51 protein-coding genes and 1 riboswitch (2 of these 52 running past the window's edge) are annotated in these 57671 nt (G+C 59.2%); of the genes, 25 read left to right on the top strand and 26 right to left on the bottom strand.

The genetic code is table 11. The annotated features are described in order from the left end of the window. Positions 1 to 1397, bottom strand: partial view of an aminotransferase class I/II-fold pyridoxal phosphate-dependent enzyme gene (locus AAA069_RS01580; RefSeq protein WP_117637011.1) — the 5' portion only. It extends 85 nt beyond the left edge of the window; only the first 1397 of its 1482 coding nucleotides appear in the window; its start codon is at positions 1395 to 1397; its stop codon lies beyond the left edge, outside the window. A 201-nt stretch (positions 1398 to 1598) separates the two neighbouring features. After that, positions 1599 to 2456: a LysR family transcriptional regulator gene (locus AAA069_RS01575; RefSeq protein ID WP_349116633.1), complete on the bottom strand. Its 858-nt coding sequence runs from the start codon at positions 2454 to 2456 to the stop codon at positions 1599 to 1601. Between the two features lie 118 nt (positions 2457 to 2574). On the opposite strand from AAA069_RS01575, the gene AAA069_RS01570 reads away from it, so the two are divergent. Continuing rightward, a complete protein-coding gene (locus AAA069_RS01570) occupies positions 2575 to 3486 on the top strand; it encodes a DMT family transporter (RefSeq protein ID WP_349127388.1) in 912 nt (303 codons plus the stop codon). Positions 3487 to 3624: 138 nt separating this feature from the next. Continuing rightward, positions 3625 to 5874 (top strand): KUP/HAK/KT family potassium transporter, encoded by a 2250-nt coding sequence (locus AAA069_RS01565; protein ID WP_349127387.1) that lies wholly within the window; start codon positions 3625 to 3627, stop codon positions 5872 to 5874. A gap of 211 nt (positions 5875 to 6085) precedes the next feature. On the opposite strand, the gene AAA069_RS01560 is transcribed toward AAA069_RS01565, so the two are convergent. From AAA069_RS01560 to AAA069_RS01550, 3 genes are all read right to left on the bottom strand, one after another. Next, positions 6086 to 7636 (bottom strand): hypothetical protein, encoded by a 1551-nt coding sequence (locus AAA069_RS01560; RefSeq protein ID WP_349127386.1) that lies wholly within the window; start codon positions 7634 to 7636, stop codon positions 6086 to 6088. 351 nt (positions 7637 to 7987) lie between these two features. Then, positions 7988 to 8953: a choloylglycine hydrolase gene (gene bsh, locus AAA069_RS01555; RefSeq protein WP_349127385.1), complete on the bottom strand. Its 966-nt coding sequence runs from the start codon at positions 8951 to 8953 to the stop codon at positions 7988 to 7990. Between the two features lie 131 nt (positions 8954 to 9084). Continuing rightward, entirely contained in the window at positions 9085 to 9504 is a 420-nt protein-coding gene (locus tag AAA069_RS01550) for a peptide deformylase (protein WP_196025965.1), read from the bottom strand. Positions 9505 to 9697: 193 nt separating this feature from the next. Here AAA069_RS01550 and AAA069_RS01545 point away from each other — a divergent pair, with 193 nt between their 5' ends. Beyond that, complete coding sequence (locus AAA069_RS01545; RefSeq protein WP_349127384.1) at positions 9698 to 11008, top strand: NCS2 family permease; 1311 nt, start codon at positions 9698 to 9700, stop codon at positions 11006 to 11008. Between the two features lie 136 nt (positions 11009 to 11144). Then, positions 11145 to 11810 carry an alpha/beta hydrolase-fold protein gene (locus tag AAA069_RS01540; protein WP_349127383.1) on the top strand — a complete coding sequence of 222 codons (666 nt, stop codon included), beginning with the start codon at positions 11145 to 11147 and terminating at the stop codon, positions 11808 to 11810. Between the two features lie 60 nt (positions 11811 to 11870). Here AAA069_RS01540 and AAA069_RS01535 read toward each other — a convergent pair whose 3' ends face one another. The 4 genes from AAA069_RS01535 to AAA069_RS01520 form a co-directional block, all read right to left on the bottom strand. Further along, positions 11871 to 13205 carry a uracil-xanthine permease family protein gene (locus AAA069_RS01535; protein WP_349127382.1) on the bottom strand — a complete coding sequence of 445 codons (1335 nt, stop codon included), beginning with the start codon at positions 13203 to 13205 and terminating at the stop codon, positions 11871 to 11873. 123 nt (positions 13206 to 13328) lie between these two features. Further along, entirely contained in the window at positions 13329 to 14462 is a 1134-nt protein-coding gene (locus tag AAA069_RS01530) for a 5-methyltetrahydropteroyltriglutamate--homocysteine S-methyltransferase (RefSeq protein ID WP_349127381.1), read from the bottom strand. 154 nt (positions 14463 to 14616) lie between these two features. Beyond that, the gene (locus AAA069_RS01525; protein WP_349127380.1) at positions 14617 to 15513 is read right to left on the bottom strand and encodes a LysR family transcriptional regulator; all 897 of its coding nucleotides are present in this window, start codon (positions 15511 to 15513) and stop codon (positions 14617 to 14619) included. Positions 15514 to 15523: 10 nt separating this feature from the next. Next, complete coding sequence (locus tag AAA069_RS01520; protein WP_349127379.1) at positions 15524 to 16432, bottom strand: HAD family hydrolase; 909 nt, start codon at positions 16430 to 16432, stop codon at positions 15524 to 15526. A gap of 163 nt (positions 16433 to 16595) precedes the next feature. Further along, positions 16596 to 16706, top strand: a riboswitch (TPP riboswitch). A 51-nt stretch (positions 16707 to 16757) separates the two neighbouring features. On the opposite strand from AAA069_RS01520, the gene thiM reads away from it, so the two are divergent. From thiM to AAA069_RS01505, 3 genes are read left to right on the top strand one after another with little or no spacing between them, the layout of a single operon-like run. After that, positions 16758 to 17597: a hydroxyethylthiazole kinase gene (thiM, locus tag AAA069_RS01515; protein ID WP_349127378.1), complete on the top strand. Its 840-nt coding sequence runs from the start codon at positions 16758 to 16760 to the stop codon at positions 17595 to 17597. A gap of 3 nt (positions 17598 to 17600) precedes the next feature. Then, positions 17601 to 17942, top strand: a complete 342-nt coding sequence (locus AAA069_RS01510) for a thiamine-binding protein (RefSeq protein ID WP_225093307.1) — start codon at positions 17601 to 17603, stop codon at positions 17940 to 17942. Beyond that, on the top strand, positions 17939 to 18634 hold the full coding sequence (locus tag AAA069_RS01505) for a thiamine phosphate synthase (RefSeq protein WP_195544247.1): 696 nt from the start codon (positions 17939 to 17941) through the stop codon (positions 18632 to 18634). The genes AAA069_RS01510 and AAA069_RS01505 overlap by 4 nt, the downstream gene beginning before the upstream one ends. 101 nt (positions 18635 to 18735) lie before the next feature. Here the strand turns inward: AAA069_RS01505 and AAA069_RS01500 are convergent, their stop codons facing one another. After that, on the bottom strand, positions 18736 to 19605 hold the full coding sequence (locus tag AAA069_RS01500; protein ID WP_349127377.1) for a patatin family protein: 870 nt from the start codon (positions 19603 to 19605) through the stop codon (positions 18736 to 18738). 324 nt (positions 19606 to 19929) lie between these two features. On the opposite strand from AAA069_RS01500, the gene AAA069_RS01495 reads away from it, so the two are divergent. The 6 genes from AAA069_RS01495 (at position 19930) to AAA069_RS01470 (ending at position 27267) form a co-directional block, all read left to right on the top strand. Continuing rightward, positions 19930 to 22647, top strand: a complete 2718-nt coding sequence (locus tag AAA069_RS01495; RefSeq protein ID WP_349127376.1) for an EAL domain-containing protein — start codon at positions 19930 to 19932, stop codon at positions 22645 to 22647. A 127-nt stretch (positions 22648 to 22774) separates the two neighbouring features. Beyond that, entirely contained in the window at positions 22775 to 24304 is a 1530-nt protein-coding gene (locus tag AAA069_RS01490; RefSeq protein WP_349127375.1) for a diguanylate cyclase, read from the top strand. A gap of 74 nt (positions 24305 to 24378) precedes the next feature. After that, positions 24379 to 25002 carry a flavodoxin family protein gene (locus AAA069_RS01485; RefSeq protein WP_349127374.1) on the top strand — a complete coding sequence of 208 codons (624 nt, stop codon included), beginning with the start codon at positions 24379 to 24381 and terminating at the stop codon, positions 25000 to 25002. A gap of 11 nt (positions 25003 to 25013) precedes the next feature. Further along, positions 25014 to 25355 carry an ArsC/Spx/MgsR family protein gene (locus AAA069_RS01480; RefSeq protein ID WP_022093957.1) on the top strand — a complete coding sequence of 114 codons (342 nt, stop codon included), beginning with the start codon at positions 25014 to 25016 and terminating at the stop codon, positions 25353 to 25355. Between the two features lie 86 nt (positions 25356 to 25441). Next, positions 25442 to 26572, top strand: a complete 1131-nt coding sequence (locus tag AAA069_RS01475) for a GTP-binding protein (RefSeq protein WP_349127373.1) — start codon at positions 25442 to 25444, stop codon at positions 26570 to 26572. Positions 26573 to 26667: 95 nt separating this feature from the next. Beyond that, positions 26668 to 27267, top strand: a complete 600-nt coding sequence (locus AAA069_RS01470) for a tRNA (cytidine(34)-2'-O)-methyltransferase (RefSeq protein WP_349127372.1) — start codon at positions 26668 to 26670, stop codon at positions 27265 to 27267. 29 nt (positions 27268 to 27296) lie between these two features. Here the strand turns inward: AAA069_RS01470 and AAA069_RS01465 are convergent, their stop codons facing one another. The 4 genes from AAA069_RS01465 to AAA069_RS01450 form a co-directional block, all read right to left on the bottom strand. Then, on the bottom strand, positions 27297 to 29792 hold the full coding sequence (locus AAA069_RS01465) for an excinuclease ABC subunit UvrA (RefSeq protein WP_349127371.1): 2496 nt from the start codon (positions 29790 to 29792) through the stop codon (positions 27297 to 27299). A gap of 10 nt (positions 29793 to 29802) precedes the next feature. Further along, positions 29803 to 30921: an ATP-binding protein gene (locus AAA069_RS01460; protein WP_349127370.1), complete on the bottom strand. Its 1119-nt coding sequence runs from the start codon at positions 30919 to 30921 to the stop codon at positions 29803 to 29805. A gap of 93 nt (positions 30922 to 31014) precedes the next feature. Continuing rightward, complete coding sequence (locus AAA069_RS01455; protein WP_349127369.1) at positions 31015 to 33018, bottom strand: translation factor GTPase family protein; 2004 nt, start codon at positions 33016 to 33018, stop codon at positions 31015 to 31017. 305 nt (positions 33019 to 33323) lie between these two features. Continuing rightward, on the bottom strand, positions 33324 to 33812 hold the full coding sequence (locus AAA069_RS01450) for an N-acetyltransferase (RefSeq protein ID WP_349127368.1): 489 nt from the start codon (positions 33810 to 33812) through the stop codon (positions 33324 to 33326). A 77-nt stretch (positions 33813 to 33889) separates the two neighbouring features. Here AAA069_RS01450 and AAA069_RS01445 point away from each other — a divergent pair, with 77 nt between their 5' ends. Beyond that, positions 33890 to 34186: a hypothetical protein gene (locus tag AAA069_RS01445; protein ID WP_006234539.1), complete on the top strand. Its 297-nt coding sequence runs from the start codon at positions 33890 to 33892 to the stop codon at positions 34184 to 34186. A 37-nt stretch (positions 34187 to 34223) separates the two neighbouring features. On the opposite strand, the gene AAA069_RS01440 is transcribed toward AAA069_RS01445, so the two are convergent. Next, positions 34224 to 34928, bottom strand: a complete 705-nt coding sequence (locus AAA069_RS01440) for a class I SAM-dependent methyltransferase (protein ID WP_349127367.1) — start codon at positions 34926 to 34928, stop codon at positions 34224 to 34226. A gap of 440 nt (positions 34929 to 35368) precedes the next feature. Between AAA069_RS01440 and AAA069_RS01435 the strand changes: the two genes are divergently transcribed. Continuing rightward, positions 35369 to 35770: a hypothetical protein gene (locus tag AAA069_RS01435; protein ID WP_055286664.1), complete on the top strand. Its 402-nt coding sequence runs from the start codon at positions 35369 to 35371 to the stop codon at positions 35768 to 35770. A 131-nt stretch (positions 35771 to 35901) separates the two neighbouring features. On the opposite strand, the gene AAA069_RS01430 is transcribed toward AAA069_RS01435, so the two are convergent. Next, positions 35902 to 36717: a putative RNA methyltransferase gene (locus AAA069_RS01430; protein ID WP_349127366.1), complete on the bottom strand. Its 816-nt coding sequence runs from the start codon at positions 36715 to 36717 to the stop codon at positions 35902 to 35904. Positions 36718 to 36933: 216 nt separating this feature from the next. Between AAA069_RS01430 and AAA069_RS01425 the strand changes: the two genes are divergently transcribed. Next, positions 36934 to 38316, top strand: a complete 1383-nt coding sequence (locus AAA069_RS01425) for an MATE family efflux transporter (RefSeq protein ID WP_349127365.1) — start codon at positions 36934 to 36936, stop codon at positions 38314 to 38316. A gap of 27 nt (positions 38317 to 38343) precedes the next feature. Here AAA069_RS01425 and AAA069_RS01420 read toward each other — a convergent pair whose 3' ends face one another. Next, positions 38344 to 39210: a LysR family transcriptional regulator gene (locus AAA069_RS01420; RefSeq protein WP_349127364.1), complete on the bottom strand. Its 867-nt coding sequence runs from the start codon at positions 39208 to 39210 to the stop codon at positions 38344 to 38346. Positions 39211 to 39368: 158 nt separating this feature from the next. On the opposite strand from AAA069_RS01420, the gene AAA069_RS01415 reads away from it, so the two are divergent. Both AAA069_RS01415 and AAA069_RS01410 read left to right on the top strand, forming a co-directional pair. Next, on the top strand, positions 39369 to 40271 hold the full coding sequence (locus AAA069_RS01415; RefSeq protein WP_349127363.1) for a DMT family transporter: 903 nt from the start codon (positions 39369 to 39371) through the stop codon (positions 40269 to 40271). 87 nt (positions 40272 to 40358) lie between these two features. Next, positions 40359 to 41084, top strand: coding sequence for a uracil-DNA glycosylase (locus AAA069_RS01410; RefSeq protein WP_349127362.1), 726 nt, complete (start codon positions 40359 to 40361; stop codon positions 41082 to 41084). Positions 41085 to 41138: 54 nt separating this feature from the next. On the opposite strand, the gene AAA069_RS01405 is transcribed toward AAA069_RS01410, so the two are convergent. From AAA069_RS01405 to AAA069_RS01395, 3 genes are all read right to left on the bottom strand, one after another. Then, entirely contained in the window at positions 41139 to 41819 is a 681-nt protein-coding gene (locus AAA069_RS01405; protein WP_349127361.1) for an SDR family oxidoreductase, read from the bottom strand. Positions 41820 to 41828: 9 nt separating this feature from the next. Then, positions 41829 to 42551 (bottom strand): VUT family protein, encoded by a 723-nt coding sequence (locus AAA069_RS01400; protein WP_022093974.1) that lies wholly within the window; start codon positions 42549 to 42551, stop codon positions 41829 to 41831. A gap of 156 nt (positions 42552 to 42707) precedes the next feature. Beyond that, a complete protein-coding gene (locus AAA069_RS01395) occupies positions 42708 to 44321 on the bottom strand; it encodes a peptide chain release factor 3 (protein ID WP_055286676.1) in 1614 nt (537 codons plus the stop codon). A gap of 217 nt (positions 44322 to 44538) precedes the next feature. Between AAA069_RS01395 and AAA069_RS01390 the strand changes: the two genes are divergently transcribed. The 5 genes from AAA069_RS01390 (at position 44539) to AAA069_RS01370 (ending at position 47844) form a co-directional block, all read left to right on the top strand. Beyond that, the gene (locus tag AAA069_RS01390; RefSeq protein ID WP_117717016.1) at positions 44539 to 44919 is read left to right on the top strand and encodes a GntR family transcriptional regulator; all 381 of its coding nucleotides are present in this window, start codon (positions 44539 to 44541) and stop codon (positions 44917 to 44919) included. Positions 44920 to 44942: 23 nt separating this feature from the next. Continuing rightward, complete coding sequence (locus AAA069_RS01385) at positions 44943 to 45260, top strand: ATP-binding cassette domain-containing protein (protein ID WP_349127360.1); 318 nt, start codon at positions 44943 to 44945, stop codon at positions 45258 to 45260. Further along, positions 45212 to 45823 carry an ATP-binding cassette domain-containing protein gene (locus AAA069_RS01380; RefSeq protein ID WP_349127359.1) on the top strand — a complete coding sequence of 204 codons (612 nt, stop codon included), beginning with the start codon at positions 45212 to 45214 and terminating at the stop codon, positions 45821 to 45823. The genes AAA069_RS01385 and AAA069_RS01380 overlap by 49 nt, the downstream gene beginning before the upstream one ends. After that, entirely contained in the window at positions 45820 to 46518 is a 699-nt protein-coding gene (locus AAA069_RS01375) for an ABC-2 transporter permease (RefSeq protein ID WP_349127358.1), read from the top strand. Before AAA069_RS01380 ends, AAA069_RS01375 begins: the two co-directional genes overlap by 4 nt. 450 nt (positions 46519 to 46968) lie before the next feature. Next, positions 46969 to 47844, top strand: a complete 876-nt coding sequence (locus AAA069_RS01370; RefSeq protein ID WP_349127357.1) for an EamA family transporter — start codon at positions 46969 to 46971, stop codon at positions 47842 to 47844. Positions 47845 to 47859: 15 nt separating this feature from the next. Here AAA069_RS01370 and AAA069_RS01365 read toward each other — a convergent pair whose 3' ends face one another. From AAA069_RS01365 to AAA069_RS01350, 4 genes are all read right to left on the bottom strand, one after another. Further along, the gene (locus tag AAA069_RS01365) at positions 47860 to 48651 is read right to left on the bottom strand and encodes an EFR1 family ferrodoxin (RefSeq protein ID WP_349127356.1); all 792 of its coding nucleotides are present in this window, start codon (positions 48649 to 48651) and stop codon (positions 47860 to 47862) included. A gap of 35 nt (positions 48652 to 48686) precedes the next feature. After that, on the bottom strand, positions 48687 to 49991 hold the full coding sequence (locus tag AAA069_RS01360; RefSeq protein WP_349127355.1) for a chloride channel protein: 1305 nt from the start codon (positions 49989 to 49991) through the stop codon (positions 48687 to 48689). Between the two features lie 125 nt (positions 49992 to 50116). Continuing rightward, a complete protein-coding gene (locus tag AAA069_RS01355) occupies positions 50117 to 50650 on the bottom strand; it encodes a TIGR00730 family Rossman fold protein (RefSeq protein ID WP_349127354.1) in 534 nt (177 codons plus the stop codon). A gap of 34 nt (positions 50651 to 50684) precedes the next feature. Beyond that, entirely contained in the window at positions 50685 to 51110 is a 426-nt protein-coding gene (locus tag AAA069_RS01350) for a potassium channel family protein (protein WP_118259587.1), read from the bottom strand. A 197-nt stretch (positions 51111 to 51307) separates the two neighbouring features. Here AAA069_RS01350 and AAA069_RS01345 point away from each other — a divergent pair, with 197 nt between their 5' ends. Both AAA069_RS01345 and AAA069_RS01340 read left to right on the top strand, forming a co-directional pair. Next, positions 51308 to 54112: a transporter substrate-binding domain-containing protein gene (locus AAA069_RS01345; protein ID WP_349127353.1), complete on the top strand. Its 2805-nt coding sequence runs from the start codon at positions 51308 to 51310 to the stop codon at positions 54110 to 54112. A 41-nt stretch (positions 54113 to 54153) separates the two neighbouring features. Further along, on the top strand, positions 54154 to 54633 hold the full coding sequence (locus AAA069_RS01340; protein WP_349127352.1) for a pyridoxamine 5'-phosphate oxidase family protein: 480 nt from the start codon (positions 54154 to 54156) through the stop codon (positions 54631 to 54633). Positions 54634 to 54703: 70 nt separating this feature from the next. Here the strand turns inward: AAA069_RS01340 and AAA069_RS01335 are convergent, their stop codons facing one another. Together AAA069_RS01335 and AAA069_RS01330 are read right to left on the bottom strand one after the other, a co-directional pair. Continuing rightward, the gene (locus AAA069_RS01335) at positions 54704 to 56896 is read right to left on the bottom strand and encodes a response regulator (protein ID WP_349127351.1); all 2193 of its coding nucleotides are present in this window, start codon (positions 56894 to 56896) and stop codon (positions 54704 to 54706) included. Then, positions 56893 to 57671: the 3' portion of a transporter substrate-binding domain-containing protein gene (locus AAA069_RS01330; protein ID WP_349127350.1), read on the bottom strand. The gene runs 91 nt beyond the window's last position; 779 of the gene's 870 nt are visible here — the last part of the coding sequence; the start codon falls outside the window, past its right edge — the gene reads right to left on this strand; the stop codon is at positions 56893 to 56895. The genes AAA069_RS01335 and AAA069_RS01330 overlap by 4 nt, the downstream gene beginning before the upstream one ends.

Below are 57671 nucleotides of genomic sequence, written 5' to 3'. Positions count from 1 at the left end.
CGGAAGTGGTCGGGCTCGGCCCAGTTAAAGCCGCCGCCGCGCGTGATCAGGATTTTCTTCTCGTGCAGCAGGTCGAGGGCGAACTGCTCGTCATCGGTGATGTTGAACTTCTTCACATCCATCTTGGGGAAGATGTAGAACGCCGCGCGCGGCTTAACCACCGAGATGCCGTCAATCTTGTTGAGCGCCTCATACACAAAGTTGCGCTGCTCGTAGACACGGCCGCCGGGACGGATGTAGTCGTTAACGGACTGATGACCACCGAGTGCCGTCTGAACGATCGACTGAGCCGGCACGTTGGAGCACAGGCGCATGTTGGAGAGCATGTTGATACCCATGATGAAGTCGCTCATGCAGCGCTGGTTGCCCGAAAGCACCATCCAGCCAATACGATAGCCCGCAATCATGTGCGACTTGGAAAGGCCACTAAAGGTGACGCAGGGCAGGTCGGGGGCGAGCGAGGCAATCGAGACGTGCTCGTAGCCGTCCATGCACAGGCGGTCGTAGATCTCATCGGCAAAGATCATCAGCTGATGCCTGCGTGCAACCTCGACGATGCCCTCGAGCACCTCGCGCGGATAGACGGAACCCGTGGGGTTGTTGGGGTTGATGATGACGAGGGCCTTGGTCGCGCTCGTGATCTTGGACTCCATATCCTCCAGGTCGGGATACCAATCCGCCTGCTCATCGCACAGATAGTGTACGGGATGACCGCCGGCAAGGGTTGCGCACGCCGTCCAGAGCGGATAGTCGGGGCTGGGGATCAGAATCTCGTCGCCATTGTCGAGCAGCGCGTTCATCGAAAGCTGAATGAGCTCGGACACGCCGTTGCCCGTGTAGATATGCTCCATCTGAACGTTGGGCAGGCCCTTGATCTGCGAATACTGCATAATCGCCTTGCGCGCGGAGAACAGGCCACGCGAGTTGGAATAGCCTTCGCAGTCGGGCAGCTGCTGGCGCATGTCCTTGATGACCTCATCGGGCGTGCGGAAACCGAAGGGCGCCGGGTTACCGATATTGAGCTTGAGGATGCGCTCGCCCTCGTCCTCCATACGGGCGGCCTCGTCGACGACGGGACCGCGCACGTCATACAGGACGTTATCGAGCTTGGTGGACTTAGAAAAAGTACGCATGGTGGTGCTCCTTGCAATTTGAGCTGAGGGATGGGGTTCGGGCTTGGAATCGTTGCGGGGTGATGATGCCTCGCCTTGATCGGCGTCGCCGGCAAGCAGCCAGGTAACATCGACCTCCAAAATACGGGCGAGCAGCTCAGCCACATCGCGCCGCGGGATCGTCTTGCCGCTCACATATTGGCTCATCTGACTCTTGCCGAGTTTTTTGCCGAGCATCTCCGATGCGCGGATCACGTCCGACTGGCGAACGTCGCGATCGGACATAGCCTGTCGCAGGCGATCGCTAAACGTCTCTTGGGCCACTAGAACCTCCTTGCTGGCAAAGTTCAATTTATAGAACACGAATTGAACCATGGTTCAATTTAGCAAGCAGTATAACGCGGCACCTCATTCGATAGTTCAATTTCATAAGAAAATGTACCGGACTCCGAGATTTGCCCAAAGCGGACAATAACATGCACGCGTTTAGAGGTATTCAAGGAATCGAGCAGCGGCAAGCGAAACGTCAGCCGTTCGATATATGGCGTTGATCTGCCGATGAGGATGTCCCTCGAGTGGGCGCACGGCAACATCGAACTGACAGCGGCGCAAGATGAGCGCGGGAAGAATGCTCACGCCCAGGCCGTCCTCGACCATAGCCATAATCGCATAGTCATCCCAAGTCGACAGCTTGGAGCACACCGTCAGCCCCGCCCGACGGAACAGCGGCGTAATCTCATCATCGGTGCCGCGTTCTAGCAGAATAAACTGCTCGTTGGCTAAATCGGCAAGAGAGACGACCTCCGCCGTGGCAAGCAAAGAGTCTGTCGGCACTACCGCCATCAACTCGTCGCGCACCAAAGACCGCGATGTCATGCCATTTTCTCGAGGCTCATACGGGATAAAGCCCAGATCGCAGCGGCCCTCTGCCACCCATTGTTCGATCTCTGAATAGTCGCCCATCAGCAACTCATAATCGACGTCCGGGTGATCGGCGCGAAAGCGCGCAATCACCGGCGGCAGCACGTGGGTCGCCACGCTCGAAAACGTACCGATGCAGATCTTGCCACGCATGAGCCCTCGCATCTCGTCCACGCGTCGCTGCAGGCGGCCAAACTCTTCGCATAACGCCTCGACTGCCGGCATGACCTGCCGCCCGTCGGCAGAAAGCACCACGCCCTCGCGGCTGCGATCAAGCACCTTAAAACCCCAGTCTGCCTCAAGGTCGCCCACCATGCGGCTCACGCCCGACTGCGAATAGCTCAGGCGCTCTGCAGCACGCGTAAAGCTGCCGGCACGCACCGTCTCGAGCAGCACTTGCATCTTTTGGATATTGGTCTCCACGGCACGTCCCCACCCTTGCATGAGTTTTTGTCATGTTTTCCATGCATTATATTCGCTTTTCTTCTAAAGCCAGTTCACCCATAGTGAACATGTTCGGATATAGAGGGGATGTCAGCGCATGAACAACGGACTGTTTACGTACTTAGCAGCATTGCTATTGTTTGGCTCCAACGGCATCATCGCCGCCGCCATCGCACTGCCGAGCTCCGATATCGTGCTACTGCGCACGTTTTTGGGCGCCCTCTCGCTTGTCACTATCCTTGCCATCACCCAACGCCATAAACTGCAGGCGCCATCTCGTCCCCGCGAAGCCGCAGCACTCCTTCTCTCGGGAGCCGCGCTGGGCGCCAGCTGGATTTTTCTGTTCCGCGCCTACCAGACGATCGGCGTCGGCGTATCCTCGCTGCTGTACTACTGTGGCCCCATCATTGTCATGGCGCTCTCCCCACTCATCTTTGGTGAAAAACTGACCGGCAGCAAAATCGCCGGGTTTATCGCCGTCGCCTGCGGTGCTTTTCTCATTGCAGCACAAGGTCTAGGCGGCAATATGCCCATTGCGGGTATCGTCTGCGGTATCGCCTCGGCATTTTGCTATGCGCTGATGGTCATCGCTAGCAAGGGTGCGCCGCACATCGAAGGTCTCGAGAACTCCGCGCTCCAGGTGAGCGCCGCTTTTGTGACCGCGCTGGTCCTCACGCTCATCACGCAGGGCGCTCCCTCATTCCTGTCCGCCGGTGTCGCCGCCAGCATTGATTGGCGCGCCGTCGTCATGCTCGGCGTCGTCAACACCGGACTCGGTTGTCTGCTCTACTTTAGTGCCGTCGCCAAACTGCCCGTGCAGACCGTCGCGGTCGTCGGCTACCTCGAGCCGCTTTCGGCCGTCGTGTTCTCGGCCGTCCTTTTGGGCGAAGCCATAACACCGGTCCGCCTGATGGGTGCCGCGCTTATCATCGGCGGCGCGATTTTTTGCGAACTCGCCGGCAAACGCGCAAACGCCAAGGCTGGCATCGCCCAGTCAGCACGTGCTTAAAAGCCCTGCTTTGAAATGCTACCTGCATAGATAAATAATCCCCAGCTGAGGATTATTGTCTAAAATAACCCGATGTGCCAAACTGCTCTTGTATGTATAAAGACGGCATAAAGTTTTTTGTCCTAGACAGATAACCGGATGTCTAAGGGAGTCCTCGTGGCACACAACAAACTGGAGGCAAACCTCCAAGACCAGCGCGGGCAAGGCGGGCACGGAGCCATCCCCCTCTCCGCTGGCATGCTGCTCGTAACGCTCGGCGTCGTCTATGGCGACATCGGCACGAGCCCCATGTACACCATGAAATCAATCGTCGCCAACAACGGCGGCATCGGTACCGTCAGCGAGGACATGATCCTGGGCGCGCTTTCGCTCGTCATCTGGACCATGACGCTCGTGACCACGGTCAAGTACGTGGTAATCGCCATGAAGGCCGACAACCACAACGAAGGCGGCATCTTCGCCCTGTTCAGTCTCGTGCGCAAGGTGGCGCCATGGCTGATTCTCCCCGCCATGATCGGCGGCGCGGCGCTGCTCGCTGACGGCATCCTCACCCCCGCCGTCACGGTTACCACGGCCATCGAGGGCTTGCGCACTATCGAGTGGGGCCATGCGCTTTTGGGTGACGGCCAGACCAACGTAATCATCATCACCATCATCATTATCTGCGGCCTGTTTGCCATGCAGCGCGCCGGCACCTCGTCAATCGGCAAGCTGTTCGGCCCGCTTATGACGCTGTGGTTCCTGTTCTTGGCTGGCGCCGGCCTGTTCAACATGCTCGGCAACCTGTCCATCCTGCGCGCGCTCAACCCCATCCGCGGCATCATGTTCCTGTTCTCGCCCATCAACCACTCGGGCATCATGGTGCTCGGCTTTGTCTTCCTGTCGACGACCGGCGCCGAGGCCCTCTACTCGGACATGGGCCACGTTGGCAAGGCCAACATCCATGCATCCTGGCCGTTTGTTAAGGCGGCCCTTATCCTCAACTATCTGGGTCAGGGAGCTTGGCTGCTCGCCAATAACTCCAACCCCCAGATGCTCGCGATGGATATCGTCAACCCGTTTTATATGATGCTTCCCGAGCCCCTGCGCCCCTTTGCCATCGTGCTTTCGGCCGTAGCGGCCATCATCGCCTCGCAGGCGCTCATCACCGGCTCGTTCTCGCTGGTATCCGAGGCCACGCGTCTCAACCTTATGCCGCATCTGCGCATCCACTACCCCAGCGACACCAAGGGCCAGCTCTATATTCCGCTCGTCAACAACATCATGTGGGTCGGCTGCATCTTCATCGTGCTGCTGTTCCAAAACTCCGAGCGCATGGAGAGCGCCTACGGCCTCGCCATTACCGTGACCATGCTCATGACCACGACGCTTTTGACGAGCTATATCGCCGGCATCCTCAAGCACAGGCTGGGTGCCTGCGTCTTCGCCCTGCTCTTCGGTGCCATTGAGCTGTGCTTCTTTGCCTCGTGCCTCACCATGTTCTTTGACGGCGGCTATGTGATGATCTTCCTGGCCGCACTGCTGTTTGGCCTTATGTACGTGTGGCGTCGTGGCACCGCCATCGAGCGCACGCAAACGATCCTGCTGCCCGTCTCCAAATACATCGATCAGCTCAACCGCCTGCGCAACGACGAGACCTACCCCGTGCTCGCCGACAATCTGGTGTTCCTCACCAACAGCCCCGATCCGCTCACGCTCGACCGCGACGTGCTCTATTCCATCCTGGACAAGCACCCCAAGCGCGCCAAGGCATACTGGTTCATTAACGTGCACGTTACCGACGAACCCTATACGCACGAGTATTCCGTCGAGACCTTTGGCACAGACTTCCTCTTCCGCGTTCGCCTGGACCTGGGCTTTAAGGTCAACCAGCGCGTCAACGCCTATCTGCGTCAGATCGTCGGCGACTTGATGGCATCGGGCGAGCTGCCGCCGCAACATCACACCTACTCCATCTACGAGACACGCGGCAACGTGGGTGACTTCCGCTTTTGCATGCTGCGCAAGATGCTTGCCCCCGAAACGGACATCAACCGCAATGACCACCGCGTGATGGCTATCAAGTACGCCGTCCGCCGCGCCTGCGGAAGCCCGGCACGCTGGTATGGTCTTGAGAACTCGGCCATCATCATCGAGTACGTGCCGCTGTTTGCCCGCATGCGCCCGGCCGTTAAGCTCGTGCGCACCCAGGTGCCGCTCGAGGTTCAGATCGAAGAGGCCGAGGAAATGGAAGTCGACATCTTCTCGGACGACTTGGTCAACGGCAACGAGGCCGGTAGGGACATGAACGTCGATCCCACCGAGCTGCTCGAGAGCGTCGCCGATACGCCCGAACAGCAACAGCTCGACGGCCTCGAGAACGAACAACTCAACGACGCCAACTTCTAGCGACGCCATAAATCAACGACAGCGGCCCTGCGCCTCACGATCTGCCAGGGCCGCTTTTGTCTACGTTTTTGGCCAGGTAAAACACCTTTGAGGCTTTACCTGGGCGTAATCGTAGACTGCTATTCGGCATTTCCGGGGCTAGACAACCGCCTGGCCCCAATCGGTCATATAACCCTAGCCCACATTGAAATGCCATCGAAAAAGAAGCAGGCTATAGAGACTGGTCTCTCACCCACTCGATGAGTTCGGGGATCGCATAAGCGTATTGCCAGGTAAAGTTATGAGTGTTTCCACCCTGGACCGTCTTGTCGGTGCTATCGAGAGTTCCCTTCTCTACATGAAGGAAAACGACATGCGCCCCATCGGTCACCGCTTGTTTACAGGCCGAGGAGCAGACATCCGAGAGCTCGACCATAAGCTCATCGAGCGTCTTCTGGCTGCTAGCCGCCTTGGCTCCTTCCTGGTTACCCGAAGGGTTTTTCTCTCCCGTTGCGTCGTAATCAATCCACAGGCCACTCGTATGTCCTTCGCCGTCATAGTTATAGGCGCAATTCAGCTGCTTCTCAACATAAGGAATTCCGATACTCGCGACACCCTTCTCGGGATCCGTCATACCGCCATAGGAATTGGAATCGTCTTCAGAAACGAATATCACCATGGGCGTCTTGGCAATCGGAGTCATGTTGCCTTGCCCGGCAACGAGCATAAGCGCTGCAAAGGAATTGTCATCGGGATGCTTGGAGGCATATTCGATGAGGGCCATGCACCCGGCAGATTCGCCCGTCCCGTAAATGCGATCCGGATCGATTGAGTAACCCTGGTCGATCAGGTCCTCGATTACATGCAGGCAAGTCTCGATATCGCAACAAGTTCCAGCGATCGTCAGCACAAATTGTGACCCATCAGCCCAGGCAAGGGCTCCCAGACCTTGACGAAGATTCACCCTCACATCGCAGGTGGTTACCCCCGCATCCGGCAGGAAGAGCGTGATGGGGTATTTCTTTGCCTTGTCGTAGTCGTCAGGCTGTGCCAAGGCAAACGAAGCATGGAATCCAGTTTTGGGGTCATCGTAGGTCCCTGCAACAAACTTGTCTGCCTCGGAGTTGAGAACAGTCGAAGCCACGAGATATCGGGAGGATGTCTCGTCGCCTGTAAGCTTTTTACCTGCAGAATCCTTGAGATCCTTTATTTGGGCGATTTTGACGCAACCGCTATCAAGGGATACGGGACCGTTTGAGCCTACGCACCCACGCGTCATCTGAAACATCAACGTCTGTGCGCCCGCATCTGCTGGATCGAGCTCGACGATGACGTACGTTCCCTTGCTTTTGCCCCCTTCATCACTCAGCTCGGCTTTGTCGTTTACATAGGCAGTGACAATCGAGCGTCCCAAAACCGAGAAAGATCCCAGCCCCTTTTCCTGAGCCTGTTGACCGATGCCGCCATGTCCGGGATCAACCGAAGACGCATCGACATCCACGTCGTATTCAATCGCCACGCCGACAATCTTCTCTCCGATTGCATATGTTTTCGCAAGTGCAGAAACAGAGATAACGTGCCCGTAGTATTCGCTAACGTCGCTATCCGTGCCACCCAATTTGCCGTCGCTATCAACCTTCAGTGCATCATCCTTGCCGGCAGCCACGCTTCCCGCGCCGCTTTCGCTTCCAGACGCGCAGCCAACAAGCATAGAGGCGGTGCCCGCCAGCATTGTAGCCCCACCGGCCGTTAAAAAGCTTCGCCGACTCATTTCGAAAGCCATTTTTATTGCCCCGTTCCCCAGCCCGCTTCTGACTGGATTTTCAGCATTTCTAATCAGAAATTAACGAAACGGAGTCCGTGCCTTCGAAGCGCCAAAACAGGGAATCCGTTGATGCCAGATGCCCGGCGCGCCGCTCGGAAGTAAAACTAAAGGAATTTTATATAATCTAAATGAGCCAATCGATTCGCTTTTGAACGGCTATTATTCCAAAGATGAATTGAAACTACCGTTTGTTTAATATATTTTGACAAAGTCATCGGCATCATGTTTGCCTTCAACTTCTGATCTACCAAGCGGCCCTGCGCCTCACGAGAGACGCAGGGCCGCTTTGCATTGCAGTAAAGCTAACGGCTACGAACGGCGCGGCTCGGGAACCACGAGCCTATCGGGGCTCGCGCCCTCGGCATCCATCAGGCTCACGTAGCGAATCGACGGATCCCCATACATCGCGTAGTAATAATTGCCCGTGCGTGCGCTAAAGCATCCGGTGTAGATAGTCTTCTCGAACTTGCCATCGCCCATCCTGGACGCTCCCTCGATCATCACCACGCCCTCGAGCGAGCGGAACATGCGAACGACGTTTTCGGTCTCGCTCTCCTTTTGCGGGTAATTGGCATTGAGGTACGCCGCCTTTACAAAACGGCTCGGCGAATAGCAGTCACCCGGAATGCCGCGCATGCCGGCACCGGCTCCATAGGGCTTGAGCTCGGCGCCACGCCATGTCGCCGTCTGCGGAAAATCGCTTGTGGCGGTGACATAGGTGCGCAGGTTTTCCATGTGCCACGGAAAGGTCGGCTGGTTGGCAAGGGTGTCGACCGGATCGTCGTATACATGCAGGCCGTCAGCCATCATCTCGACCACGATGCTGCGCTGGCTGTCGCCGATAATCCAATGGAGCAGCGACACGCCCAGCCCCTCTCCGGCAGATTTGGCGACAATCACCGTGTCGCGCAGCGCGGCCTCGACCTCATCGACCGTCGAGAACGTCGCTGCCACCCACAGGGGGAACTCATAGGCCGCGATATTGGTCTTGCCGTCGACAGGGTCCTCGGCATACTCGGCATAACCCGGGAAATTGAGACCCGCCACGGCGAGGCCCGCATCGTTGCCGCAATCGAAGAACATAGGGTAGTTCCTGTAATCGATGCACATACCAATCACCGCGTGCGCCGCCGTCGCGTCGTCGATAAACGAATACGGAATGTGAAACCCGCGCGGCATCACGCGAACCTGTTGGCCGTAGTCAAAGCTCCAGTCGAGATTGCGGCCCAGATACATGTGGCCAGAATTATCGGTAAATCGAATACTCGTACACATAGCGCCTCCTAGCTTTACGTTCCTGCTAAGGTTATTGTCACCAAACGAAAAGGCGCTAAACACAAAAGCCCGGACATGACAACAATGTCACGCCCGGACCAAAAGAGACGAAGTGTGGTGCTTTGTTCCCCTTAGACCAACTTTCCTAGACAGTGGTCAATCATGTGCTGGATCATCTGTGCCTCAAAGCCCGCGTAGTCGCGGCGGCACTCCTTCATCTTGCCGTCGACGATCTGATCAAAGGCGACCTTGCACTTGATATAGCGCGTGGACTTGGTGACCTCCTCGTGCGTCAGGCAGCTCTCCTCCATCTTGCTGGCGCCCAAGCCAAACACCAGACGGGGGTTATAGAGCACGTGGGGCTCGCCGGCGTCGTCCAGATAGACGCAGACCTTCTTGGTAACGCCAATCTGGTTGGCGGCCAAGCAGCCGGCATCATCGAGCGACTTGATAGTATCAATCAGATCCTGAGCGACCGACTCGTCCTCGACAGTCGCAACCTCGCAACGCTGAGACAGGATAGCCTCGTCGCGGCAGAGCTCTTTAATCATACGTTCCTCCATAGGGGTCGTTGTAACCGCTTAAGTATACGGTACCTACACAATTTCATGCGAAAGATACCGCCCGTCCGTTACAAACCGCCGAACATCAACATGCGAGGAACACCAACTTCACAAAGGCGATATAGTGGGTGAGTTCGTGTCAATCGGCCTAAACTCGGGGCCGAACAAGGAAAGGGTATGCATGGACGAACTGTTTCACGTCAGCGAGCGCAAGTCCACAATCGGGACCGAACTTCGCGCTGGACTGACAACATTCCTGGCGATGGCCTACATCATCGCCGTCAACCCCGCGGTGCTCTCGGGCGCTGGCATCGATGCGGGAGCGCTCGCCTGCGCCACCTGCCTGGGCGCCGGCATCATGACCATCTGCATGGGCATCTTCGCCAACCGCCCGCTCGCCTGCGCGTCGGGCTTAGGCGTCAACGCGATGATCGCTGGAATCGCCACCACCGTCTGCGGCGGTGACTGGCACGTGGCCATGAGCGTCATCTTCCTTGAGGGCGTCGTCATCTTGCTGCTCGTGCTTTGTGGCCTGCGCGAGGCCATCATGGACGCCATCCCGGTTGTCCTGCGTCACGCCATCTCGGTGGGTCTGGGCCTGTTCATCGCCATGATTGGCCTGTGCGATGCCGGCATTATCACCGCTGGCGCCGGTACACTCGTCGGTCTGGGCGACATCACCTCCCCCACCTTCATCGTCGGCATCATCTCCATCCTGGTGACAGTCGCCCTCGCTTGCCGCAACGTCCCCGGCTCGCTGCTCATCGGCATCGTCGTTGCCGTCATCGCCGGTATCCCCCTAGGTGTGACCCAGGCTCCGACCGGTATCATCGCCCCGCTCGACTTCTCGAGCATCGGTGGCCCCATCGCCGACGCCGGCGGCGTGCCCGCCATCGTCAAGGTCCTTACCGACCCCGCGCTCCTCGTCATCTCGTTCTCGCTGCTCATGAGTGACTTCTTCGACACCATGGGCACCGCGATGGCCGTGGCCAAGCAGGGCGAGTTCCTCACCGACGACGGCAACGTCGAGAATATCAAGGAGATCCTGATCGTCGACTCCGCCGCCGCTGCTGTGGGCGGTTTCATGGGCGTCTCCTCCATCACCACCTTCGTCGAGTCCACCTCTGGCGCTGCCGACGGTGGCCGCACGGGCCTCACCTCCGTCACCACCGGCGTGCTGTTCATTCTCGCCGCGTTCTTCTCCCCCATCGTCACCATCGTTTCCAGCGCCGCCACCTGCGGTGCCCTGGTCTACGTCGGCTACCTCATGATGAGCGAAGCCTCCGAGATCGACTGGTCCGACGTGTCGCAGGGTTTCCCGGCGTTCATGATTGTCGCCGGCGTGCCCTTCACCTACTCCATCTCTGCCGGCATTGGCCTGGGCTTTATCGCCTACGTGATCGTCGCGCTCTTTAAGGGCGAGGCCTCCAAGATCAAGCCGCTCATGTGGATCGCAGCCCTTGCCTTCCTCGTCTACTTCTTCGTGGCGTAACGGCATAGTCTGTTAAAGCAAAACAACAAGGCGCGGAGTCGCATCGAGCGGCTCCGCGCCTTTCTTTTAGCGTCTGCCCCGTGCCAGCGTGCGACAATTGAGGCTGTCAATATCACAACACCGAGAGAAGCCTGCCTTGGAAGCGCATCAGAAGCAGATAACCGTTTATTCAGAGTGTGCGGAAGGTACGCCCGTCATCTACCTCCCCGTGGTTATGGGCGACGGTAGTGAAGTCTACGAGCGCTGCCGAGAGCTCGACTGCCCGCCATTCGCCCTTGTCGCCATTGGAGGGCTCGATTGGAATCGCGAGCTGAGCCCCTGGGAATGCGACGGAACTATACGAGATGCCGAGCCCTTTGGCGGACAGGCGTCTGAGTTTCTCGATGAACTGCTGAATCAGATAATCCCAGAGGCCGAATCATCACTTCCCTGCCCGCCCACCTGGCGCGGCATTGCCGGCTACTCGTTGGCGGGTCTTTTTGCACTGTGGGCACTTTGGCAAACAGATGTCTTTGAGCGCGCGGCGAGTGCGTCGGGGTCGCTGTGGTTCCCCGGCTTTATCGACTACGCGCGCGAGCGCACGATGACAGCTACGCCCGACGCCGCCTATCTGTCGCTCGGTAAAATGGAAACAAAGACGCCCAACCGCATGATGCGGCACGTACTCGACGATACGCGTGCGATGGAAGAGCTGTTTATCGAGCGTGACATTCCAACAACGCTGGAGCTCAACCCCGGCAACCACTTTGCCCAAACTGACCTGCGCATGGCGCGCGGCATCCACTGGATACTGACGCATTAAAAATGGCGTCCACGCGTACATACGCATGGACGCCATTTTTAATTTGGCTGAACGCAGCTACTATTCAGCAGTCTCCTCAAGCTCGGAAGTATCGAACTCAAAGTCATTGCCGGGCAGGATGGCGTTGAGCACAATGCCCACCAGCGAGCCCACGGCAAGGCCCGAAAGCGAAATCGTCACGCCGCCCAGCTCCAACACGATGGCACCGGCGGCACTGTAGGCAATGCCGAGCGAAAGCACGAGCACCAGAGCCGCCACCAGCACGTTGCGGTTGTTCTGGAAATCAACCTGGTTCTCGATAAGGTTGCGAACGCCCACGGCGCTGATCATGCCGTAGAGCACGAGCGACACACCGCCGATAACGCACGCCGGCATGGCGGCAATCACCGCAGCAAACTTGGGGCAGAACGAAAGCACAATGGCGCAGCAGGCGGCAATGCGAATCACACACGGGTCGAACACACGCGTCAGGGCAAGCACGCCGGTGTTCTCGCCATAGGTGGTGTTGGCCGGAGCGCCAAAGAGCGAAGCCAAAATCGTGGCGAGGCCATCACCGAGCAGCGTGCGGTGCAGGCCGGGATCGGCAATGTAGTTGCGCTCGCAAGTCGAACCAATAGCAGAGATATCGCCAATGTGCTCAATCATGGTCGCAAAGGCCAACGGCATGATGGTGATGATGGCCGTCGTGGCAAGACCGCTATCGAACTGCGGTCCAAAGAGCGCGAACACGGTGTTGTCCCACACGACAGGTAGACCGACCCACGGCGCGGCGGCAACCCCCGAAAAATCAACCTCGCCCAGCACCGCCGCGACGGCATAGCTCACCACAACGCCCAGCAGAATCGGCACGATCTTGACCATGCCGCGGCCCCAGATGTTGCAGATGACGATCACGGCCACAGCGATAACGGCGACAAGCCAGTTGGTCTGGCAGTTGGCAATGGCAGAGCTCGCCAGGATCAGGCCGATGGAAATGACGATGGGGCCGGTCACCACCGGCGGGAAGAAACGCATAACGCGCTTGGCGCCAAAGGCACGGAACAGGGCCGCCAGCACCGGATAGAGCAGGCCGGCACAAGCTACGCCCAGGCAGGCGTAGGGCAAAAGCTCGGTCTCGCCGTTGGGCGCGATGGCGGCATAACCGGCAATAAAGGCAAACGATGAGCCCAAAAATGCCGGCACCTTACCGCGCGACAGGAAGTGGAACAGCAGCGTGCCGATGCCGGCGAACAGAAGCGTCGCCGAAACGGAAAGGCCGGTGAGCACGGGCACGAGCACCGTGGCTCCGAACATCGCAAACATGTGTTGCAAACCCAACACGAACATGCGCGGGCGGCCGAGCGACGATGCATCGTAGATGGCATCGGTGACGGCGGGCGTCGAGGATTGGGACATGGAAGTCCTTTCATGATGGAAGGGCGATCAGGCATATCGGATAACCTGCCCGAACGATACGATCCGAACCATTGTACGTGATACGCCATGTCTCGCACGCGCCGTCACCTGCAAACGGTAGCGTTACTTCCAAACGCGCTCGGAAATGCGCTTGACCAGCGCGATCTTTGCCCACTGTTCGTCCTCGGTCAGTTTGTTGCCAATCTCACAGCTGGCAAAGCCGCACTGGGGCGACAGGTACAGGTTCTCGAGCGGCACATACTTTGCGGCCTCGTGGATACGTTCGACGATGGCATCCTCGTCCTCGAGCTCAGCGGCCTTGGTGGTCACCAGGCCCAGCACGACCTTCTTGCCGGGAGCAACATACTTGAGCGGCTCAAAGCCACCGGCGCGCGGCGTATCGAACTCAAGGTAGAACGCGTCGACATCCTCGTGCGCAAAAAGGTACGGTGCAATGGGATCGTAACCACCCTCGAAGGCATACGTGGAGTGGTAGTTGCCGCGGCACACGTGCGTGTTGATAACCAGATCGTCGGGCTTGCCCGCGATGGCAGCATTGTTGAGCGCCACGCCCAGCTCGCTCACCTTTTGCAGGTCAACCGGACTCATGCCGGTCTTGGACACAAAGTCGGTATCGCAATAGATGCCCCAGGTGCAGTCATCAAATTGGATGTTGCGGCAGCCCGCGGCATACAGGTCGGCAATCACGGTGCGGTATGCTGCGGCAATGGCATCGGCGAGCTCTTCGTCGGTCTTATAGACGGCACGCAGGCTCTCCTGCTGGCCATCACAGCGGTCGAGTGTGACTTCGGAGAACGTCTGGATCGGCGCCGGAATGGTCTGGCGCGCGATCTGGCCCTCACCCTCGAGCGACTTGACAAATTTGAAGTGCTCGACGAACGGATGGTTCTCGCCGCTAATGGGACCGGTTACCACGGCGGTGTCGGCGGTAGTCTCCTCATCGTGAAACATGTAGCCCGTGCGCGAGGCGCGGCGCTCAATGCCATTGAGGCCCCACATAAAATCGAGGTGCCAGTAGCTGCGGCGGAACTCGCCATCGGTAATCACCTGCAGGCCGGCAGCCTTCTGCTTGGCCACTAAGTCGCGGATGGCCTCGTCCTCGACGGCCTTAAGGCCGGAAGCGTCGAGTTTACCCGCGACATAGGCGGCACGGGCATCCTTTACAGCCTGCGGACGAAGAAAACTGCCGACGATATCGGCGCGAAACGGCGCGTTCGGTTGAATCGAAGTGCTCATAGATATCTCCTTTGCATTGGTTGCTTTACTGGGACAGAGTATGAGCGCTCATATGGTCATCGTAAAATATACGTTTATAACAGTTTGATATAGATGCTTCCTATATCAGTCTGGACTGTCATAAAGAGACTTGAACCGTGCGGAGCACAGCAGCCTAGATATGCTGACGAATCGCGTCGATATAGGCCCGACCGTAGCGCGTGAGCGTCGTGTTCTTGCGCGTGATGATGCCAATCTCCATGTACTCGTCCACGTCGAGCGGAATCGAGATAATGCCGGGGCCGTTGAGCTCGTGGCTGATCACGCCCGAGCATACCGTGTAGCCGTTGAGGCCCATGGCCAAATTGAACAACGTCGCACGGTCGCGCACGCGGATATTTTTGCGACGCTCGAACGTCGAGGTCAGCTCCTCGGAATAGTAAAACGAGTTGTAGCTGCCCTGCTCGTAGGACAGGAACGGGTAGTCTTCCAGATCCTCGAGCGTCACGCTGGAGCGGCTCGCCAGCGGATGGTCGGCGCAGACGAAGACATGCGGCGTGGCGCAGAAGAGCCCTTCGAACACGAGCTCGTTGGCGGCAAGCATGCGCTCGATGACCTCGCGATTGTGCTCCGACAGATACAGGATGCCGAGTTCGCTTTTCATATGCGCGACATCCTCGATAATTTCGTGGGTCTGCTCCTCGCGCAGGGTAAAGTCGTAGCGCGCGGCATCGAACTCGCGGATCACATCGACAAACGCATTAACGGCAAAGGAATAATGCTGGCAGCTCACACTAAAGTGCGGCACCTGCTCGGACGTACCTTTGTACTTGCCCTCGAGCAGGTCGGCCTGGTCGAGCACCTGGCGCGCGTACCCCAAGAAGGTCTCGCCTTCCTCGGACACAATGACACCCTTGTTGGTGCGCTCAAAGATATGCACACCCATCTCGTTTTCGAGATCGCGGATCGACGCGGTAATCGAAGGCTGCGACACAAAGAGCCGGCGCGAGGCCTCGGTGATGCTACCGCATTCGGCAACCTTAACAACATATCTGAGCTGCTGAAGCTTCATAGCCTTCTCCCTAGACGTTCGTGACGCCAAAACCTGCCGCGTCCATTTGGCTCATAAACGACGGCATCTCCCCCGTCGCGGCGCAGGCGGCAATCTGATGCAGAGCCCCGGCAACCGCATCATCTGCCGCAGCGCCGATATGCCAGCGTGCGGCAGCCGTGACGGCCTCGTTGGCATTGGCGACTGCAACGGAGTTGGGAACGGCATCGATCATGGGCAAATCGTTATCGGAATCGCCGAATACGGCCACCTCGTCGGGCGTCAGGCCCAAAGCACGCGCCAGCTCCAGCGCAGCGCAGCCCTTGTCCCAGCCGGTCGGAAGAACGTCGAACAGGCGCACGCGGTTGTTGGGAAACACAAGCGAGAGTTCCGGCACCTCAGCGGCAACACGCTCGCGCAGCTCGGCGAGCTCCTCGCGCGAACGGGCACTCCAGATATTCGCCTTGTATACCGGGGCATCGTCAACGACAGGACGACAGGGAGCCTCTTCGCCCTTGAGCCACGCGTTGCCGCCTGACTTCATGGCGCGACGCACACGCTCGGGATCGCTTGTCACGCAATAGGCATCGTTATTCCAAAAGTCATCACCCAGACGGTAGACCTTCAAATACGTATCGTCGGTCTCCTGTTCAAAATAATCGGCTAAGCGCATCAGAGCATCGTTATCGATTGCGCGCGAGGCGACTACTTCGCCGTCGACAAACATCACCTGGCCGTTACAGAACGCACCGGTCGAATAACACTCGGAACGGTTTTTGAACATCCAGCCCATCGCGGACGGCTGACGACCCGAAACCGGCCCAAAGTGCAAACCCGCCGCCTGCATGGCATGAATACCCTCAATGGCGTAGTCGCTGGCGCCGTCATGCCCGGCTGGAATCAGTGTATCGTCCATATCGGTCAGCACAAGTTTGATCATAAGGTCCCCTCGGTCATTCTTAATCCCATCTATTGTACCGACCTGCCAAAAAGGGACAGGTTTATTTCGGCAGGTTTCATCTGGGAAAACGCAAAGTCCCAGTTGTTACCTGCCAAAATAAACCTGTCCCTTTTTGGCAGGTGCGCTAGTATAGGGAACAACAGATTCGATGCGGGAGTGCCGGCGGTGCAAACCACAAGGCTGAGAGGGCAATGGGCCCAATCCTTTGAACCTGTCAGTTAATGCTGGCGTAGGGAGCATGCCGCCTTTACAGGGGCGCTGTCTATGCACAGCGCCCCTTTTCTATGCCAAGGAGGCATGTGCAGTGATTGATTCGGAACAGCTTAAGCAAAATGTGGTCAAAGCCGTGGAGGAGATTCGTGCCACCAATCCGATGGCCGGCTCCATCACCAACACGGTGACGATCGACTTTGTCGCCAACGCGCAGCTCGCCGTGGGCGGATCGGCCGCCATGGTCTATCTGCCCGACGAGGGCGAGGCACTCGTTGCCGGCGGCGGCGCCATCTACCTCAATATGGGCACGCTCTTCCCCATCTACGAACAGACGATTCCCCGCGCGGCCAAGGCGGCACACGACGCCGGCAAGCCCTGGGTGCTCGATCCGGTGGGCCTGGGTATCGGTAGCCTGCGCACCCAGCTGGTAAACGAACTCAAGCAGTACAAGCCCGCCATCGTGCGTGGCAACGCCTCCGAGATCATCGCACTCGCCGGGCTGTGGGGTCTTGAGGGCGAGGCGGCCGATCTGAGCCGCGTGCGCGGTGTCGATACCACCGACACGGTAGACGCCGCCCGCGATGCCGCCGTGGCGCTCGCCCGCTACACCGGCGGCGCCGTTGTGGTCTCGGGCGAAGTCGACCTGATCACCGACGGCATGACCGTGGCCAAGTCCCACGGCGGCAGCCCGCTCATGTCCAAGATCACCGGTTGCGGCTGCTCGCAAGGCGGCGTGCTGGCTGTGTACGCCTGCGCTGCCGACCCGTTTACGGCCGCCGTCTGCGGCACCGCCGTCTACAACGTTGCCGGCTCGCGTGCCGCCGCTGTCGCCGATGCCCCGGCAAGCTTTAAGGTCGCCTTTATCGACGAGCTCTACCGCGCGACCGCCCAGGATATTGCCGATAACCAACTCGAGCTCGAGGAGGCATAAGCCATGTCCGAGCCCGCAACCAATGCCGGCATGAACACACTCGTCGCCGTGGCCATCGCCCCGTGCGGCACCGGCGATGAACTGTCCGCCGAGGTCGCCGAGGTCGTGCGCGTCATTCGCGAGAGCGGCCTTCCCAACCGCACCACCTCGATGTTCACCGAGATCGAGGGTGACTGGGACGAGGTCATGCAGGTCGTGCGCGACGCAACCTTTGTGTTGGCGAGCAAGGGCATCCGCACCGAAGTCGTGCTCAAAGCCGATATTCGACCCGGATTTACCGACACCATGACCGGCAAGCTCGAACGCATGGAAGCACAGATCAAGAAGCAGGAGGAAGCACGATGAGCATCCGCGACAACCTTGATATCTCGGCCTATCTGGTACTCGGCCCCGAAAACACGCTCGGGCGCCCCGTGGGCGATGTGGTGGCCCAGGCACTCGACGCCGGCTTTACCTGCATCCAGGTGCGCTCCAAGGTGGCAAGCGCCCGCGAGATCATCGCGCTGACCGGCGACGCCGCGCAGGCAATCGCTCAGGCCGGCAAGACCGGTCAGGTCGCCTTGCTCATCGACGACCGTCTGGACTGTGTGCTTGCCGCACGCGAGCAGGGTATTGCTGTCGACGGCGTGCACGTGGGCCAAAGCGATATTCCCGTCGAGGTCTGTCGCAAGTTGCTGGGCCCCGACGCCATCGTGGGCCTTTCGGCCCGTTGTGAGGAGATGCTCGAGTACGTCAAGACCGCCGACATGAGCCTGGTCGACTACCTGGGCATCGGCCCGCTCCACGAGACCGAGACCAAGCGCGACTGCGGACGCGCGGCCGACGGCTCTATCATCACCAAGAGCTTTGAGGACCTGGCCGCACTCCACGCGGCAAGCCCCGTGCCCATCGTGGTGGGCGGCGGCGTTAAGACAGCCGACCTGCCGCAGCTTAAGGCCACCGGCGTCAACGGCTTCTTTGTGGTGAGCGCCGTCTGCAGCGCCGATGACCCCTACGCCGCGGCCAAGGAGCTTGTCGACACCTGGCAGCAGGCATAGCCATAAGCCGAGCAGCCGATTCGCAGCCTCACATCTTCAGCAATGGAAAGCGCATCCCAGTTTGGACCTCCATTCCGGGATGCGCTTTCCACATGCGACCCTTACCCCGCCAGATACGCTTCCAACGCCGGCAAAGTCGCCTCCGCATCGCGGCGACCAATCTGGTAGATGCGCTCAAGTTCATCGGGCTCACGACACAGCGACGGCACCTTCACCGATTCGCTCGGACGCACCACAAAGATATCGCCGGCGGCCTCACGACGCGCCAAATCATCGAGCGTGGCATTGTAGACCTCATGCCGATGCTCAAGCGCTGCGACAAACTCCGGATAGTGACGGAACACGCGACGCAGCATGGGCATCACGCTGTTGGGCTGCTTCACAAAGCCCGCCGGCTGCGTGAGTACCACGATATTGCGGTCATACCCCTGCGCAAACAGCCAAGCGCTGGGAATAGAGTCAGCCACGCCACCATCCAGATACTTATGCCCGTCAATAGCAACGGGACGCGTCGCCACAGGAATCGCCGATGACGCCCGGATCCACTCGATATCGCGCTCATCGCCATACGGCAGATCGTGATAGACGGCCTTGCCCGTCTCGATATCGGTACACACGCACGTAAACCGCATGGGGCAGGCGCGATATGTCTCCAAATCGATGGGATCGCGCTCGATGGGCACCTCGTGATAGGCAAAATCGGCATTGAACATATCGCCGGTTCGCAGCCAGCTGGTCACGCTTGCGTAGCGCTTGTCGGCACAATAGGCCTTGTTGTAGCGAATGGCGCGGCCGATCTGGCGCGATTTAAAGTTGTAGCCAAACGCCGCGCCCGCCGAGACACCCACCATATGGTCGCAAGTTAAGCCGTGCTCCATCCAAACGTCGAGCACGCCCGCCGTATACATACCGCGGTAGCCGCCTCCCTCGAGTGCCAGCCCCACCGTGCGCGTCGTATTTGACTGTGCCATGCGACCATCTCCGTCCCCACAAATTCAAACGGGACAAGTATACCCGTCAACATATATCGTCCCAGTCGCATTTTTATCGAACATCGCATCGTCGCGCTACCGCCTGTCGAACAATAGCCGCCCACAGCATGTGCACCCATATATAATTGTGCACTATTGTTTACACTACTCAGCTGTTATCAACAGCGAACATTAGCCGGCAAATTAACTCAACAACGCGGCAAGGCGGGGGCCTGGATACATGCAAAGCGCTGAGCAACGACGCGTGTACACAACGAGCTCGCCCGACGCAATCCGCCCCGACCTCAGAAAGCCACTTAGAACATGGAAACTGTCAGCAATTACACCGAAACGCTCGAAAAGACCGTCCGCGACCTTCTCGAACGTCAAGACGATCTGATCAGGACCGCCTTTACCGACCAGCTTACCGGGCTTGGTAACCGCGGCGGCTTTGCCCGCTCCCTCGAAGAACTCTGGGAGCAGGACGCCCCCGTTACCATGGCGTTCATCGATATCGACAATCTCAAGCACTGCAACGACGTCTTTGGCCATGACGAGGGCGACCGCTATATCTTGCAGGTAAGTCTCTATCTTAATCTGTATATGAAGGTGGGCGAAGCGGCGTTTCGCATAGGCGGCGACGAGTTTGCCATCCTATCTACGATTGCAACCGAGGACGACCTCGCCGAACGTCTGAAACACTGCCGAACGGTTCTGCTCAAAAACAACGATTCCGAGATGCCCCACTCGTTTAGCTACGGAGTGTCACATGCCGACCCCGCCCTGGGCGAAGCTTCCAATCGCATGACGCTCGATGCCGACCATCGCATGTACGACTACAAGCTACGTCATGCCATGCACCTCGATCGACGCAATATCACGCAAGTTCACGCCGACGACTTCGAAATAAGCGATCGAATTTTTGACGCCTTTTCGATGCTCAATGAGGGCCGATATTTCTTTATCGAGAACTTGGACAAACATCGCACCCTTTGGTCACAAGGTGCCTTGCGCGATCTTGGCCTTCCCTCGGAGCACATAGACAACTGTCGCGATTACTGGAAAACGCGCGTCCATCCCGACGACCTTGAGGCCTGCATCAACGACATCGACCAAGTCTACAACGGCACCAAGCACCGTCGCGTCATGCAGTATCGTGTGCGCAACGCCGTCGGCGACTACGTCCTTTGCCGTGCTCGCGGGTTTCGTATCGACGGCGACGGAAATGTCCCCTCGCTCTATGTCGGCGAGCTCGTCAACCACTCACTTGCCGAAACCGTCGACGCCGCCACAGGCCTCGGAACGCAGCGCATGCTGGCCAACGCCATCGACGCCTGCCGCCGCGATCGTTGCGAGACAGGGCTTATAGCGGTGCGCGTTCGTGGCACGACAAAGCTCAACGAGCTCTACGGGGCCGAGGCCGTCGACAACATGCTTGCCGAATACGCAGGCCGTATGCTGTCGATCACTCGCGGCAGGAGCCGGGTCTACCGTTCACGAAGCGTTCAGTTCGTCGTGCTCAGCAACGACCTAGACCACGAGGCATTCGAGCAACTGACCCGCCACCTTAAAGAGGCCGTTTTCGCTCCTGTTCGAATCGCAGGCGACACCATTACTCCCGTCTGCCTTGTCGTCCCGGCCTTTTACGAGCACTTAACCCATCAAGCGACCGCCGTTTTAGGCGAACTCAACCGTCGCCTTCGCACGGCCGGCGGGCTTGTTCCCAACGACAGCCTCCCCATACCCGAGGCTGAGCGCAAAAGCGCCATCGCCGAACGTATCGACTCGCTCACGGGTCTCTATCGACCCAGCGAGTTTATGCGGCGCGCCAACGCTTTTCTCGAGGCAAGACGCGACGGCGCCTGGTGCATCGCCACGGTCGACATGGGCCACATGCGCCTGTTTAACGAATGGTATGGACAGGCCGAAGGCGACCGCCTGCTTGCCGATGTGGGCACGGTCCTCAAGGACATCGAGAATGCCGACATGGTCGTCGCAGGGTACTGGGGCCAAGATGACTTTTGCGTACTCATCCCCTTTAAGCACATCACCGTCCATCAAATCTACAACCGCGTTCGCGAGGCAGTAGCCAGGTATGATGGCGGCGTAGGTTTTTGGCCGTCCATGGGCGTTTACCCCATCGATTCCAATGAGGAGATCACCATCGATGCGCAGGCAAAGGCCATGTTTACCAATCGGCGCGCAAAAAACGACTTTAAGGAGCGCATTGCCATTTTTTGCCCCGAGGAGTACAAGCGCGAAATCGTGTTCAACCGCACGCTGACCGAATTCCAGTACGCGCTGTCAAATGGTCGCATCACGTACTATCTTCAGCCCCAGGTCGATATGGAAACCGGCGAGATTATTGGCGCCGAAGCACTCACCCGCTGGATTAACAAGGACGGCTCTCTCATTTCGCCCGCAACGTTTATCCCCGCACTCGAGGAAAGCGGCTTTGTAGCGACGCTCGACAAATATGTTTGGCAGGGCGTCGCCATGTGGCTCCGCGAGCGCCTCAATCGAGGACTTCGCGTGGTTCCGATTTCCCTCAATGTGTCGCGCGTAGACATTCTTGCCTGCGATGTCGCCGAGCATATGGGGTCGCTCGCCGCCCAGTACAACCTGCCGCCCGAACTCATGCACATCGAGATCACCGAGACCGCCTATACCGGAGAGTCCGAGGCCGTGGATAAGCTGACCGCGGATCTGCACACCCGTGGCTTCTCGACCTACATGGACGATTTTGGCACCGGCCAGTCCACGCTCGCGATGCTCAAGAACGTCAACGTCGACGTCATCAAGCTCGACCGCACCTTTGTGCCCACCGACCGCGATCAAGGCCGCAGCACGCAAATCATTTCATCGATGCTCGAAATGGCGCAGTCGCTCCATCTGCCCGTCGTGGTCGAAGGCGTCGAGACAAATGAGCAGGCGAACATGCTACGACAAATGGGCGCCCGCTACGCTCAGGGCTTCCTCTACTACCGCCCCATGCAGGCGAAGGATTTTGAGGCATTGCTCGATGGCGGCAATAACAACTGATACGCTCGCGCGCAAAACGCCACCGTCGAAGGGGATATTTGTCTCCATTAGCTAACTTATATCCCCAATTCAAACCGAATTGGGGATATGATACAAACCGTTGTTCCGCCCAAGGAGGTTATCCATCATGAACGAGTCGTATCGCCTGGGCGAGCAATCGATTATTGCCTATCTTCAGCGACTTGCGAACGGCGTCTCGACCGCCGAACTCGATGTTGCCGCGCTGCCTGCTGGGCTACGCGCCGTTGGCGAGCAACTGCAAAAGACGCATGCCATCCTGCAACAAGAGCGCCAGCTGCTTGAGCGCAACGCCTATATCGATCCGCTCACCAACTTGGGCAACCGCAACGGATTCGACCGTCACGTCGAGCAACTCTGGCGCAAAGGCGACCCCTTCACCTGCGCCTATATTGACATCGACCATCTCAAGCATTGCAATGATAGGTTTGGCCACGCCGAAGGCAATCGCTATATTCTGAGCATCTGCCGCACGCTCTCCGAAACCATGGAGCACGATGAGATGCTGTTCCGTATCGGTGGAGACGAGTTTGTGCTCATCTCGCCCTCCGCAAACGAGATTGAACTCGAGCAGCGCTTGGAGCAGGTGCGTACCAGGCTGATCGAGGCGAGCTCAGGTGGCAAGGCACCCATGATCGGCAGCTTTAGCTTTGGCTGCTCGCGCGTCGATCCACTTGCTGGCGACACGCGTCGCCAGATGACGATGGATGCCGATCGCAAGATGTATCGCTATAAGCTTATGCATCGTGTGCAGCAACCGAAAGACGATGACGCGCCGCAACGCCCAATCGTCGACCAGCTTCCCTGCAACGACCGGGTGTTCCAAGCGATCTCCATGAGCTCCGAGACGCGCTATCCGTTTATCCTCAATCTCGATACGGGAGAATCGCAATGGTCGGTTAACGCCGTACGCGATTTTGACCTGCCCTCCCAGCACCCTTTTAACTCACTCGACATGTGGCTCGCCCGCGTTCATCCCGAGGACCGCGACAACGTACGTGCCGAGCTCGACATGGTGATAAACGGCACGTGGCACTTCCACTACATGCAGTATCGCGTAATGGATGCCACCGGAAAATACGTGCTTTGCGACTGCACGGGCTACCGCTTAGACGGCACCGATACCGAGCCCGGCATGTATGTGGGCATTATCATCAACCGAAGCTTGGCAGATACGACCGATTCCGTGACCGGCTTGGGCGATATTCACGCCCTGGTCAACGCCATTGGCGAAATGCGTCGCGTGGCGCGCAAGGCTGGTTTGATCGCCATCAAAATCGACGATATCGCTCAGGTCAATGCCCGCTTTGGCTTTGATGCGGGCGACCGCGTTTTGGCAGAAAGCGCCGCCTGCCTCATGGAATGCTCGCGCGGCAAGGGTCGCCTGTTCCGCTCGACGGGGCCGACGTTCGCGGCGCTTTTCGACGACTTTGATCCCGAAGAGACCGACGCGATCGCAGAAGAAATCGAGCGGTTCCTGGGTTCTCCCGTGCTCTTTGGCCCATTTGAATATCAGCCGCCCATTCGCGTGGCCACGCTCCATCTGGACGGCGTCGACCGTCAGCCCGTTTCGATTTTGAACGAGCTCAAAGCGTTGCTCGGGAAAGCCGTGCAGGTGCCAGGTACCAAACTGGATTAGCACCGCGCCCACACCGCCTCCCCCATCGTGCGATAATCCTCTGCAGAAGTCACCGACAGCAGAGGGAGTTTGTGATGAAGGTTCTTTTGGTCAACGGCAGTCCCAAGGCAAACGGAAACACCGCCCGGGCGCTCGCCGAGATTGCAGAGCAGCTTAAAGCCGAAGGCATCGATAGTGAGGTATTTCAGCTGGGCGCCAAGCCCATTCGCGACTGCATCGGCTGCGGCCAGTGTGGCAAGCTTAACGGTCGCTGCACCTTTGACGACGACGTGGTCAACGAGCTGATCGCTGCCGCCGAACAGGCCGACGGTTTTGTCTTTGGCTCGCCCGTCTACTATGCGCATCCCAGCGGACGCATCCTCTCGGCACTCGATCGCGCATTCTATGCCGGCAACAAGGCCTTTGCACACAAGCCGGGCGCTGCCGTTGCCGTTGCCCGTCGCGGCGGCACGTCGACCACTTTCGACGTGCTCAACAAGTACTTCACCATCAACCAGATGCCCGTGGTCGCCTCCACGTACTGGAACAACGTGTTTGGCGCCATGCCGGGTGAAGCCGCCCAGGACGCCGAGGGCCTGGCCACCATGCGCAACATCGGCAAGAACATGGCCTGGCTCCTGCATTGTATCGAGGCAGGACAGGCCGCCGGCATCGAAGCCCCCGAAGCCGATCGCGAGCGCACCAACTTCATCAGGTAGAACGGCGGAACATGAATATTCAAATCTTCGGCACCAAGAAGTCCTTCGATACCAAGAAGGCCCAGCGCTATTTTAAGGAGCGCCGCATTAAGGTACAGTTTATTGACCTTAAGGAAAAGGAGATGAGCAAAGGCGAGCTCACGAGCGTGATGCAGGCGGTCGGCGGTATCGACAAGTTGCTCAACCCCAAAGCCAAGGACGAGGAGACGCTCGCACTCATCCAGCACCTCACCCCTAGCCAGCGCTTCGACAAGCTGCTCGAGAACCAGCAGGTTCTAGCCGAGCCCATCGTGCGCAACGGCAAAAAGGCCACCGTCGGTTATTGCCCCGATGTATGGGGAGCCTGGGAGTAGCTTGTGTTATTTGCCGGCGCGTGGGTATAAGAGCAGGCGTTTGGCATAAGATTCAGCTGTAAGCCATGTCTAACAAAGGAGGGCACATGCCCAACAAACCCGTGAAAATCATCATGCTTACCGGATACCTCGGTGCCGGCAAGACCACGCTGCTCAACCACATCCTCGCTAACGATGGCGGTATCCGCGCCGCCGTGATCGTCAACGATATCGGCGAGATCAATGTGGACGCCAGCCTCATCGCCGACGGCGGCCTTTCCGAGACCGACGACCTCATCCCGCTCACTAACGGCTGCATCTGCTGCACGCTTTCGGATGACCTGGCCAACCAGCTGCAGGGCATCGCCGATTCGGGCGACTTCGATTACATCATCATCGAGGCATCGGGTATTTGCGAGCCCATCCCCATCGCCTACACCATCTCGAGCTTCTGCGACGAGGCCAAGGTGGGCGGCGAGCCCAAGCTCGCACTCGACAACATCGTGGCCGTGGTCGATTGTGCCCGCATGTACGACGAGTTCAACGGCGGTCGCGACCTGCTGGCAGAGGATATCGACGAGGACGACATCGAGAGCCTGCTCATCCAGCAGATTGAATTCTGCTCCACGCTGATTCTCAACAAGACCGATACCGTGACGCCTGAGCAGATCGCCGAGCTCAAGGCTATCGTGCGCAGCCTGCAGAAGGACGCCGTAATCGTCGAGGCTCAAAACGGAGAGGTTCCTATGGGGGAGCTGCTCGACACCGACCGCTTCGATTTTATGCGCGCCTACAACTCCGCCGCCTGGATTGAGGCCATGGAGCATCCCGAGGAGCACGATGACCCCGAGGTGCTCGAGTACGACATCGAGACCTTTGTTTACTCGCGCCGTAAGCCGTTTGACCTGAAGAAGTTCACCGATTTTGTTGAGCAGGAGTGGCCCGACGAGGTCATCCGCGTCAAGGGTCCGCTGTGGCAGACCGGCGACCCGGACATGTGCTACATGTTTGAGCAGGCCGGCCACCAGATGCGCCTGATGGAGAACGGCCTGTTTGTCGACTCGGCGCCCGAGGGCGAGAAACAGAAGATCATCGACGAGAACCCCGAGATCATGCAGATTTGGGACGACGAGACGGGCGACCGTATGACGAGCCTGTGCATCATCGGCCGTCACATGGACAAGGATGCGCTCATCGCCTCCCTCGATGCCTGCCTGACCGACTGGCACCGCGCCTAGGTTTATCCAAGCGGGTATTTTTCCGCTTACGTAACCGCCAAACCACCACGAAGGTACCCTTCGTGGTGGTTTTTCGTTCTGAGCCAAGGAGATTCATGTTCAACATTGTGCTGTATGCGCCCGAGATTCCGGCCAATACGGGCAATATCGGCCGCACCTGCGTGGTTACCGGCGCCCGTCTACATCTGGTGGAGCCACTGGGCTTTTCGCTCGACGACAAGACAGTACGTCGCGCCGGCCTGGGCTACTGGCAAAACTTAGACGTGACCACCTATGCCGGCTGGGAGGATTTCCTTGCACGCAATGGTCTCTCCCCTGCCGACGAACGCCTGCATCTGCTGACCAAAAAGGCACGCCGCACCTATGCGCAGAGTACCTACCGCGATGACGACTACTTGATCTTTGGCAGCGAGAGCTCGGGCATTCCCGAGCCACTGCTTGCCGCGGCGCCCGAGCGTTGCGAGCGCATCCCGATGCTGCGCGATTGCGACTCGCTCGATAACGCCGAGGCATGGGAAGCTCACGAGGAATCGCTGGGGCATACCGAGGACAGCCACGAGGCCATCCTTCGGCAGGATATCTGCGGCAACTTCGTCAATCCCGACGACTACCGCATCAGCGCCCTCAACCTTTCCAACAGCGCCGCCATCGTCCTCTACGAGGCCCTACGCCAAACAGGCTTTCCGGGAATGTGACAAAGGAACTGTCCCTTTGTCACTTTCACTTACAAATAGCGGCCGGTGATGCTTGCGGGGCAGGCCGCGATGTCGCTCGGCGTGCCGGCGCAGACGATTTGCCCGCCGGCGTCGCCACCGCCTGGGCCCATGTCGATTACGTAATCGGCGTTACGGATAAGGTCGAGATCGTGTTCGATCACGATAACCGTGGCGCCCTTGGCAACAAGGCCGTCGAACACGCTCAACAGCACCTGAACATCGAGCGGATGCAGGCCAATCGTGGGTTCGTCGAACACGAATACGGCGTCATCCTGCACACGGCCCATCTCGCTCGCAAGCTTAAGACGCTGAGCCTCGCCGCCCGAGAGCGCCGGCGTGGGCTCACCGAGCGTGAGATAGCCCAAGCCCAGGTCGTGCAAGGTCTGCAAGCGCGTCTGAACCTTCTTGAGTCCCACCGTGGCGTCGAGGGCCTCGTCCACACTCATATCCATGAGCTGCGGCAACGTAAGCAGACTCCCGTCCTTGCCCTCGCGATGGATACGCGAAGCCGCGTCCGCATAACGCGAACCGCGACATGCCGGGCAGACGATCTCGACATCGGGCAAAAACTGCACGTCGAGCGATATCGAGCCCGTGCCATCGCACGTAGGGCAGCGCAAGGCACCAGTGTTGTAGCTAAAGGCACCCGCCTTGTAGCCGGCCGCCTTGGCCTCGGGCGTACGGGCGAAGGCGCGGCGCAGCTCATCATGGATGTCGGCATAGGTCGCTACCGTCGAGCGCACGTTGGCACCGATGGGCGTGGCGTCAATCAGGTTGGCGCGTGCGATGCTCTCGGCGTCGACCCAGCGCACATGGCTTGGCAGGCGCTCGCCAGCTGCCTGCGCCTTGAGTGCCGGAATGAGCGTCTCGAGCACCAACGTCGTCTTGCCCGAACCCGAAACGCCCGTAACCGCGACCAAGCGGCCGCGCGGAATATCGACTTCGAGCGGCTTGACGGTATGGATGGTATCGGTTGCCATGCGGATGTGGCCCTGGTCGAACATTTCGTCGTCAGCCACCTGTGGACGCAAGCGCTTGGGGTCTGCGCGCAAAAACGGTGCGATGCGGCTGCCCTGCGATTGCTCGACCTCGTCTACCGTACCAGCGGCGATTACACTGCCGCCGCCTGCTCCGGCAACGGGGCCCATCTCGACCAGATAGTCGGCTTCCGCCAGTACGCGCGTATCGTGGTCGACAACAACCACGGTGTTGCCGTCGCCTACCAGATCGCGCATCACGCCTACCAGGCCGTCGACATTGGCAGGATGCAAGCCAATCGAGGGCTCGTCCAGCACATAGAGCACGCCCGTCGATCGGTTGCGCACCACGCGGGCGAGTTGCACGCGCTGGCGTTCGCCCGTGGAGAGCGTGGCACCGGCGCGATCGAGCGAAAGATAATCGAGACCCAAATCGACCAGGCGACGGGCCGCACCCAAAAACGAGTCGCAGATATCCGTCGCCATGGGCTGCATCTCGGTCGGCAAGGATGCGGGCACCCCGCGCACCCACTCAATCGCATCACCAAGCGTCATGGCCGCTGCCTGTGCCAGATTGATACCGCGCACCTGGGGCTGGCGCGCAACCTCGGAGAGACGCGTGCCGCCGCAATCGCGGCATGCTCCCTCGCGCAAAAAGCGCGCAACGCGTTTGAGGCCCTTGTCGTCCTTAACCTTGGCGAGCGCATTCTCGACGGTATAGACGGCGTTGTAATAGGTGAAGTCGAGCGGCGTGGCGCCCTCACCGTTTTTGGGAACGTAGAGAATGTGCTTCTTAACCGCCGGACCATGAAACACGATGTCGCGCTCTTGAGGCGTGAGCTGGTTAAACGGCACGTCGGTGCGTACGCCCATCTCGCCGGCCACCTGCTTCATCAGATCCCACATGAGCGTGCCCCAGGGAAGGACCGCGCCTTCGTTGATAGTCTTTGACTCGTCGGGCACCAGGCTCGCCTCGTCCACCTCGCGCATGACACCGGTGCCGCCGCAGGTGGGACATGCGCCGCCGCTGTTAAACGCAAGGTCCTCAGCGCTCGGCGCGTAGAATTCGCGGCCGCACGCAGGGCACGTGAGCGACAGGCCTGCGGCAACGTTAAGGCTCGGCTCCACGCGCGCCCCGCAGTGCGGGCACACGTGATGGGCGCAGCGGCTAAAGAGCAGGCGCAGGCTGTTGTTGAGCTCGGTCATGGTGCCAAAGGTGGAACGCACGCCCGGCACGCTGGGGCGCTGATGCAATGCGAGCGCCGCCGGCACGTGCAGCACCTCATCCACCTGAGCATGCTCGGCTTGCGTCAGACGACGTCGAGTATAGGTGCTGAGCGCCTCCAAGTAGCGACGCGAGCCCTCGGCATAAAGGACCCCCAGCGCCAGCGAGCTCTTGCCCGAACCCGACACGCCGGCAATACCCACGAGCCTTCCCAGCGGAATATCGATATCGATGTCCTTGAGGTTATGGACACGCGCGCCACGCACCTCGATAGCCTGCGGGCTCATCTTCTGTTCCGTCACCTTTATCACCCTACTCATGCCATAAAACGCAATCGCGAATGTACACGCCCAGCATGGGCACGGTAAACCGGACGAGACCGTATCCGGCGGCCTCGATGACGCGCTCGCGAATCAGGCTTGCGCGATATTTACTCGCCCAACTCTGGGTGCGATCGCAACGCTCAATGATATCCGCCATGCGCGTCGGCTTACCCTCGTCAGCAGCCATGGCCTCGATAAAGAGGCGCTGTGGACTGCGCAGCCCGTAATATAGAGGCGCGTCAACCGCTTCGTAGAACTCGGAGACGGCATCGGCGTAGCCAGCCTCGACATCGCACGCTTCAATGACCCGCGAGTCACGCCGGACAGCAGAGCGCCACATGTAATATCCCACGAGCTGAACCATATAGGGATGTCCCATGCTCTTGTGTGCCGCAAGGTCCGCCGTCTCCGCATCAACGCAAAGACCAGCGCCTTTGACCGTCTGGATATATGAATCGCGCACTTTGGGCAAAGAAATCGCCCCCAGCGTACGCTGCTGGGCGCGGCGCAAAAACGTCACGCTCGGCTCTTCGAGCAGGTCGTCAACCATACTGGGCAAGCCGGCGAACACCAGCGCAAGACCGCGCTGGTCGCTATCGGGCAATCCCGTATTATCCTGGTCTCCGAGCACTTGCTGATAGAGAACGGCAAGAGCCGCCAGCTCCTCGATAGACGCCGATTGAGCCTCGTCAATCGCAAACAGTATGCCCTTGCCTGGACCGAGCTTCTTGAGGCGCTCGTTGACCAGCCCTCGCAACGTCTCGCCCTTTGCTCGCGCCGCCTCGACCGACATCCGTCCAAACGACGGACCGAACTCCATTGACGTCACAATGGGTTTATTCGAGCGAAGCGCATCGACCAAGCGGTCGCATAAGCCAAGCGAAGCGGAATCGGAGACAACCGCCCATCCGCGCTCATTGGCTAGACGTTGCAGCTCCCGCAGGAGAACCGTTTTGCCGCAGCCACGGTTTCCCGTAATGAGCATGAGCCTGCCCGGCGCTCCGGCGCCGTTATCGAGCCCTTCCTCAAAATCTTCGATGACCGACTCTCGACCGATGAGTATCGGAGGCCGCTTGCCTGCCGTTGGCTTAAAGGGATTTGGATTCATGTCGGCCTCCTCGGATTGGCAAACCCTGATAATAGTTATACCAACTTATACCGAGTTATACCAATAGCAAGTGACAAAGGAGCTATCCCTTTGTCACATGTGGCCGAAAAACTCGGCGTCTGCTGCTCGCCAGGGGCGAAAGGTGGCGGGATCGATCTTTACGTGCGCCGCGGCGGGTACGTCGTACCACTTGACGGTGTAGCCAGCGCCGTGAGAGCAAAAGACCGAGTCAGGCGTGTTGGGCAGATCGGCCTCGGGCTCGTAGGCGGCCGCCTCGATGACGCGCTCGGCATCATGGCAAGCCGCATAGCCGGCGAACTCTAGGTACAGATGCCCGCGACCGCTCGTGTAGGCGGCCACCTCCAGCGCGTAATCCTGCACCTCGGATGCCGGCACGCGACCCACAAGCTTCGCCCGGTCTCCCGCCATCGCCGGCGGCTCGTACTCAGCGCCCATGCGCGTGGCATCCGAGAGCGCCCGGCCCACGCACTCCCCCGGCACCTCGAGCTCAAAGTGGTACCACGGCTCCAACAGCACCGCCGCGCCAGCCTCACGCGCCTGCATGAGCCCCTGACGAATCGCGCGGTACGTGGCCTGGCGAAAATCGCCGCCCTCGGTATGTTTGGCATGCGCACGGCCGCCCGTGAGCGTAATGCGCACATCGGTGATGGGCGAGCCGGTCAGCACGCCCAGGTGATCGCGCTCCATGGCGTTGGTGAGTGCCAGACGCTGCCAGTTAAGATCGAGCTCGTCGGTCGAGGTCACGGTGCCAAACTGCACGCCCGAACCCGCCGGCAACGGCTCCAGACGCAGATGCACCTCGGCATAGTGGCGCAGTGGCTCAAAGTGGCCCACGCCCTCGACCGGCTGCGAAATAGTCTCCTTATAGAGGATGCCGCCGGGCTCAAACTCGACCGCAAGGCCAAAACGATCAGCCAACACCCGCTGCACGACTTCGAGTTGCACGGCGCCCATCAACTGCAAATGAATCTGCCCAAGATGCGTATTCCAGCTTACGCCGAGCATGGGATCCTCGTCCGCCAACTCAGTCAGTGCCTTGAACACCGTATGGACATCGTGCTCGTTCGGCAGCACCGTATAGGTGAGGACCGGCGCAATGACGGGCGCATCGCCCGCGGGCTCCGCGCCCAGGGCGTCCCCTGGGCGAACGTGCGCAAGACCCGTCACGGCGCAGATGCCGCCAGCGGCAACTTCCTGGGCAAGCTCGTATTTCTCGCCGTTATAGATGCGTACCTGATCGACCTTTTGCTCCCATGCCTCGGCACCGGAACGTCCATCAATCATCTGCTTGGCATGCAGCGTGCCGCCGGTCACTTTAACCCAAGCCAAGCGCTCACCGCGATCCCCACGGCTCACGCGGTAGACGCGCGCGGCAAACTCCGGGAGCCACGCCTGTTCGCGCATCAGCGCGCATATGCCATCCAGTAGCTCGTCCACGCCTTGGTCCTTGAGCGCCGAGCCGGCAAAGCAGGGAAAGAGCTTGCGCTCGACAACCATGCGTGACAGCGTTGCGACGGAAAGCTCACCCGCTTCAAGAAACTCCTCGAGCGCCGCCTCGTCCAACGCAGCAGCGTCTTCCTGAACGGCACCGCCCGTCAACAGTTCGTTGGCATTCAGGCAGCCCTCGGAAAGACGTTGCCCAAGCTGTGCCAGCAAAACATCGCGGCCGGGATTCTCCAAATCGATTTTGTTGATAAAGATGAACGTCGGGATGTCATAGCGCGCAAGCAGGCGCCACAGGGTTTCGGTGTGCCCCTGCACGCCATCGTTGGCACCCACAACCAAAATCGCGTAGTCGAGCGCGCGCAGCGTGCGCTCCGCCTCGGCCGAAAAATCGACGTGGCCGGGCGCATCCACGAGCATGACGTGGGTATCACCGTGGTCGAGCACGGCCTGCGACGAAAAAATCGTGATGCCACGCTCGCGCTCGATCGCGTTCGTGTCCAGATGCGAATCGCCATCGTCCACGCGGCCGCGCTTGCGAATGCGACCCGCGTTGAACAGCATGACCTCGGCCAACGTGGTCTTGCCGGCATCGACGTGCGCCACAATTCCAACGACCGCTTGCTTCGACATGGCTCTCCTCTTATTGCAAGCCCATCGCACGCGGCAACGGGCGTTCACGCTCCACACTGGATGATACAATTTACGGGCCGGCGGGCGAAGCGGGCCCTATCCCCCGACCGAGCTCATCGCCCCGCGTTGCCGCGCGGCGATTTTCGTAGGTTCGCGCCTTGCGAAAGCCGGCACCTCCCCTTTTTGTCTGCCCGGGTTCATCTGGGGCAGTAACAACGCGAGCCTCACAACAACGCGTTTTACCAAAAATGGCCCCGCTCGGGGCCATTTTCATTTCGGTGAAACGCTGGTATGTGACTCGGCCTTTATGCCTCGCGCAGCCAGTCAAACGCAACACGCGGCGTGCCGTCTGACACATACACGACGCCGGCACGCTCGAACCCCGCCTTAATACTCGCACCCTGCATGGGCAGGTTGTCCTGATGCGTGTCGATACGCAGGTGATCGGCACGCTCCTTGGCAAAGGCAAACATCGCGGCCGCGATACCGTGCGCGGTGCCGTCGGACGCCACACGGTGCAGCACGGCGTACGGAGTGTCGCTGCGCCATTGCCCGTCCTCTATTACGTCATAGCACTCGTCCGGGCCCGGTAAAAAGGCAAACGTCGCCACCACGCGACCGTCGACTTCGCACACATAGCTGCCACCAGCGGCAATATCGGCAGCCAGTTGCTCGGCAGAAGGCGTGCCCTCGGGCCACTGCGTGGCGTTGCCATGCGCGCGCATAAAGGCGCGGGCGGCGTCATAGATAGCCATGACAGCGGGAATGTCGGTATCGAGGGTTTTTCTGATCATCACGCGGCGGCCTCACGTTTATTGGTATCACTTTGATTGAGCAATCATACCAACGTTTGGAGAGGGGCGCGATGCAGATGGGGAGCAAAAAGCGAGCCGCCTGGTCAAAGGCCAAAAGCGAGTTTTTGGGCGCTGCCACCGGCGGCGATATGAGCGACCTGTTTGCGCGCGAAGACGAGCGCCGCGATGCCCTGAACGCCGAGCGCGATGAAGCCTGGCGCTACAAGTCGTGCGAACGCAAAAACCGTTACGACACGCGCGCCGAGGCCGAGGCCGTTATGGCCGACTGCGAAAACCGCGGGCGGCGCGGCTTAGCCTGCTACAAATGCGAATACTGCGGCGGCTGGCACCTGACGTCGCACCCTTGGAAATAGGCTCCCCATTGGCGCAATGCCGGCCATTGCGCACGGGCTACGGGCGCGGCGGCACCAAAACATCGTAACGAACGGCCTTGCCCGCAAGCTGATAGCTCGGCTTAACGCCAGCAAGCAGTGGCCCCCTCACCGGCCGCTTGATAACGACCTTGCGCGGGTGCACCGCAAGCGCAGCTTCGACCAGCGTCTCCTCATCGGCGCACGGCTGTTCCAGATGATGCAAGAGTTGGAACTTCTTTTTCACCGCCGCGCTCTTGGTGCGCCCGGGAAACATGGGGTCCAGATATACCACGTCGGGAGCGGTGAGCTCGCCCTGCCCGATCAGCTCAGCTGTATGGCGAAGGCTGGCAATGCTGTCCTCGCCCGCATGTAAGCGCATGCGGGCCACGGCTGTCGCAAGCGCCGGATCATCTGCCGCGCGATCCAGGGCATCCTTGAGGAGCGCCGCGATCACGCAATCCTGCTCATACAGATCGACGGTAAAACCCGCGGCCGCCAGCAGCAGCGAATCCTCGCCAAAGCCTGCCGTGGCGTCAATCGCCCATGGGCTCTCGATGCCTTTTGCGCGCGCAGCCTTTACCAGCAGCTCTTGCTGCAGACGGCCCTGCTTGAGCCGCGGAAGCATGCGAGTAAAATCGGCACGCAGTTCCATCGTGCCGTCGGTGAGCGTGAGGCCCTCGGACGTCCCGGTCAGCTCAAGCCCCGCGGCCCGAGCAATAGAAAAGGGATCGACGACGTCCATGGGTACTCCTTAACAAGCAAAACGAATACGTGAGCGCCGTTTATGTCGGCACCCAACCGTCCGCTATTGTCCCACATGCGACATGGCCCACAGCATCCCAATGCAAAGCACCGCCATCAATCCCGTGCACACGGCAGCGATCACAGAATCACCCATGCGCCTTCCCAACGACCGCGGCTCACGCACTTGCCCTGCTCCGTACATCATGGCTCCTCCTTGAGACCAACTCCTTGTTACGGCCTCATCATCTCAGCGCCGCACATGAGCTGCCATCGATTTGGCTTACGTCCAGCTTTCCTTTTTGAAAGGTTGGGTTGGGCCGCGCGGGCTCAAAGCGCTTTCAGGCGCATGCATCGCTGCGTTGAACTACAATGTGCTTCACCATATGTGCAGTACATTGGGTGCGCCAAGTTGGCGTACTCGTATCGAAAGGACCAGCCATGAGCTTCACTCGCAAGACTCTCAAAATCCTTGCTCTCATCTACTTTGTTTTGGGCATCGCCAGCCTCGTCACCGCCGGCGTCGGTATCGCCACGGGCGGTCTCGATTCCACGTACGGTTCGTACGCCACGCTCGCAGCGGTCGTGCTTATCGCCAAGGGTCTCGTCGACCTTGCCGCAGGCGTCGCCGGTATCAAGGGCGCCAACAAGCCTTCGCAGGTGGACGGCGCGTTTAAGCTCGGTATTGTTGCCGCGGTCGCCACGCTTGCCCAAGCGGTGCTCACGCTTCCCGCGTTTGGCGGCGACGCCATCAACTTTGGCGCCTTTGTCATCGTGGTGTACGACCTGTTCTTTGTTCAGCAGGCACACGCCGTTAAGGCCGAGAACAAGGACCGCCTGTAAGCGCCCGCTTCTCATAACCTCTGTTGCAGCCAAGCAACTAAAAAGGGCCGATCGCGCATCTCCGCGGTCGGCCCTTTACGTTTGCCCAGATAAAACCTGCCAAAATAAACCTGTCCCTTTTTGGCAGGTTGTTAGCTGCGGCGGTACTCGGCGATGATGAAGTCGATATCGGTCTGGAGCGTGTCCAGGTTTGCCAGGCGCTCTTTATCGGCAGGGCGCGTGCGGTAGTAGTACGGCGTCATCTGGAACACCGCCTCGATGTCTGCCTGGGTCTGGAGCGTAATGTTCGCAGACACCCGCTGCGTTCCGACTAACTCGAGCTCGGTGGTCTTCGGCAGCTTCTCATCGTTAAGGTACGGCGTGTCGTAGAGCACCTCCTTAAGCCCAAAGAGATGACGGGCGCCCGGCACGACGGTGTAGAGCGAGCCCTCGGGCGCCAGCACGCGGGCAAACTCGCGCTCGTTAAAGGGAGCAAAGAGTTCGGTCACCATATCGAAGGTGCCATCGGCCACGGGGATATCCTTCATGTTGGCCACGAAGTAGGTCGCATCGCCGCGCTTGGCGGCCAGGCGCACCATTTCTTTGCCCAAATCGAACCCGTAAGCGTTCACGCCCGGCACCGCGCCCATGGCGCTGGTGTAGTAGCCCTCGCCACAGCAAATATCGAGCAGCGTCATGGGGCCATTCGTAGACGCGGCGCGCCCAGACGTCTGCTTGCGCACCAGCTCGACCATCGCATCGCGCAACGGCGCATAGTAACCGCGGTTCAGAAAGTCGCGACGGCTGCGCGCCTGTGACTTGGGATCACCCATGGAGTCGCCGCTCTTGGACGAGCGCAGCAGATATAGATAGCCCTCGCGCGCACGGTCAAACCGGTGCCCACCCGCGCATACAGCACCGCGCTCATCGTCCACCAACGGCTCATGGCAAACGGGACACAACAACATGGCAACTCCTTAGCGCGAACAACACAACGCCCACCATTGTCGCACGCCTTCCCCGCCTAGTCATTGGGGACGTTCTTGGATGACTAGTTAGAAGAGATAAGGAGTGTCCCCAGCTGCCGACAGAAAAGGAACGTCCCTAAGTGCCGACTGGTTGCATTAGGAGTATCATCGTCTGCGCAAATAAGCACGAAATAGCATGTTAGAGATTGAGAGCGCATGGCTGACACCGTATCTAAGCACATTGACATGACCACCGGCTCGCTGTGGCGCAATATTCCCCTGTTCGCCTTCCCCGTGGCCGCCACGAGCATCTTGGAGCAGCTGTCGAACCTCATCGCCACGGTCATTATCGGTAACTTCTCGGGCGACCAGGGAACCCTCGCCATGGCGGCGGTCGGCTCCAATGTTCCGCTTACCAGTCTTATGCTCAATCTGTTTATTGGCATGTCGCTTGGCTCCAACGTGGTCATTGCCAACGCTATCGGCCGCAACGATCAGAACATGGTCAAACGCGCCGTCCATACCTCGATTTTAATGGCGCTCGTGGGCTTTGTCGTCATCGCTCTGGGCGAGATCTTTGCCGAGCCTATGCTCGCTGCACTCAACGTGCCTGCCGAGACCATGCCGCTCGCTTCGCTCTACCTGCGCGTCTTTTTGCTCAGCATGCCCTCAATCTTGCTCTACAACTTTGAGGCCGCGATCTTCCGCTCCGTCGGCATCACCCGTATGCCGCTGCAGGCGCTTGCCGTGTCCACCGTCCTCAACATTGGCCTGGACCTCATCTTTGTCCCCGTACTCCACTGGGGCGTCGCGGGCGTCGCCATCGCCACCGCTATCGCCTACACCGTCAGCGCCGCCACGCTCTTTATCCGTCTGCTCAAGACCGACTCCGTCGTCCGCGTCACCCCACGCGACTTGGCTATCGACCCCGTCGCCCTCAAGCGCATCATCAAGATCGGCCTGCCCGCCGGCATCCAAAGCGCTGTCTTTGCCGTCGCCAACATCATCATCCAGTCCGCCATCAACAGCCTGGGCACCGAGGTCATGGCAGCATCGAGCGCCGCCATGAGCCTGGAGTACGTGTGCTACAACCTGCTCAACAGCTTTAGCCAGGCGTGCACCACCTTTGTGGGACAAAATCACGGTGCTCGCCAGATCGACCGCTGCACCAAGACGCTCAAGGTCTGCCTGGTCGAAGGCGGTATCGTTGCACTCACCACGATCATCGTTATTGTCGGCCTGGGGCGCGAGATTTTGTCGCTCTTTAACAGCGACCCCAACATCGTCTCGATCGGCTATATCCGCGTATGTTCGATCTTCCCGGCGTACGCCTTTAGCATGTTCTACGAAAACATGTCCGGCTACCTGCGCGGCTTTGGCATCTCGCTCATGCCCGCCCTCATCACCATGATTTGCGTCTGCGGCATTCGCTTCTACTGGGTGTTCTGCGTGTTCCCGCACTTCCGCACCTTTGCGAACATCATGATGGTTTACCCCATCAGCCTGGGCACCACGGCGTTCTTTATGGTCGTGGCGGTGCTACTCTGCCACCCGGCACGCACCTATCGCGCCACCCAAGCCAAAGCGACAGCCCGCTAAACACCGCACTCAACGCCACACCAGCCATTAATTGACAACATGCGAGCTCATATAGTCGATAAAGCGCCTCGTGGCGATGGGCATGGTGTCCCAGCTGCGCCAGGCGGCCACCACGTCGCGCGAGGGGGCATGCACGATGGGACGTACGCGAATATCGGCCCGCATGCCCTCCACAGTACGGCGGTAGAGCATGCTCACGCCTAGGCCCTCCTCCACCATCGCCATGATGGTATAGTCGTCGGTCACCTCGCTCGTCACGTGCGGCGACAGCCCATGCGCCGCGAATGCATCGAGCACCAGGCTCTGTTCGCCCTCATCCAGCAACACAAACGGCTCGGACGCCAGATCGGCGAGCGTCACCTTTTCCTTTGCTGTCAGCGGATGCGCAGCCGGCAACAGTGCCACCAACTCGTCGTGATAGACCACACGCTTCTCGAGCCCCGCGGTAAACCCGCGTGCCGTAAAGCAAAAATCAACCACGCCATCGTGCACCCATTGAGCGTTGCGTGTGTAATCTCCCTGCTTGAGGGTAAAGTGCACCCCCGGGTGCAGGGCCCCAAAATCGCGGATCACGCGCGGCAGCACGGTACGACTCACGTTGGTAAACGTCGCAATGCGAATATCGGTCGACGAAAGCCCTAGCAGCTCCTGGCGCTTGCCCTCGAGCTCGGCCTCGGCAGTCATGATCTGGCGCAGGTACGGCAGATATTGTTTGCCGTCGCGCGTAAGCGAGACGCCCTGCTTGCCGCGCTCGATAAGCGTGGTACCTAGCTCGCGCTCGAGCGCCTTGACGGCCTGGCTCACCGCACTTTGCGTATAGCCCAGCTCGTCCGCTGCGCCTTTAAGGCTGCCGCGATCGACCACCATACAAACAATCTGATACCGCGATGCCATCGTGCCTCCACATCAATGCAGCCGTAAAACGTTTTGTCAGCGCTTTTCGCGCCTACTTTAGCATTTCTTAATCATACTGAAGATACATTCGCTTTACTACATCCACATCTGAGAGCAGAATCCTTTGTGCGAAACCGTTCTGTAACAAAAGGAGTCCCATGGATCGCAAAAAAGCAATCGCGCTCTCATTTTCCGTTCCCGTCGCATGGGGCTTTTCGTATCCCCTCATGAAGATCGGCATGGACAGCATGAACGCCACGAGCATCGTTGCGCTGCGCTGCATCATCGCCTTTGCGGCCTGTCTGCTGCTCTTCCACAAGCACGCGTTTCGCATCAACCGCGACCTTATGGTTCGCGCCGCCATCATCGGTGCCATCATGGCAACCGAGCTCACGTGCATGTGCCTGGGCTCCAGCCTCACCTCCGCCTCCACCGCCGGCTTTTTGCAGAGCCTGACAGTCGTAATCGTGCCGTTTGCCAACGCAGCCCTGCTGCGTCGCGCCCCCGAGCGCAAGGTGCTCGTCGGCACCGCCATCGTCACCTGCGGCATGCTGCTGCTCTCGGGCGCCGACTTTACCAGCCTGAATCCCGGCGCAATCATCATGCTGCTCTCGGCTTTTATCTATGCCAGCCACATTATCGTGGCCAAGCGCTTTGTCGAGGAAGTCGATCCGCTTGCTCTGGGCGTTTGGCAGCTGGGCTTCGGCGGCTTATTCTCGGGTATCGCCGCATTCACCTTTGGCGGTTTCACGCTTCCCGGCACGCCTAGCGAGATTGTCGTTGTCGTCGCGCTCGCACTCATCTGCTCTGCCTATGGCTTTATCACCCAAACGCTCGTGCAGCCCCACGTGCCTGCCGAGACCACCGGCTTCGCCTTCTCGCTCGAGCCGGTATGCTCCGCCGTCTTCTCGTTCTTCCTGGTCGGCGAGGTCCTCAGCCCCATCGCCTTCTTTGGCGCCGCCCTCATCCTCACCGGCGTCATGGTGGCAACCGTCGAACTTCCGCACCTTCGCGCACATGGACAGGCTCGCATGGCAGGAGCGCCCGAGCACGTCTCGTAGACCCCACTCTTCATACAGCCGTGGCATAAAGGTCTCCGGGCGCCTTTACAATAGATGCCAACAGAGCATCTGCCATAAAGGAGCCCCATGGACACCGCAACCCGCGACCTCAACATAGCAACTTGGTTGGGCAATGCGCCGCAGCCGGTACGTGACACTACGAACCAGCTGCTCGAGCGCATCGCCCTTTTGCGTGCCGAGCAGACTATCTACCCGGCACAAGACGACATCCTCAATGCCCTCGCCTTCACCCCGGCCGACCAGGTCAAAGTTGTCATCTTGGGTCAAGACCCCTATCACGAACCCAACCAGGCCATGGGACTGTCGTTCTCGGTCCCCGCAACGCAAACCAAGTTGCCGCCGAGCCTGCGCAACATCTATAAGGAACTCAAAGCCGATCTGGGTTGCCCCATTCCCGCCACGGGAGACCTAACCCCATGGGCACAGCAGGGCGTCCTGCTCCTCAACACCACGCTCACCGTGCGCGAGCATGCCGCCAACTCGCACGCCAAACTGGGCTGGAGCACGCTCACCGACTATGTTATCGAACGCTGCTGCCAGCTGCCCCAACCGGTAGTCTTTTTGGCATGGGGCCGCTTTGCCCAGCAGATGGTCGAAGGCAAGCTCGCCGCTACCGGCGCGGGCAAGGCAACCGGCAAGTTCTGCCTGGCCTCTACGCACCCCTCGCCGCTTTCGGCCAACCGTGCCACGGCAGAACTCCCCGCTTTTATGGGGTCGCGCCCCTTCTCTGCCGCCAATCGGCTACTCGAACAGCACGGCTCGACCCCCGTCAACTGGACTTGCCTCGGCTAAAAATCGATACATCAAAAACGCGCCCGACGACGATCTTGCCATCGGGCGCGTTTTCTACTCGGGCCAGACAAACTGGGTGCGGCCGGCCTCGCCGCCATCGATAAGCAGGCTCTGCCCGGTCATAAACCGGTTGGTCACGCCCACAAAGTAGATCCACTCGGCGATCTCTTGGGCAGTGGCCCAGCGCTTAAGCGGCGTGAGCTCCATAATCTGGCTCCACAGGTGTTCGTCTTCCATCACGCAACGGTTGAGCGGCGTGATAACGCCGCCCGGGTCCACACTGTTGGCGATGGCCTGCGGTGCCAGGCGGTTTGCAAGGTTCTTGGTGTAGGCGATAACGCCGCCCTTGCTGGCAGCATAGGCGGGAAACTCCGATCCCGTATGTCCGCTCGCCGACCCCACATTGACCACGGATTTGATAGCCGGCGCAGGCTTGGCGGCGAGCCCCTCCCCCACAAAGGCGTAGCGCTCGGTCACGCTGATGGTGCCATACAGGTTGGCGGCGATGTCGTCGGCCGAATCCTGCGTACCGGCAACGTTCACGATAACCTGAGGCTCAAGGTCGCTTGGAAACGAGTCCGGCTCGCGGACATCAACGATCAGATGGCGGTAGCGCTCGTGTTCGATCGCCGGCGACAGCAGGTCAAAGCCCACGACCTCGTGGCCCTCATCCAAAAAGCGCTGCACGCACGCGGCTCCGATACCGCCCGAAGCGCCCGTGATCAAAACCCGCATACTTGCTCCTTAGGCGGTTGCGTGGCGCTCGAGGTACTCGGAACCCACATTCTCGCGCTCCCAGCCGCGCACGACCTTGTAGCCCACGGGGCTCAGGAAGACCTCGCACAGCAGCTCAGCAACAGCGCCGGTCAGCGAGCACATGAGGACCTGCACCCAGGTCCAACCAAAGAACGTGTGGCTCACCACGATGGCAAAGACCAGGTTGTCGATAAACTGGCCAACACCCGTGGACACATAGGAACGGAAGGCAAAGCTCGCAAAGTTATTCTTCTTGAGCATACGGCCGAGCGACTGGTTGAGCGTGGAGTTAACCACGGCAGAAACGAGCATTGCCAGCGAAGAGCCCAGCACCACGTACCAGGTGCCGCCGATGGTGGCGTTAAGGGCGGTGTTGACCTCAATCATGCCCGTGTCGTAGTAGGCGCCCCACATGCCGGGCGTGAGCGAACATGCCCAAAAGCACAGGCTCACGGCCAGGTTGACCAGCAGCGCGAGGATAGAGATTTTGATGGATGCCTTGGCGCCAAAGCGCTTGCAGATCATGTCCTGGCACAAAAACGAAACCCAGCTCACCACAAAGCCACAGTCGAGCGCCAAATACGGCAGGCTGATGAGCTCCTTGTTGGCCAGCAGGTTCATCATGATGACGCTCACGAAAAACAGCGAAACCGTTGCCGCGGGAATGCTCCGCAACAGGACCTTGTAGTCCTCCATGACCTTCTTGATCATTATGTACTCCTTTGGTTTTAGGTTTAACGAGCAGGATATCGGACCCGAACTGCTCGGACGTCTCGGTCTTGAGACGACGGTGGGTATGATAGCCGCTCACACGGCATCAGGCAAGTAAATGGCGCGGCAGCCCCGCAGGATCACCGCGCCGATGCGTTAAAAGGCTACGTTGCCAAACTCCGACAGGATTAGGTCGGGGTTGTGGTCGGTTGCCCAATCCACGTTCCACGGGCTCGTGAACAGCAGCAGCTTACCGCCGCGCATATCCTCGACGCGCAGCGTGTCGCGCGTGAGCGAAAGGCCTGGGATATCGATGGTGTCGGGGTCATTCTGGATCCAGCGGATGTCCGTATAGGGCAGTGGCTGGCGACGAACCTCAACACGGTACTCGGCCTTGAGACGGCGCTCGAGCACCTCAAACTGCAGCACGCCGACCACGCCCACGATGACGCTCTCCATGCCGGCACCCAGCTCGCGGAAGATCTGGATGGCGCCCTCCTGGGCAAGCTCCTCCATGCCCTTGACGAACTGCTTGCGCTTGAGCGTGTCGACCTGCGTAATGCGAGCGAACATCTCGGGGGCAAACGTCGGGATCTGCGGATACTGCACGTGGCGCTTGCCGGAGCACACAGTGTCGCCGATGCTAAAGATACCCGGATCGAACAGGCCCACGATATCGCCCGCGTACGCCTCGTCCACGATGGCGCGGTCGTCGGCCATCATCGACGTGCCCGTGGCAAGCTTGAGCTTGCGGTTGCCCTGCACGTGGAAGGCGTCCATGCCGCGCTCGAACTTGCCCGAGCAAATGCGCACAAAGGCGATGCGGTCGCGGTGGTTCTTGTCCATGTTGGCCTGGATCTTAAACACGAAGCCGCTAAAGTCGTCGCGGCAGGGATCGACCGGTTCGCTGGTGAGCGTATCGGTATAGGCGCGCGGCGTCGGGGCCAGACGCAGGAACTCCTTGAGGAAGGGCTCCACGCCAAAGTTGGTAAGCGCCGAGCCAAAGAACGCCGGGCTCAGCTTGCCGCAGGCCACAGCATCCAAGTCGAGCTCGTCGCCGGCGCCATCGAGCAGCTCGATGTCGTCCATCAGGTTCTTATGGTTCTCTTCGCCAATAAGCTCGTCCATGGAGGGGTCGCCCAGCTCGGCCTCGACCTCGGCGACCTTCTTGGTGGCGTTGGCGTGACCGTCGCCCTCAAAGGCGATAACGCGACGCGTCTGACGATCGAACACGCCACGGAAATTGCGGCCGCTGCCGATCGGCCAATTCATAGGATACGTATTGATTCCCAGGACATTCTCGATCTCTTCCATGAGCTCGAACGGATCGCGAGCCTCGTGGTCGAGCTTGTTCACAAAGGTAAAGATGGGAATGTGACGCAGCGTGCAGACCTTAAAGAGCTTTTTGGTCTGGGCCTCGACGCCCTTAGCGCCGTCGATGACCATGACTGCGGCGTCGGCGGCCATAAGCGTACGGTAGGTATCCTCCGAGAAGTCCTGGTGGCCGGGGGTATCGAGGATGTTGACGCAGGCGCCGTTATAGGTGAACTGCAGCACCGAGGAGGTGACGGAAATACCGCGCTCCTTCTCGATGTCCATCCAGTCCGAGACGGCATGCTTGGCCGAGCTCTTGCCCTTGACCGAGCCGGCGGTCTGGATACTGCCGGTATAGAGCAGCAGCTTCTCGGTAAGCGTGGTCTTACCGGCGTCCGGGTGGCTGATGATCGCGAATGTGCGGCGCGACGAGATTTCATCCGACAGGCTTGCCATGCGGATCCTTTCTTGCGTTCTATATGCATTACGTCGATGTAACTGCCCTATTGTAGCTGTGAAACCTCGCCATAGGGCACCTATCAGGACAAATTCATCAGTTGGGGTCTGGGTAGCCGGCTTAATCCGAATTTTTCTCTTGCGTAACTGTGCATAGTGTATATATACTGTGCTTACCGGTTATATACACGTGTAGCCCAACAGCTAAGGAGCCGCTGTGGACATTATCCTATCCAATTCGAGCGACAAGCCCATCTACGAGCAGATATCCTCGCAGGTCAAAGCTCAAATCCTTTCGGGCACGCTCGCCGCGGGAGCCAAACTCCCCAGCATCCGCGCACTCGCGAGCGACCTGGGCGTGAGCGTCATCACCACCAAGCGCGCCTACGCCGATCTGGAGCAGCTCGGGTTTATCTGTACCGTGCAGGGCAAGGGCTGTTTTGTCGCCGAGGGCAACCAGGAGCTCTTGCGCGAAAACCAGCTCTGCCATATCGAAGAGCTACTTGCGAAAGCGGCAAGCCAAGCCGAAACCCTGGGCGTCACGCGCGACAAACTGCACGAAATGCTCGACCTGGTGGCCCCCGAAACCATGCAGTAGCCATCTGCAAGAAAGGCTATACCATGCAAAACTTGCTTGAACTCAAAGGCATCTCACGCGCTGTAAGCGACCGCTTTTCGCTGCGCGACGTCACGCTTGCCGTGGAGCCTGGCCAGATCGTCGGCTTTGTTGGTGCCAACGGTGCTGGCAAAACAACGACGATTCGAGCCGCGCTCGGGCTTATAAAGCTCGATGCCGGCGAAGTGCACCTGTTTGGGCAGCGCTGTGGCGCCGACGCGCCCGATGAGACACAGCGCTGCCTGCGCTCCCGCGTCGGTCTCGTCCTGGACACATGCCCCTTCCCTTCAACGCTCAAGGTGGCCAGATCGAGGCACTCGTAGGTCAGGCGTACCCCACGTGGGACCGCAAAACGTTCGCCGGATTCATCGACCGATTTGGCCTCGATCCCAAGACAAAGGTCAAGAACCTCTCCCGCGGCATGGGCATGAAACTGCAGCTTGCCTGTGCACTCAGCCATAATGCCAAGCTACTCCTTTTGGACGAAGCCACCGCGGGTCTCGATCCCATGGCGCGCGAGGAACTGCTCGATGAGCTGCTTGCTTTTGTCGCCGACGGCCAGCACAGCGTGCTGCTCTCGAGCCACATTACGTCCGACCTCGATCGCACCGCTGATCGCGTCATCTGCATCGATAATGGCTCGATTGTGTTTGACCTGCCGCGCGAGGACATTACCGACCGAGCCGGCATCGCCCACTGCACCCAAGCGCAGGCCGCCGAGCTTATAGCTTGCGTCGAAGGCGCCCGTGCCGCCCACCACGCCTATAGCGTGGACGTGCTCGTGCCCAACCGTCGCGAAATGCTCGAGGCCTTTCCCGAGATTCCCTGCGATCGGGCAACCATTGATGACTATCTTCGCCTCATGCTGAAAGGGGCTTCAAAATGAAACGCGCCTTTATGTCCGAGCTCGCCATCGTTCGCACGCTCATCCCGAGCATCGCGGGTGTCGGCCTGTTCATATTCGTCGTATTGACCCTTGCCAACGCGTCGGATGGCGATTCCGGCATGAGCGCCGGCGCCTGCGCGGTCAGCGCCATGTCGCCCATCATGGTCATGAGCTCGCTGGCCGGCTTCGACAATCAAAACGGATGGGAGCGTTATCGGGCAACGCTGCCCTTCTCGCGCAAAGACATCATCTGCGCACGCTACCTGTGCATCGTTGCCTTCTCGGCAATGATGGCCTGTGCCGCCGTGCTTTTGAACATTGTCGCCCTTCCGTTCTTGGACCACACGGGTATCTCGTCGACGGGACAGACCGTCTTTGAGATCGCAATCGCCTCCGCCGCATCGATGCTCATCTCCCTCATGATGGTGTTTTTGGCACAGCCGCTGTTCTTTCGCTTTGGACACGTGGAGGCGCTGCGCCTATCCGTTGGCCTGTTTGCCCTGCTCTGGTGCCTTGCCATTGCCACGTTGAGTTCCTCCAACCCCATCAGCAACTGGCTCATGTCGATTGCCGGGGCGAATCCCGATCCCACCGTCCTTGGCTGTCTGTGTGCAGGAACTGCAATACTGGCGCTCGCACTATGTGTAATCAGCTGCGCTGTCAGCACCAAGGTTTATCGAGCACGCGATCTGTAATCGACGGCTAAAAAAGCTTAGGTGGTACCCCGCTTATTTTTTCAATGTAACGAGGCGGCATAGCGTCACCACCGCCCTTCACAGCAGGCCGTCTAGTTCTTGGCAACCAAAAAGACACCGTCAGCATATCGAAGGTGAATACTTTTCCGAGAAGTGAACGAGTAAAAACAGTGCCCTGTAGCATCGACATTTTTAAGGACTCAATTCCTGCGGTTTTTGTCTAAGAATCCTGCAGTTTTGTTCGAAAAAAGTGTGCATGTTCCAGGGGTCCAGATTTACTCGTTCACTTCGCGGAAAACCATTCACCTTCGATTCGAGCCTTAACCAAATACCCTCTCGAACTATGGCCCCTGTCTCACCACAGCGATATCAAAGCTTCATGGCGGGACGGTATCATCGGACGAGCGCCGTAAATCTGGCGCGGTTGTTCTTTGGGGAGGCATTTCACCCGTGTCGTGGGTCGCAGCAGCATTTGTGTCGGCTTTCTTTGCCGGCATCACATCTGTCCTGGCCAAATGCGGCATCAAGCAGACCGACTCCGATGTCGCGACGGCCATTCGCACCTGCGTGGTGCTCGTTTTCGCCTGGGCAATGGCGGGCATTTCTGGATCCATTGGAACCATCGGCAGCATCGAACCCAGATCTTGGCTCTTTCTCGTCCTCTCGGGACTCGCTACCGGCGCTTCGTGGATCTGTTACTTTAAGGCGTTGGGCATCGGAGACGTCAATAAGGTCGTACCGGTCGACAAGATGAGCACCGTACTCGCCGCACTGATCGCCATCGTACTTTTTGGCGAGACGAGCAACCTTGCGGTTAAGCTCGTGGGAACCGCTGTCATCACCCTCGGCACGTTTTTAATGATCGAGAAGAAGCAGTCTGCCGGACCCGAGCAGCAGCAAGACCGGACCTGGCTCGCTTACGCCCTCGGCGCCGCCGTGTTCGCGGCGCTCACGTCCATCCTTGCCAAGGTTGGCATCGAAGGCGTCGAGTCAAACCTGGCCACGGCAATCCGCACCTGCGTGGTACTGGTTATGGCATGGGCGATCGTGGCAGCCAAGGGAAAACTGGATCAGGTCGCGCACGCTGACCGGCGCGAACTCACATTTCTCGCAACATCGGGCATCGCGACCGGAGCATCGTGGCTGCTCTATTACTACGCCATCGCCACAGGCCAGGTGAGCGTCGTGGTGCAGATCGACAAACTATCGATTGTCGTATCAGTACTATTTGCGCGCCTGATATTCAACGAAAAACTCTCACGACGCAGCGTCATCGGTCTCGCCCTCATCGTACTGGGCACCGCCGCGCTCGCAGTTTGGAAGTAGCGCGGCCAGCAGCCGCTACATCCTCACACCTGGCTTGGGATGCCTGTACTGACCGTGGGATGCCGTGCGCTTACCGTGCGAGATGGCAAATTTGGGACAACAGTGCAGGCAACGAAGGCAGGCTGCGCACTCCGGCTTTGTCCAGACGGGAAGGCCGTCGCGCATCTCAATCGCCGCCATGGGGCAGCGCTTGGCACACAGGCCGCAGCCGATGCAGCGATCGGCATCGACGGCAAACTTGCTCGTCTGTTGCATGCGCGGCAGCCCAATTGCGTGATACGCGCACGATGCAAACAGAGGCACGCGATGGCGCATCATGTTGCCCGTGCGGCGTGCCCGCACCGCCTCGATCACGGCATCAATCTGCGCCTCGGCAGCTCTATTGATACCCTCAACCTTTTGAGGGTCAGACAGGTCGAAAACAGGCGTCCAGGTATCGGGCATCTTGACGCTCATCGCCGCATCTAACTCGAGCCCACGCTCGTGTAGCAGATCGCGGGCAAACTTGCCCGATTGCCCGGTCGTCGAACCATATGTCGAGACATAGAACGTATACGGGCGCTCGCCGCCCTTTGCGCCGGCAGCAATCGACTGGTCGGCAGTCTTTAAAAACTCGATCATCGGCGTCGGCAAGCCACAGGCATACACCGGGGCGACAAACCCCAGCTGGCAGGGACTTTCCGTCACAGCAAGGTGAAAGGCCTCGGCATCAAAACGCTCAATCGACATAACTTTGTCGTCTGTCGCCGCCGCGATGCGACGCGCCACATGATCGCTGTTTCCCGTCGCGCTAAAGTACAGAATCATCTCGCGCCTCTGAAATTGACTCGTGAAAAACCGCGCTACTTGCGCAGCGGCTTGGGCAGCGGGATACCGGCGGCGATGACAGCCGCAATGATCATGCAGACGATACCCTTGAGTGGGAAGCACATGAGCAGCAGGCCCACGACCATGACCGGCTGGCGCATGACCGCACCCATCGTCGATGCCGTGCAGACGGCGACGCAAAAGACCGGATCGGCGCCGGTGAGGATGGCAAGGCCGTAGCCCAGGCTCACGCCCGAGAAGATAACCGGGAAGAAGTGGCCGCCACGCCAACCAAGGTTGATGAGGGCGGGCGTCAGCATGGCCTTAACAAGACCGGTCGCAATAAGCACGCCAGCGGGAATGGTCAGGTAGGTTTCCATGAGCACGTCGGCCTGGGTCTCACCGGCAAACATGGTGTAGGGCAGAACCGTGCCACAGATGGCGAGTGCCAGACCGGCTAGCATGGCCTTGACGACAGGACGCTCCCCTATTGCATGGGACAGTGCCTCGCTCGCATGCTCAGAGACAAAGTACAGCCATCCGCAAACGGTGCCGACCAACGCCAGCGGAATGAGCCAGACAAGTTCCAGGTTGCCCACCACGGCAGCCTCGAACCTCGGCATGCCCATGCCGCCGCCCACAAGCTGGCCGAGCAGCAGGTAGGTGCCCAGACCGCCGGCAATCGCAATGCCGTAGACCACCGTCTTTTGCGCCTTGGGCAGCTTGATGGTGATCTCGCCGGACGCGGACTCATCGTCGGCGTCTTCGCCCTGGCCGTCAGTACTTCCGGCAAGCGGTGCCACAAAGCCAAAGACGGGCGCGGTAAAGAGCGCCGTCAGGGCAGCCTGGGTACCCAGCAGCGTGAGCTCCCTAAACTCGGCGCCAAAACGACGCATGCGGTCGCCGGCCCAGCTGCACAGGCCCGCGATGACGCCGGTCAGACCGGCTTCCGGTCCAATACTTCCGCCAAACAGCAACGGCAGCAGCGCCGCAATCGACAGCTTGCCCAGATTGTCGTACGGGTAGCGACCGTCTTGCTTAACCTTAGCCATCACCTGGTTGAGGTCATCGGTCTTGGTGCCTGTCATCTTTTCGTACAGACCGATTAACAGGCCGCCCAGCAGGCAGACAAAAAACGGGTATGGCAGAAAGCCAAACGGTCCGCTGGCAAGCTCGGGCGAAGCGACGCCCAGCGCGTGCGGAATCTCGGTCCATAGATAGTCGATACCGTGCTCCATCGCAAAAAAGAACAGCCAGACTGCGGCACCCGCGAGTGCACCGGTCACGGCAACGCTGACCAAAAACAGCGCTCGGTTCGTGGGTTTGGCAAGGTTATCCATCGGGTCCTCCCGCGGTTAAAGTCGACATAGATACGTTTTATTGTAGAGCGAGCGTTACCCGAACGAGCCAACCACCTGCGCCGCAAACGGCACCATTGGGAGCCATAGTGGGGCAGGCTCAAGACTTATCCGTTGATAATCGAGGCAATCTCGCGCAAATCGTCGGCAAAGTAGATGCCGTGCTGGCGCTTCAGGCTCGAAAGCCCCTTATCAATCATGTGCCCGAGCAGCGCCTTGAGGTCGTTGTAGTAACCGTTCAGGTTGTACAAAATGCACGGCGCATCGAGATGCCCCAACGACACCGCGGACATGACCTCGGCAATCTCCTCGAGCGTGCCCGTCCCACCGGGAAAGGCGATGAACGCATCGCCGAGCTCAATCATCTTGGCCTTGCGCTCGGCCATATCACTCGTCACGATAAGGTCGTCGATACCGTCATGCTGAAACTCGGCCTCGATAAAAAAGCTCGGCTCAACACCCGTCACATGTCCACCTGCCTCGAGCACGCTATCGGCGAGCGCACCCATCAGGCCCGACTTTGACCCGCCGTATACCAGCGCGTGTCCGTTGGCGCCAATCCAGTTGCCCAGCTCCTGCACCGCGGGCAGAAACGCCGGGTCATTGCCAGTGTTGGCACCCAGGTACACGGTGATGTTCATATTTGTCTCCCTGTTGTGGCGCACGACGTTCGTCTTAGCGCTGACGTCGACGATACTCGCGCACGCGACGCGAAAGATCGGCAAGCTCGTCGCGATCGAGCTCTTCCAAATGCTCCAGATCATCCATAAAGCGCGCCATGGTGTCCTTTTGGCGCATCTTGATAAGCGTATTGCAGTAGTTCACCGCCACGCCCGTGAGCATGGCGATGTAGAAGATGCTGATAACGCTCAAGACGACGGTAATGGCGCGGGCAACCGGTGTTTCGGCCGGAATGTCGCCAAAGCCGATGGTCGAGACCGTCTCAAAGCTAAACCACAGGCCATCGCCAAACGTGAGGGTCGTGGGCTCGGACAGCCAGACGGCCGTCGAGCACAGCAGGTAGAAAACGAGGAACAGCTCCGTAATGCGCACGAAGCCCGCCTGGCGCAACACGTCAGCAAGCGTCCTGAGCTTTTTCATCGCGACCCTTTCCACGGACAACCAATCACGTTCGCTCGGTATTGTCCCACAACCGTCAGTTAGGGACGTTCCTTTTGTGCCGGCAGAAAGGGACTGTCCCCAACTGCCGGGCGGAACCGTTTAGCGGTGCCGCTGCCGGCTGGGCAGGCTGAGCTGGTATCCTTATGCGGTAATGTCTCGATTCGTTAGGATTGCATGTGAGAGCTGCCACTGTCCTTCGTTCAGTTATATGTCGCACCCTGGCCGCCGCGCTTACCGCGCTCGCCGTACTGAGCGCCGTCGCGCCCGCCCCTGTCTTTGCCGCCGACTCCGATCAGCAGGTCAAAACGGTCCGCGTCGGCTGGCTCGTCAACAACGAGGGCTTCCAGGACGGCACCCCCGGCGAGCGTCTCTCGGGATGGGGTTACGAGTACCTCCAGACTCTGTCGTACTACACGCCCGGCTGGCGGTACGAATACGTCTCAGGCACCTTCACCGAGCTTATGGACATGCTCGAGGCGGGCGAGATCGACCTCATGCCCAACATCTCCTACTCCGAGGAACGCGCCCAAAAGCTGCTCTTTTCCTCGAACCCCGAGGGCACCGAGCGCTACTTCATCTACGCCAAGCCCGATCGCGACGATCTGGCCAAGGGTGACCCCCGAGCGCTCCAAGGCCTTACCATCGGCTGCAACCCCGGCGTTATGCAAACCTTCGTTGGCCAGCAGTGGCTCGCCAACGAAGGCATTACCTGCACCTATAAAGAAATCGACACTGGCGGTGCCCTCTTTGACGCGCTCGCAAACAACGAGGTCGATGCCATCATCATGAACGACACGACCTCGTCGCCCAGCGCCTCCCCCATGTTCTACATTGGTTCGAGCGACTACTTTTTTGCCGTCCCCAAAAGCCGCCCCGACCTGATGGACGACATCAATGCCGCCATGTCGGCAATCGCCCGCGTCAACCCACGCTATATCGACGAAGTCAAATCTAACTACTCGGCCCAAAACAGCGGTTCATCATCGCTCAACGGCCCCGAACGTTCCTGGCTCAAAGCAAATGACAACGCCATCACGCTCGGCTACATTACGGGCAAACTCCCCTACTGCAACGAAGACGAAGACGGCAAAATGGAAGGCTCGCTCGCATCGCTTGCGACGACGCTGCACGATAAATTTGGCATTACGGTCAAAACCGTCCCCTTTGATAGCTACAAGATGATGTCAAAGGCCCTGTCAAAGGGAAGCATAGACGTTGCGCTGCCGGTATACCGAGATTACTGGTTTGCCGAGCAAACAGGCGTTGCGCAGTCGGTATCGTTGGGGACCATATCCCTCACCGCCATCCACACCGGCAGCGACCTGAACAAAGACCTTCAGAACATCGCCTGTACCAAATCATCGTTTGTCAACAAAAATGCACTTGAAAATCTGTTCCCCACAGCGACCGTGACCGAATACCAATCCGACAATGAAGTGTTCGACGCTCTCAGGAAGGGAACGGCGCGCTGCATCCTCGCTCCCAGTTCACGTGTAAAAACTATCGGCGACCGTCATGATCTCAAGGACTACGAGACGGTCGAGCTCCCTGACACCTGTGAGCTCTCGTGCTGGATTTCGCGCGGAAAGCCCGAGCTGCTGGGAATCATCAACAAGGGCATCATCAATGCCGGAGAATCGCTCTCCGCAAGCAATTACTCCTCCACGTCGTACACGACCCAGGAATCAGACACGCTTCAATTCCTTTTTCGCAACCGCACCGCCATTGCCGCTACCCTCATCGGTATGTTGTCGGTCGGCATCGTCCTGCTCATCTGGGCGCTCGTGCGCGCTCGAACCGAGCGCAAAAAAGCCGACGCTGCCAACGCCGCTAAGACGGCATTCCTCACGCGCATGAGCCACGACATCCGTACGCCGCTCAACGGTATCCTGGGCCTTATCGAGATCGAGGAATTGAAGGAAGGCGATATCAAGGTCGCCCGCGAGAGCCGTGCCAAGGCGCGCGTTGCCGCCAATCACCTGCTCTCGCTGATCAACGACATCCTCGAGATGGGCAAAATCGAAGACCGCAAGCTAACACTGGAGCATGCGCCTTTTAACCTCAAAGAGCTCTGTGACAATACGCTGGTTCTGTGCAAGCTCCGCGCGTCCAGTAACGGCATCACCATGCAGGACAATAGTCTGCCGTACGCCACGGGGCCATACATGATCGGCAGTCCCACCCATATCCGACAGATCATGATCAACCTGTTAGACAACAGCATTAAGTACAACAAGCACGGCGGCTCCGTCACCTTTAGTTCAAAGACCAAGCCACTCGATAACGGGCGCGCGCTCTTTTGCTTTAGCGTTTCGGATACCGGCATTGGCATGACTCCCAAGTTTTTAAAGCATATCTATGAGCCGTTTGCCCAAGAAGGTGACGATGCGCGCAGCAAGTTCCAAGGAACCGGCATGGGCATGCCAATCGTCAAGTCGCTTATTGAACTGATGGGCGGCACGATTGAGATTTCGAGTGAGGTTGGCGTGGGGAGTACGTTCAACGTCCAGATTCCGCTCGATATCGACAAAGACCCTCAGGCAAGAGAACGCGCGGACGAGCAAGCAGACAGCTGCTCGCTTGCCGGCATGAACGTTCTTTTGGCAGAAGATAACGAGCTCAATGCCGAGATTGCCCAGGCGCTGCTCGAAAGCGAAGGCATTGTCGTAACTCGCGCCGCCGATGGCAACGAAGCGGTCGACCTATACGTTGGCCGTCCCGCCGGCAGCTTCGATGCCATTCTGATGGACATTATGATGCCGGACATGGACGGCTATGAGGCAACCCGCGCGATTCGCCTGAGCGAGAAGGTCGATGCAGCCGACATTCCCATCATCGCGCTCACCGCCAATGCCTTTGCCGAGGACGCCAAGGCGGCACACGACGCCGGCATGAACGCCCATCTGTCCAAACCGCTGGATTTTAACAAGCTCAAAAACATACTCGCCCGCATCAAGAAAAACGGCTCCGTTTCGCTATAGTTTGTGCTCAACAACCATACGCAGCAGAAAGGACGCCAACGATGTTTAGGCCCTTACGTCGAAAGAAACGCGCCATCACCGACGAGGAAGCGCGCGAACTGCTCGCTACCTGCAAGCGCGGCGTCTTTGCCGTCAACGGCGACGATGGCTACCCGTACGCCATTCCCGTCAACTACTTCTTTGACACCGAGCACGACAAGATTTATTTCCATGGTGCCAAGGCCGGCCACAAGGTCGATTCACTCAAGCGCGATGACAAAGTCTGCTTTACCGTTTACGGCAACGAGTGGTACCAGGACGGTGACTGGGCTCCCTACGTAATGAGCACCGTGGTCTTTGGCCGCTGTCGCCTGGCGAATGACACCCCCGCGTTTATCGAGGATAAAGTCCGCCAGCTCGCCCTTAAGTACTACCCTTCTGCCGAAGAAGTCGAAGAGGAAATCGCCAAGGACATTAAGGGCGTCCAGCTCTACGAGATTACGATTGAGCATCTTTGCGGCAAGCAGATTCAGGAGAAGTAAGCTCCAAAAGCAGGCCTCATCAATAACAATATGGCCCGGTTCCAACCCACCTTGGAACCGGGCCATATGCTTATGAAGCGTCGGCGGCTATGTGCGCAAGCGCCTCAACGAGCTCCTGCGAGCTCACGGGTTTACTCAGGTGCGCATCCATGCCCGCCTCACGCGAAAGCCTGCGGTCGTCGGCAAAGGCGTTGGCACTCACGGCGATAATCGGCGTGGTCGCGGCATCCTCGCGATCGAGTGCTCGAATTCGACGCGTGGCCTCAAGGCCATCGATACCGGGCATCATGATGTCCATCAACACCACGTCGTACTCGTGCGGTGCGCTCGCGGCAAACGCCTCAACGGCAGACTCGCCATCCTTAGCATGCGTCACGACGGCACCGGCACGGTTGAGCGTAAACTGCGCGATCTCGGCATTCAGATCGTTATCCTCTACGAGCAAAACGCGCAAGCCCTGGAGCGCATCGCCATCACCCGCATCCACGCGAACTGCCTGAGGAATCTCGGAGCGCTTGCATTTCTCGAACGGCAGGCGGATGGTAAACGTCGTCCCCTGCCCCAAGACGCTCGTAAAGCTCATGGTTCCGCCCATAAGCTCGACCAGCTGTTTTGCGATAGGCGCGCCCAGGCCAGTTCCCGACGAAGCGCCTTCCACCTGCTGCTTCTCGCGGCAAAACGGCTCGTAGAGGTGCTGTTGGAACTCCTCGCTCATGCCAATACCGTTGTCGGCGATCGTGTATTCATAGACAGGGACGCCATCTACAGGCTCCACCTCGCGGCACACCAGGCGAACATAGCCGCCCTGGCGGTTGTACTTGACGGCATTGCCGGCAATATTGAGCAACAAGCGCTTGAGGTGCGTCACGCTCACCCGTGCATAGGGATGATCAAGCGTCTGCTGGTCGCAGATAATTGTCACCAGACGCTCCTCGGCCTGGCGCTCCAGAATATCGCGCACTTCACAGTTGAGTGCCACCAAATTTGTGGGTACGAGGTTCAGGTCGACCTGCCCGCTCTCCAGGCGACTCATATCGAGCGCCTCGTTGGCAAGGTCGAGCAGCAGTCCCGATGCCGTCCAGATCTTTGAGCGGCACTCGGTCTGCTTTTGCAGATCGTCCGCATTGGCATCGCCAACCTCGACCATGCCGCGAATGCCGTTGATAGGCGTGCGCAGATCGTGGCTCATGCGACGCAAAAACTCCGTCTTTGCCGAGTTGGCGGACGAGGCCTCGCGCGCCGCCTTTGCCAGCTTGTCGCCATAGTCGCGCTCCTGCAGCAACAGGTCGGTCATGCGCTGGCGCTCGGCACGGCGACGCATCATCACAACGGCGGCTATTGCACCGCCGTAGAGCACCAGCACGCAGGCGACAACGGCGGCGACGATCTCGAAGTAATGCCGCGCCGAGGCATAGGTGTACACATAGAATTTGTGCGCTTTTCCAAATGTGCCCAAATACCACTCGCCGTCGGCGTTAATCAATTTGACCTTACCGGCCAGGCATCGATCCTTAATACCGTCGACAATGAAGACATCCGTCACAGGCAGATCGAATACGCCCAATATGGTGGGTTCAACGGCATTGGTCGCAACGACCTTGCCGTCGCTTTCGATCACGATATTGCCGCTATCGATGGTTTCGTAGCCTTCGAGCAGGCTCTGCAGTTTGAGCGTATTACTCGCGACCGCCTTCGCGCCCTGATGCCTTACCGCGATAACGACGCCCTCGCCATCCCGCCGAGACACGCAGCCAATGTCTGCGACCGAATCATCCGCAAGCGTGATGCGGGCGGTATAGGACTTAAGCGGATGAGTTGCCACCTCCAGCACGGGTGATTCTTTGAGATACGTAGTGAGCGACTCGTAGCCCACGCCATCGGTCGAGGACTCGGACACCAAATTGCCCGATGCGTCCGTCACGATCAGTGCGCTCACGTTGAACTGGTCGGCATATTGCTCCAGTGTGGCGTTATCCACCGAACCGTCGCGCTCCATATCGCGCGCTGCCTCTCCGGCGATCTCCATAACGCGTATCAGGTTTTTGGTTGTATAGGCGCTATTGAATGCATCGTAGGAAAGGCTCTGCGTCGCCACGTAATCGACAACGTCGGCAAAGCGCTGCTCGGCTTGGGCCGTCATGTAACCGTAGCTCATCATGCCGGCAGCAACCGAGAGCACTATCCCCAGCAGAGCGACAAGGAGCCATGCCCCTGCCGAACGATTACCCCGCTCCTCTACGGCGTGGTCAGGCGCATCGATCATGACAGACCCTCCACATTCAAAAATGGCGAAGGGTCATCGAAGTACTTTGACACCAGGCGTTCCATGGTGCCATCGGCAAGCATTTCTTGGTAGGCATGAGTGAGCTTAACGTTGACGCCGCGCGTATCGTTGATATCGAAAGCGGTGCCCAAACCAACCTCCAGCAGCGGCTCATCCAAAATGCGATACGTTACGCCATAGTCTTTTTCGTAGGTGAGCAGCAAGGACTCATGCGCGGCGATGGCATCGACCAGGCCCTCGGCGAGCGCGGGGTTCAGGCACGAACGGTCCGAAAAGCAGTAGAGTTCCTTGATCTGCGGAACGTTTTCATTTGTGCGATTGAGCAAAATGCCCTCAGGCTTGGTGGTGGACTGAACCGCTACGATCTTATCCTCAAGATCGGCAAGTGTGTAGATATCGCTCTGGGGATCGACCGCGACCACCTGGCGGCTCGCAAGGTACGGGCCGGCCCAACGATACTCGTTTTCGCGACCCGTCATGCTAAAGCTGCCCATGACGCAATCGAGCTCGCCGCTCGCCAGCAGCTCTTTCTTCTTTTCCCAGTCGATCAGCTGGTATTTTGGCTTATAACCAATGCGGGCCAAAGCCTCGGTCAATATCTCGACATCCAGGCCAACGATATCGCCGTACTCGTCGGTATACACAAACGGTGGATAGAGGTCGCTGCCGACGTTGAGCGTCTTGAGGTCGTCGTCTTTGATCTGCGAGGCGTCCAGACCTTCTAATGCAGACGTCGAGGCTTCGTCATTACGCC

The organism is Collinsella sp. CLA-SR-H006, from assembly GCF_040097075.1.
GTDB lineage: Bacteria > Actinomycetota > Coriobacteriia > Coriobacteriales > Coriobacteriaceae > Collinsella.
Note: the sequence above shows the minus strand (reverse complement) of the source record. Positions and strands in the feature narration are given on the sequence as shown.

Bases quoted from the DNA above. Each gene is read 5' to 3' on its own strand.
- AAA069_RS01440 (WP_349127367.1), bottom strand. From the start codon at position 34,928: ATGGACGTCGTCGATCCCTTTTCTATTGCTCGGGCCGCGGGGCTTGAG.
- AAA069_RS01485 (WP_349127374.1), top strand. From the start codon at position 24,379: ATGAAGGTTCTTTTGGTCAACGGCAGTCCCAAGGCAAACGGAAACACC.
- AAA069_RS01535 (WP_349127382.1), bottom strand. From the start codon at position 13,205: ATGTCCCAATCCTCGACGCCCGCCGTCACCGATGCCATCTACGATGCA.
- AAA069_RS01530 (WP_349127381.1), bottom strand. From the start codon at position 14,462: ATGAGCACTTCGATTCAACCGAACGCGCCGTTTCGCGCCGATATCGTC.
- AAA069_RS01470 (WP_349127372.1), top strand. From the start codon at position 26,668: ATGTTCAACATTGTGCTGTATGCGCCCGAGATTCCGGCCAATACGGGC.
- AAA069_RS01420 (WP_349127364.1), bottom strand. From the start codon at position 39,210: ATGGCATCGCGGTATCAGATTGTTTGTATGGTGGTCGATCGCGGCAGC.
- AAA069_RS01400 (WP_022093974.1), bottom strand. From the start codon at position 42,551: ATGATCAAGAAGGTCATGGAGGACTACAAGGTCCTGTTGCGGAGCATT.
- AAA069_RS01550 (WP_196025965.1), bottom strand. From the start codon at position 9,504: ATGATTAAAGAGCTCTGCCGCGACGAGGCTATCCTGTCTCAGCGTTGC.
- AAA069_RS01415 (WP_349127363.1), top strand. From the start codon at position 39,369: ATGGATCGCAAAAAAGCAATCGCGCTCTCATTTTCCGTTCCCGTCGCA.
- AAA069_RS01410 (WP_349127362.1), top strand. From the start codon at position 40,359: ATGGACACCGCAACCCGCGACCTCAACATAGCAACTTGGTTGGGCAAT.
- AAA069_RS01335 (WP_349127351.1), bottom strand. From the start codon at position 56,896: ATGATCGATGCGCCTGACCACGCCGTAGAGGAGCGGGGTAATCGTTCG.
- AAA069_RS01445 (WP_006234539.1), top strand. From the start codon at position 33,890: ATGGGGAGCAAAAAGCGAGCCGCCTGGTCAAAGGCCAAAAGCGAGTTT.
- AAA069_RS01435 (WP_055286664.1), top strand. From the start codon at position 35,369: ATGAGCTTCACTCGCAAGACTCTCAAAATCCTTGCTCTCATCTACTTT.
- AAA069_RS01340 (WP_349127352.1), top strand. From the start codon at position 54,154: ATGTTTAGGCCCTTACGTCGAAAGAAACGCGCCATCACCGACGAGGAA.
- AAA069_RS01380 (WP_349127359.1), top strand. From the start codon at position 45,212: ATGCCCCTTCCCTTCAACGCTCAAGGTGGCCAGATCGAGGCACTCGTA.
- AAA069_RS01570 (WP_349127388.1), top strand. From the start codon at position 2,575: ATGAACAACGGACTGTTTACGTACTTAGCAGCATTGCTATTGTTTGGC.
- AAA069_RS01565 (WP_349127387.1), top strand. From the start codon at position 3,625: ATGTCTAAGGGAGTCCTCGTGGCACACAACAAACTGGAGGCAAACCTC.
- AAA069_RS01425 (WP_349127365.1), top strand. From the start codon at position 36,934: ATGGCTGACACCGTATCTAAGCACATTGACATGACCACCGGCTCGCTG.
- AAA069_RS01525 (WP_349127380.1), bottom strand. From the start codon at position 15,513: ATGAAGCTTCAGCAGCTCAGATATGTTGTTAAGGTTGCCGAATGCGGT.
- AAA069_RS01355 (WP_349127354.1), bottom strand. From the start codon at position 50,650: ATGAACATCACCGTGTACCTGGGTGCCAACACTGGCAATGACCCGGCG.
- AAA069_RS01405 (WP_349127361.1), bottom strand. From the start codon at position 41,819: ATGCGGGTTTTGATCACGGGCGCTTCGGGCGGTATCGGAGCCGCGTGC.
- AAA069_RS01560 (WP_349127386.1), bottom strand. From the start codon at position 7,636: ATGGCTTTCGAAATGAGTCGGCGAAGCTTTTTAACGGCCGGTGGGGCT.
- AAA069_RS01510 (WP_225093307.1), top strand. From the start codon at position 17,601: ATGTCCGAGCCCGCAACCAATGCCGGCATGAACACACTCGTCGCCGTG.
- AAA069_RS01430 (WP_349127366.1), bottom strand. From the start codon at position 36,717: ATGTTGTTGTGTCCCGTTTGCCATGAGCCGTTGGTGGACGATGAGCGC.
- AAA069_RS01495 (WP_349127376.1), top strand. From the start codon at position 19,930: ATGGAAACTGTCAGCAATTACACCGAAACGCTCGAAAAGACCGTCCGC.
- AAA069_RS01520 (WP_349127379.1), bottom strand. From the start codon at position 16,432: ATGATCAAACTTGTGCTGACCGATATGGACGATACACTGATTCCAGCC.
- AAA069_RS01385 (WP_349127360.1), top strand. From the start codon at position 44,943: ATGCAAAACTTGCTTGAACTCAAAGGCATCTCACGCGCTGTAAGCGAC.
- AAA069_RS01480 (WP_022093957.1), top strand. From the start codon at position 25,014: ATGAATATTCAAATCTTCGGCACCAAGAAGTCCTTCGATACCAAGAAG.
- AAA069_RS01505 (WP_195544247.1), top strand. From the start codon at position 17,939: ATGAGCATCCGCGACAACCTTGATATCTCGGCCTATCTGGTACTCGGC.
- AAA069_RS01490 (WP_349127375.1), top strand. From the start codon at position 22,775: ATGAACGAGTCGTATCGCCTGGGCGAGCAATCGATTATTGCCTATCTT.
- AAA069_RS01375 (WP_349127358.1), top strand. From the start codon at position 45,820: ATGAAACGCGCCTTTATGTCCGAGCTCGCCATCGTTCGCACGCTCATC.
- AAA069_RS01500 (WP_349127377.1), bottom strand. From the start codon at position 19,605: ATGGCACAGTCAAATACGACGCGCACGGTGGGGCTGGCACTCGAGGGA.
- AAA069_RS01365 (WP_349127356.1), bottom strand. From the start codon at position 48,651: ATGATTCTGTACTTTAGCGCGACGGGAAACAGCGATCATGTGGCGCGT.
- AAA069_RS01455 (WP_349127369.1), bottom strand. From the start codon at position 33,018: ATGTCGAAGCAAGCGGTCGTTGGAATTGTGGCGCACGTCGATGCCGGC.
- AAA069_RS01450 (WP_349127368.1), bottom strand. From the start codon at position 33,812: ATGATCAGAAAAACCCTCGATACCGACATTCCCGCTGTCATGGCTATC.
- AAA069_RS01475 (WP_349127373.1), top strand. From the start codon at position 25,442: ATGCCCAACAAACCCGTGAAAATCATCATGCTTACCGGATACCTCGGT.
- AAA069_RS01360 (WP_349127355.1), bottom strand. From the start codon at position 49,991: ATGGATAACCTTGCCAAACCCACGAACCGAGCGCTGTTTTTGGTCAGC.
- AAA069_RS01545 (WP_349127384.1), top strand. From the start codon at position 9,698: ATGGACGAACTGTTTCACGTCAGCGAGCGCAAGTCCACAATCGGGACC.
- AAA069_RS01395 (WP_055286676.1), bottom strand. From the start codon at position 44,321: ATGGCAAGCCTGTCGGATGAAATCTCGTCGCGCCGCACATTCGCGATC.
- AAA069_RS01460 (WP_349127370.1), bottom strand. From the start codon at position 30,921: ATGAATCCAAATCCCTTTAAGCCAACGGCAGGCAAGCGGCCTCCGATA.
- AAA069_RS01350 (WP_118259587.1), bottom strand. From the start codon at position 51,110: ATGAAAAAGCTCAGGACGCTTGCTGACGTGTTGCGCCAGGCGGGCTTC.
- bsh (WP_349127385.1), bottom strand. From the start codon at position 8,953: ATGTGTACGAGTATTCGATTTACCGATAATTCTGGCCACATGTATCTG.